The following is a 50,365-nucleotide window of genomic DNA, read 5'->3' as shown; positions in this document are numbered from 1 at the left end:
CCGACCACACCACGACTAAGGCGGCTGACAATTGCGCGCCCAACTTAAACGCGCCGGACAGGTTTCAACACACAGCCGCCCGAAGGCGGCTGAACGGTCGCGTTCAGACGGCCTGCTTGTTCGTTCGGTTTCAACACACAGCCGCCCGAAGGCGGCTGCAAACTCAACCGATTTATTCATTATTATCACGCCTGTTTCAACACACAGCCGCCCGAAGGCGGCTGACGGTGTAGTCTGCCTCGGTAATGACAAGGCGCTGTTTCAACACACAGCCGCCCGAAGGCGGCTGCCCCAAATCCTCTTTTTCCATACCGAAACAACAGGTTTCAACACACAGCCGCCCGAAGGCGGCTGACGACAGGCGAAACGGCAAGCGTAACCAATACCGGTTTCAACACACAGCCGCCCGAAGGCGGCTGGGGCATTAGCGGCTCATACGGCGCAACATTGCAAGTTTCAACACACAGCCGCCCGAAGGCGGCTGATAGCCCTGTCTTGCTAGGATTGATTGAACGGCTGTTTCAACACACAGCCGCCCGAAGGCGGCTGGTTGTTGGTCGCGGTAAGGCTGGTGGTAAGCGTGTGTTTCAACACACAGCCGCCCGAAGGCGGCTGGTAAAATATAAACCAAATGTTTCGTATTTACGAGAGTTTCAACACACAGCCGCCCGAAGGCGGCTGGACTAGATTCTCGATGACGTCGAGGTCGTCATCGCTGTTTCAACACACAGCCGCCCGAAGGCGGCTGCGAATGTGATGACCTTGTCAACCAAGTTAACAAAGTTTCAACACACAGCCGCCCGAAGGCGGCTGAACATTAGATTCTTGGTCAATAATGTCGTTATTCGTTTCAACACACAGCCGCCCGAAGGCGGCTGTATTAGTGCTATTTTCGCTATATGGAGCAACCATAGTTTCAACACACAGCCGCCCGAAGGCGGCTGCGCTACCCTACGCCGGCGATACGGCGTGACGGTCGTTTCAACACACAGCCGCCCGAAGGCGGCTGCACCAACAGTCAGATTGTCCCAATCAAATTTTCCGTTTCAACACACAGCCGCCCGAAGGCGGCTGAACTGAACTTCAACTGAATCTTCAGCCTGGTTCAGTTTCAACACACAGCCGCCCGAAGGCGGCTGGGATTTGTATTTGACCATTTGGTTTTAATTTAAGGTTTCAACACACAGCCGCCCGAAGGCGGCTGGAACGTCTTGCAGCATTGAGTTAAGGCCCGCGTCAGTTTCAACACACAGCCGCCCGAAGGCGGCTGCTGGACACAATGATTGAATCAAACGTTGATGGTCTGTTTCAACACACAGCCGCCCGAAGGCGGCTGAGATGTGGTTAAGATTATTTGTTTTAAATTGCTTGTTTCAACACACAGCCGCCCGAAGGCGGCTGAAATCCTGACGGCATTAAACTGATTCCGATTGCAGTTTCAACACACAGCCGCCCGAAGGCGGCTGTTTCAATCGGTTATTTCACTGGATTCATACAAGGGGTTTCAACACACAGCCGCCCGAAGGCGGCTGATTTTTCTTAAACGTGAAACTTAGCGTGTCGATGTTTCAACACACAGCCGCCCGAAGGCGGCTGTTGCTATGGCCTGTATCAACAGTGGCATGAGTTAAGTTTCAACACACAGCCGCCCGAAGGCGGCTGGAGAGCCTGCAATCCAAAAACATCGTACTTTATTGTGTTTCTAACACTACAGCCGCCCGAAGGCGGCTGCGCCATCGAATGCTCCCACAATTCCGCCAAGACGTTTCAACACACAGCCGCCCGAAGGCGGCTGAGGGCTTGATGATTCGCCGTCTTTGTGTTTGTGGTTTCAACACACAGCCGCCCGAAGGCGGCTGTAAATCATGGAGAGGTCAACGTCGCGGCCAAGCTTGTTTCAACACACAGCCGCCCGAAGGCGGCTGAGCCATGGTATGACAGTAAGGACAATCTGATTTGTTTCAACACACAGCCGCCCGAAGGCGGCTGTACACAGTTGACTCAAGATTGGGCACTGTTTATGATTTGTTTCAACACACAGCCGCCCGAAGGCGGCTGAGACGCGGTTCGAAAATTATTTGCCAACCTTGGTGTTTCAACACACAGCCGCCCGAAGGCGGCTGATTTGGACCTGGGAATATCTCGAAACCATTACCAGTTTCAACACACAGCCGCCCGAAGGCGGCTGTTTTTCGATAAATACGGTGTCCGTGTAAGTCTTTTGGTTTCAACACACAGCCGCCCGAAGGCGGCTGTTTTTGTGTTTTGTAAACATAGTAAGCCACGACAAGTTTCAACACACAGCCGCCCGAAGGCGGCTGAACGCAGTAGACGAAATGATTGATGAGGCTGACGTGTTTCAACACACAGCCGCCCGAAGGCGGCTGGTTTTTAACGGAAGATATTCACGACAAAATAAACGTTTCAACACACAGCCGCCCGAAGGCGGCTGCGACGAGGCCGCCGATATACAGGAACGTTGTTTTGTTTCAACACACAGCCGCCCGAAGGCGGCTGGGCCTCTCTCAAAAGCCTTGCTCCATCAGGTTTCGCAGCCCCAATTTCGCTAAGCTCCCAAGAAAAGCAGAAATGCGAGTATAACACAGCCTTTTCCGTTACACCTGCATTCACAATATCCTGATTGTTAAAGAACAATCCAAGTTTGCCAACCCTGCCGCATTTTCATGAGAACCGCAGGTTGGCGATTCACACAATCAACGTATCCTTAAACACATCCACCGCCGGTTTCGCGCCATGGTGTTCCACTTTGCGCCGCCATTTGCTGCCCAGATGGTAAAAGCGCAAGCTGTCGGTTTCGGGGTTGTAGGTTTTCAAGAGTTTATCTTTTAAAACAACCCACTGATCGGGTGCGATGTCGCATTCGAATACCGAATATTGCACGCGCACGCCATAGTCCAAACACAATTTCGCCACGCGCCGTAGCCTTGCCTGTCCGTCCGCGTCTTCCAGCGAAATATCGTAAGTAATCAGCATTAGCATTTTGTATTCCCATATACAGGCTGCTTTAAAGGCCGTCTGAAAATATCCGGTCCGTTTTCAGACGGCCTGCAAACCTATCTCATCAAAAACGGCGGATATTCCGCCAAATCCCCACGCAAATGCCGCGCCAACAGCATGGCCTGAATATACGGCAGTAGCCCGATTTCCACTTCTTCGCCCAAAAACGGATGAACGATTTTCTCCTGCTTTTTCGCCTGCAAAGCTTGGAACAAGAGCTTACGCGCATCGGCTTTTAAGCTTACCGCGCCGCTTGCCTCAGTAACAAAATCCTGCGGTTTGATTTGCCCTCGGTTAATCAAGGAAAGCACCAGCCTGTCTGCCCACCACGCGCGGAATTCTTCCAAAATATCCTGCGCCAAACTGTCGCGTCCCGGTCGGTCGGCGTGCAGAAAACCCACCTGCGGATCCAGCCCCACGCCTTGCAGCGCGCCGCTGATGTCCTTGCCCAAGATGCTGTACACAAACGACAACAGCGCATTCACCCCGTCTCTGGGCGGACGGCGGTTGCGCCCGTCAAAAGAAAAGCCGCTTTTTTCGCTCAAAAGTTGCCCGAACACGCCGAAATAACGCGCCGCCGCATCGCCTTCAATGCCGCGCACCACGTCCAGCCCGTCCGCGCCCTTCAATTGCCGCAGCGAAATATTCAAAGAATCAACCGCACTTTGAATCGCCGCATTCTCGCCGTAATTGCGAATCTGCCGCTGAAGCACCCGCTTACTCGCCTGAATCTTCGCCGCAATGATATTGCGCGCAATCGGCACGGGATTTTGCTCCGACACCCGATACTGCACCCGACGCAGCAGCACATTGCCACTCTGCCGCCCCTGAAGCCGCCCCAAATAACGCCCGTTTTCGGTAAAAAACGCCAAATTCACATTATTTTCACCGCAAAACCCCAGCAGAAAAGGCGACACCAGCACATTCCCAAAACAGAAAATATGCCCGATGGAATGCACCGGCAGCTGCGCCACCTTCTTACGCTCCTGCTCCACCACCAGCGTCTCCCGCTCCTTATGCAGATAACTGCCTTGGGTGGTGATATAGAGCGTGTTTTGTAGTTTGCGCATGTGGAACTCCTTAAGGTTTGACTGCAGTTTTGTTTTGAACCGGCTTGTCAATTTAGGCTGTCTAAAAAATCAGACCTGTAGATAGCTTGAAATAAAAAGCAAATAATCCATCAATATACATGCCCAAATACACACTACGATTTTTAATCAATTTTTATATTGCAATTTTTCGCAATACATTTCCCAAATGGAGTTAATGGCTTAATTAACTCATCAAGTTCAGAAACATCTATTTTCATAAATTCAATAAACTTAATAAAATCTGGGAAGTCAGTTTTTATATTTTCGTTATTATAATCATTCACCCCCAAACTATTACCCAAAAGTTGTAAGGTGTTAATCGTATAAGATTTATCAGAAAAAACCATATTATTCAAAGTAAGTAAATCAATATTTACAGGAGAAGAAATATTTTCCATAAAGAATTTCGAAATATTATTTATATACCTTTTGTAAAAATCTTTTACCTTTTGTGTTAAATCAGCTTGAGACTCTAGCGAATCAACATTATCTCTAATTATTTGATAAACATCAAGAATATCACTATTGAATTGGTTGTCGCCATAGCGAACTGAAACATAAAGACCGTCTCTAAGATATTTGATGAAACACAAGAAAAACACCTGATCCTTGTTTAAGTATTTTAAATATGATATGGCTTGATTGATCAAATAGTCATCATTATTACTACTTAACTTATCCATTAACAAATTTGCTAATACCTCATTTAATGAAATATCATTTTTTGTCCCAACTTGGTTAACCATTTCACTAATTAAACTTTGTACTTCAGAAGAAGCAAATCTTTTCTCCATTTCTTCATCAATGCGACCACTTACAACCTCATCGACAGTTGAATTTAGCTTTTCATGAAATTTAAATGCAAAATCTGCAATGGCTCTATATGATTCAGATCTTGCATTTTCTATCAAGCTAGGTAACTTAGCAGAAAATAGTTTCTCAAATAGATCTTGAATTTCAAAAAATGAAAGCCCAATATTTATATTACCAGTGATGTCTCCTTGATTTTGTAAAGATACAGAATTTTCACCCTGAGATAATGTTAAATTTTTTCCCAAAACCATTTTTCAATCCTTTTTGTTTATTTGATTAATATTTATGTTGCCATTAATTTTTCCAGAATTTTGAATATTTTGTATATTATCTCCATTTAAATTAGCACTTATATTATTTTTAACAAATCTATCTCTCATGTAACTAGCTCCAAATAATAACGACAAAGCACCAAATATCATGGACCAGCTATTAGGATTCAATCCCAGAAAAGATTTATCAAAAATATTTGTAATAAAAGCCAAAAGCAACCAAACAATAACGAAAAATATTTTCATATATTCTCCTAAAAATACTAATAAATCAAAAGCATTTACCAAACAACTCCGCCACATACCCCACACTCCTATCCTGTTTCCCCAGCAACTCCGGCTGACAAATCTCCACCAGCGAGCAGGCTTTGCAGCGTTTGGCGTAGTTGGGCGGCGGGGTTTGTCCGCTGTTTAGAAGTTCGCGCACGGCGGCGATGGTGGCGAGTGTTTGGGCGCGCAGGTCGTCTGAAAACACGACGGGGACGCGATGGCGGGTTTGCATATACCACAGCGCGCCCTCAGAAACGGTTTGCCCTGTCATTTCTTCCAAGCACAAACCTTGGGCGCAAAGCTGGATTTCGTCCATTGGGTCGGGTTTAGGCTTGCCGCGTTTGTATTCCACAGGTTTCAAACGGCCTGTTTTCGTGTCCACTTCCACCAAATCCAACACCCCGTTGATGCCCAATTTCTCCGCCGACACATGCACCGTCCGCTCGAAGCGCACGCCCTTGCGCGTTTCCGGCTCGCCCGAATCCACTCGCTCATGCAGCGCCTTGCCCTGTGCGGTCAAATAGTTCTCCATCCACGCCTGCTCGTTGTGAATCAGTGCGCATTGGCGCGGGCAGAAAGCGTAGTGTTGCAGGGCAGAAAGAGAAATCAGGCGTGTGTCCTGATTTTCCCTTTGGGTTTCGGTTAAAAGTGCGGTCATTTTTAGCCTAATTTACGCAGCAGCTTGGTTTCGCCAAGATTTTGATCGTCCACGCTGACAAGGTAATCGTCAAAATTCCTTGCCACTTCCACTCCGTCTTTTTTAGCAACCTGAATGCGTTTGAAGAGGCTATCAGCAGGTGCGTCACCCAGACTACTGCTGTGTTCAAACACATAGAGCCCGCGAGCATTCATTTGCCCGCGTGCGGCGGAATGGTCGTGGTCGAACATATTGACGAGTGCCTGCCAAAACAGTTCTAAATCACTTTCGGAAAAACCGGTTTGCTTGGCGAAGTGGGCGGAAATAAAGCCATGGCAGCGGTATAGGCCGTAAGGGACTGTAAATTTGCGCCCCATTCTTCCACGTTCTTTCTTTGCTTTTTCTTCTTCACTATCCTCAGGTTTCGGATTTTCAACCTCTTTAGCCGGCGCACAACGAGTAATCGTATGTTCAAGTGTTACTATCGGATCAATAGAGCGGGAAAAAGTCAATTGCACAGGACCTCTAACTTGTCCCGCATTCTCACCTGTCGTTAAAACCGCACCAAAAGTACGAATATCGTAATAGCGTTTGCACATATATTGACGCGCACTTTCGGTTTTTTCTCTCCCATTTGGTTTGTCTTTTACTTCATCTTGCTGATGGGCTTCAGCAATTAAATCATTAAGAATGATTTTTTCACGAATAAAGATATCGTGATGTTCACCATTTTGGGTCATTTGGATAAAATTGCGGACTTTGCGTTTCAGGCAAACATCGGTTACCAAACCTTCACCGGTTTGCGGGTCGATACGCGGCAGGTTGCCTGCGTCGGGATCGCCGTTGGGGTTGCCGTCTTGCACGTCAAATAAAAAGACAAAGTCGTAGCGTTTTTCAATAGTCATAGCATTTGCTCCTTATGCGGTTTTCGCTTCGTTGAACAGGTTTTTCAATGCGTCTTTGGTAAACAGAAATTGGGTTTCGTGGTAATAACCGATGGCGAATAGGCCTTGCTGTTCCAAATTCAAATGGTTGGGAAATCTCTTACAATGTTCCAAAATCTGGCGGATTTCCCATTGCAGTTGTACGGCACGTCCTTCAAATTCCAGCTTATTCAAATGGTGCGGCAGCAGGCGCATCAGTGTGCCGAATACGGCAATCGGCGTACTGCTTGCCGAACCGAAATAGCGGTCGGCAATGGTGGCGTTCAAGCCGGGATTGGCTTCGGCCTGTGTTTTTTCCAGCACGGCAAACAGCCGCCCCAACACATAGCCAATGTCTTGACGGTTTCTATCCAAACTCATAGTTAACTCCTTCATGTTTTTCAGACGACCTGCGCGAATTGCGCGATTGATATAGGCTTTAAGCAGACTTGCCCTGCCATAGGTAATTTTCTGTTCCGCCTTGTTGCGCCGCAAAGCAGCCTGCAACAGGCTGACGGGTAAAACGCGGTTGTTGAGTGCGGCATCGGTTATTTGGGCAATCAGGTCAGATGGCAGGTTTTCCATTTTGCCGTCCAACACTAAATTACCCAGCAGGCGCGGCAACGGCATATATTCGGGGTATGGCGAGTTTTCGCCACGCACCATCTGCAAATCGTCATACCACGCCGCAATGCTTTCGGATAAGGCGGCAACAGTGGTTTCATGCCAAAAGCGGACGACAATGCGCGCAGAATTGGGTGATAGACCTAAAAGGTAGAATTTTTCTTTACCGTCGGGTTCTGTGTATTTGCCGTTGTACAAGCTTTTATAAAGCGATTTGACCGCATCAATATGGGCATCGGGATTGTCCTTGCCGCCGCCGTTAATCAAAGAAGCAAGACTCTCTTCCAACGGAGTTGGTTTCGCACTCCAACAGATGGCTGTTACATCGCCGATACGGAAGCGGTTTTCGCTAGCAAGCAGGGTATTTAAGGCAGTGGTGTACTCGAACATGGCTTGTTCGCCCACAGGAAAGATAAAGCCCTGCTCTTTGCCGTATGATTCAAAAGCTGACAGATTTACCGATGTAAACGGGGCGGGCTTGGCGTTCACACCTTTCACGGCGTTATGCAGCCGCGCAATCGGCGCAGGTTTGCCAGTTACTAGGCAAATGCCTTTGGGGATGTTATCGGATTGTGCCTGATTAGCTTGACTCACATATGCCTGAACCGCCTTTGATTGACAAACCAAATCTACTGCCTCGTCCACCAAGCGGAAGCTGAGATTACAGCCTTTGACTTTGGCACATTCCGCCCAATTTTCGGCCTGCATGACTTTGCTTTTTCTTCCGCAGAAGCTAGAAAGGCGGCAATGGCGGCAACACCTGCATTATCGGGCAACGCCTGTTTCAATTCGTTTACATTGGCGGTAAAGCTAGCATGCTGTTTATCCGCCTGCTCCTGCCCTTTTTCTCCGGCATAGGCAAGCACATAACCGTAGTGATCCCACAATAAATTGCTTACTTCGTAGGATTTTGAACCGCTCCTGCCCAAGCCTTTCGGCACTAAAAAAATGCGGCCAACTTTCTTCTTGCCTTTCAGCTCACGGGTATCTTCCAGCTGAATAAATTTGCCCTGTTTGTCTATAACAATAATGAACGGGATTTCTTTGTTTTCAAACCCTTCCGGGGCAACACCGCCATCGCTTTCGGCTTTGCGTTGGTAGTATTGGGTGAGCGCGTGCAGAATCATCGTTTCACCTCCTCGCTATTGGCTGGGGGCACGGTAATTACGCCGTTTATCGCTTTGCATTGGTAAAACATAGGTTCGGCGTTATTGGAATCGCGCGGATCGGATTTGCTGAAATCCATGTCGTACAACATAAAACCGAAATCTTGGGTAATATCTTCGCGTGGCAAACCGTCTTCAGCCTTTTCAAGTAGCCTGAAATGGCAGGGAAACTCACGGCAACCCAAATAAGGCTGGTGGAAATACTGCCCTTTTTTCGCGCGCCGTTTGAACATTTCGGCAAATTTGACGTAGTTGTCGCCCTCGCCTGCTTCGCTTGTCATGTCAAAATTGGCGTGAATGCGGTAGGCAACGTCTTTCAGTAGCATGGATGCGCGCTGCTGGCGGTTGTCTTCAATATAGAGCGAGCCGCTACGTTCACTCATTTTGGTTCCCACTTCGTTACGGCGGATATTCGTCCACTGAATCGGTTTTAGGATTTCTATCTTCAAGACTCGCCAGCGGATTGCCGGCTTCCACAATATCGCCATTAAAATGTTTCTGGCGGCAGACGGCGTGATAACGGAGTAACTTACCCTTTCTACTTTTAGCTCAGGCCTAGTGAAGCAAGCCAAATCACCGCTGATTTCTAAGATAAAACTCATATCATCTCCTTATTGCTTTCATTTCATAAAACCGAATTTTCAGGTAGCCAAGCTGCATCGTCAAAATCCGCGCCAAGCACGGCTTTGTAATAGCCCTTATCCAACACCAGCAATCCCGCCCTAGAAAAAACCGCATGTGCAGGCAGCTTTTTCAGTTCGTGTTCGTACACCGTTATCGTGTAGCGTTGCAGCTTGCGGTAAACCCATTTGTGTTTGAGTGGATCGCTTTCTAAAAATTTGAACCAACTTTCAAACGGCTCGGGCAGCGGTGGACTGTCAGTTTGCCCGAAGGAGTTGTCGGTTGGCTGAGGAAAGCGTTGTTTGTCCAAAACATCCTGCCATTCTGAAACTTCCACGCCGTCCAAGTGTCGTCTGAAAAAATCGTCCAACTCGTTTGCTTTGATAATTTGCGGACTGCCGTCTTTTTCCCAATGAGCCAACGGGATAAACGGCACAATGAGTGCCACGCCTTGGTTATCAATCAGGCGGAAGCGTTCGGCAGCAGTGCGGAATTTGATTGCCAGCGGATTTTCATTTGATGATTCTGCCGTCAAGAGTCTTGTAATGTCGTGTTTATCCACATCGCCTTTACCGTTGAACCGGCGGAAATATTCGGCAAATGCCGACGGGGAAAGCGGGTCGCCGAGCAGCCCTGCTTTCAGCATTTCTTCGGTAATGTCCTGCCCCTGTTTCAGGCTGCCGCTAGGCGCGCCTTCCTCGGCACGGAACACGACCACTTCACCCAACTGTGGCAGTTTGCCTTCACGGTTGCACCGCCCCGCCGCTTGGGCAATGCTGTCCAGTCCTGCCATCGCCCGATAAACGCAAGGGAAATCCAAATCCACGCCGGCTTCAATCAACTGCGTGCTGACCAGCCATAAAGGCTTGTGCAGGCTGCCTGCGCTATACAGTGCCAAATATCGGCGAACCAACGCAATGACTTCGCTGCGGTGTGTGGCGCACATATTGGCAGACAAATGTAGCTTGATTCCGTTAGAAGGCAGGGCGGCAAAGAGTTTTTGGGCGTGTTTTCGCGTATTGACTACCACCAAAACACACGGACGCGCGGCGATTTCATCGGCAATTTCCTGCCAGCTTTGCGCTTCGTCGTTTGGCAGCGGCATTTTGATGCAGACGCGGCGCAGTTTTTCCGATAAGGCAATTTTGTCTGCCACAATCTCGCGCACGTCCGGCAGGCCTTCCAAAATGGTGCGGCCGAATGCGTCGATATTTTTGCCAAGTTCAGGCTGAGTTGCCGTGCACAGCACAAAGGTAACGCCGTAATCGCGAGCCAACACCCGCATCATGTCAGTAATCGGCTTTTGGAAATCGCGCGGAAGCTGCTGGGCTTCATCCAAAATCACCACGCTATCGGCAATATTGTGAATCTTGCGGCAACGGCTGGTTTTCGCCGCAAACAGGCTTTCAAACAGTTGCACGTTAGTGGTAACAATCAGCGGCGCGTCCCAATTTTCCGTAGCAAGACGAGTTTTCGCTGTTTCCTTATCTTCTTTCACTTCTAAATTGCTGTGGTGTTCTAAAACCACATCATCGCCTAATGCTTTGCGGAAAACATTGGCGTTCTGCTCGATAATACTGGTGAAAGGAATAGCATAGATAATACGTTTTTTGCCAAATTTCAGTGCGTGTTTCAAAGCGAACCCCAAGCTCGCTAAAGTTTTACCGCCACCGGTCGGCACGGTTAAAGAAAACAAAGTGCGGTCGGTTTCTGCGGCAGAAAAACATTGCTGCAAAATGGCATGGCGTTCTTGGTTTAAAGATGAGTTTTTGTCCGATTTTTCATAAAGCTGCGCCATATACTGCTCATATCGCCGGTGCAACTCATCCAAACCGGAAAATTTCGGGCGCAATTCGGCAGCCTGCGCGGCATCTGCATCGGCGTAGCCGTTCATAAAGGCTTCGGTATCCAAAAAATCGGCATCCACCAAGCAGGAAAGAAAAAACGTATCCAAATATGTAGTTCCTTGAACAGTTTTGCCTGTTCTGGTTTTTCCCAAAAAGCAAGAAAATTTTGTGTTAAATCATTATTGGATTAAAGAAAAGAGTCTTCAGACAAACCACTTTCCACCAAGCCCGACAAAGACGCCGCCAACTCGTCATCCGCCTGCTGCAGACGGCTTTTCAGACTGCCTTTGTCATACCAATCTGCCAGCCCAGCATGATGCCCGGCAATCAAATACGCCAACAAATGCCCAAAAAACGAATTAAGGTGCTCTACTGCATATTTGGCACCGGCAGTGGAATGCTGAATTTTGCGCAACTTGGTAGATTCGACATCTTCCAAATGGGCATTTTCTTTTTCAAATCCGGATGCATTACGGATATATTTCTGAAAAGCTTCCTGAAATTTCCCCAAATCGTGCAAAAGCCCCGCATATTCGGCAAACAACGACCCATAACGCCCTGCAAAACGCTTAGCAAGTTGTGCGACTTTTTGCAGGTGGTCTTGCAGAGGGTGGGAATGCCAATTTCCTAATGCGTCTTGGCGGGCGTGGGCAATTTTGTCAGTCATCCAACTTCCTAAAATGAAATTAATTATAGATTTTTAAGAAACACATGTACCCAAACAATTTTTCTATATGTTTCAACAGCAACTTGGTTACCCATGATTTCGCAATCATGCAAGTTTCCATTAGATGGGATTGTGAAAACTAATATTGTCCATCTACCTTACAGATGCAAGTAATAGTAAAACTTACCATCATTAATTAGTTAATTTATAAATCATATCCCAGATAGTATTTACACTCAATAATATTACATATAAACATTTATCGCTTAATATCTAGCAAGCTTTGATTAAAAAATGCCGTCTGAAACTTTTTCAGACGGCATTGTCATTTATTAACCTTTATAACTTGCTTCTAATATCCTCCACTGCTTTCACTAAAGCCTCGGAAAGCGAAGGATCAAAAGAAGAGTGGCCTGCTTGGACGATTCTCAATTCTGCTTCAGGAAAGGCTTGCGAGAGTTCCCACGCGCTTTGCATCGGGGTGCATAGATCGTAGCGGCCTTGGACGATAATGGTTGGGATATGGCGGATTTTGTCGATGTTTGCCAAAATAGCCTTATCGCCCTGCAGCCAGCCTTCGTTCACGAAGTAATGGTTTTCCATTCTTGCGATGGCAAGGGAGGCTTGCGGGTCTTCATCTACATCTTTGGGTTCAAACTGAATAAGGTAGCTTTCCCAGTCTGCCCATGATTTAGCCGCTTTGAGGCGTGTGGCTTCATCTTCGCTGAACAGCATTTCATGGTAGGCTTTAATTAGGGCTTGGCGTTTGTTTTCGGCTACGGGGGCAATGAATTTTTGCCATTGAGCCGGATAAATTTGGCTGACGCCGCCTGCTTCATTCAGCCATGCCATTTCAGACGGCCTACACAGGAAAATACCGCGCAAAACTAATCCGCTGACGCGATCGGGGTGGGTTTCGGCATAAGTCAGCGACAAGGTGCTGCCCCATGAGCCGCCGAAAACCAGCCATTTTTGGATACCGAGCATTTCGCGCACTTTTTCAATATCGGCAACCAAATCCCATGTGGTGTTGTCTTCGATACAGGCATAGGGTTTGGAGCGTCCGCAACCGCGTTGGTCGATAATAACGATGCGGAAATGCTCTGGATTGAAAAAGCCGCGACAGGCAGGTGATGCCCCTGCTCCGGGGCCGCCATGCAGGAAAATCACGGGGTGGCCATCAGGATTGCCTGATTCTTCCCAGTAGATTTCGTGAATGTCGGATACGCGCAAAAGGCCGCTATTTCGTGGTTCTTGAATCGGATGCATGAGCTTTCTCCTTTGTCTGATGAATATGTTGATTGTAACACTTTGCTTTCTGATTTTTCAGACGGCCTACATAGGTTTATCGCCGCAAATGGCGTAAAATAGCACTTTTTTGACAGGATTATTTATGTCTGACAACAAACAAACCCATGCTGCACCCGAAGGCCAACTTTTATTGCGTACGGTAGCCATGCCGCGCGATACCAATCCTAATCAGGATATCTTCGGCGGCTGGATTATGTCGCAAATGGATCTGGGCGGCGGTATTTTGGCGGCAGAAATCGCACAGGGACGCATTGTAACCGTGGCCGTTCAAGAAATGAATTTCATCAGACCGGTAAAAGTCGGTAACGTCGTGTGCTGCTACGGTCATTGCGTCCGCGTAGGCAATACTTCTTTGCAACTGAAAATCGAAGTGTGGGTGAAGACTTTGATGAACGATATGGTAACGGAAGACCGCCAACTGGTCACCGAAGCCGTGTTCACTTACGTCGCCATCGATTCACAAGGCAATCCGCGCCCTATTCCTCGCGAAGGCAATGCAAAGCTGGCTCATTTGTAAGTTTAAAAATTCAAAACAAGGCCGTCTGAAACCTCAACGTTCAGACGGCCTTTTTTAATACAGAAGCAAAATGTAATAATATTTCTTTTGAGCTAAAGCAAGGCGAAGTATCTGTTTTTTAGGTTTAATTCAGGCTGATTGATAAAACAAAGACCGTACACCGGCTCCCTATAACACTGCCCTACCGCGACAGTTTGCGCCACTTTTAAAACGGCGTTTCCTCCTCAACCCACTTTAAGGAACATCATGGCTTCGCGCGATTTATACCCACAGGAAATTTTACAGGTTGTTCTCGACAAAAGCTGCGCCAAAGCACAATCCAGCATCCCTACACTGGTAATCTTGAGCGTTTTGGCCGGCGGATACATCGGCTTCGGATATCTTGCCTATTTAAAAGTAGTCAGCGGCATTCCGCACGAATGGGGTGGCGTTGCGACTTTACTCGGCGCCGCAGTGTTCCCAATCGCCTTGATTTGCATCTTGCTTGGCGGCGGCGAGCTGGTAACCAGCAACATGATGATCATGTCTTTAGGCAGATTGGCCGGACGGATTTCCTCCAAAATGCTGCTGCGCAACTGGGTTATCGTCTGCATGGGCAATTTGGTGGGCACGCTGGCAATGGCTTTTTTCCTCGGATACTATGTCGGCATGATTGAAGGCAGTGTGGCAGAAAAAACCATTGCCGTGGCGGAAGCAAAAGTCCATATGGATTTCGGCCGCGCTTTTGTATCGGCAGTAGCATGTAACTGGATGGTCTGTATGGGTGCGTGGCTGCACTTTGCCGCTAAAAACACAACCGGACGAATGCTGGCCATTTGGTTCCCCGTCATGATTTTCGTATTAAATGGCTTCCAACACCTTGTCGCCAATATGTTCGTTATCCCAGCGGGTATTTTGGCAGGCGCAAACATCACATGGGGACAGTTTTTCTTCAACATGATTCCCGTATTCCTGGGCAATGTCGTCGGTGGCGCATCCTTTGTCGGCGCATCTTATCTTTATACTTATAGAGACACGCTGAAAGATAGTACCGAATAGCCTGCTTTATAAACAACAAAACCTGCTTTGAGAAAGCAGGTTTTGTTTCAGACGGCATTGGTATTAAGTTTTAAAATCTATTTGGACACATTATTCAGATAAATCATCCAAACGAAAAAAGAGCCGTTTTTAAAACGACTCTTTCCAATTTTTTGGTCGGAGTGAAAGGATTCGAACCTTCGACCCCTTGCACCCCATGCAAGTGCGCTACCAGACTGCGCCACACTCCGACTCGATAAGCTGTAAATTCTAGTTTCAAACGCTGATTTTGACAAGTGCTTTTTAGAAGTGGAAATTTACTCGTTTGAAAACATTTGAATTATTTGTAAGCAAAAAAGGCCGTCTGAAATCGTTCAGACGGCCTCTGATTATTCAGTCAAATATCAAGCTTCAACCGGAATAATACCGATTTTGGCCTGCCATTGTTTTGGCGCAATGGCGTGAACCGATTCACCGTTGCTATCCACCGCAACAGTCACAGGCATGTCTTTGACTTCAAACTCGTAAATCGCTTCCATACCCAACTCTGGGAACGCCAATACTTTAGATGCTTTAATGGCTTTGGCAACCAGATATGCCGCGCCGCCAACAGCCATTAGGTAAACGGCTTTGTTATCGGCAATGGCTTGGCAAGTTGCTGCGCCGCGTTCGGATTTACCGATCATACCCAAAAGGCCGGTTTGTTCCAGCATTTGGCGGGTAAATTTATCCATACGGGTGGAAGTCGTCGGACCGGCCGGGCCAACAACTTCGTCACGGACTGGATCAACCGGGCCGACGTAGTAAATCAGTTTGTTGGTGAAATCTACCGGCAATTCTTCACCTTTGTTGAGCATATCAACCAAACGTTTGTGCGCGGCATCGCGGCCGGTCAGGATTTTACCGTTCAGCAACAATACGTCGCCGGTTTTCCATGTGGCCACTTCTTCTTTGGTCAGATTGTTGACATCGACACGTTTGCCGTTGTCCGGGCTGTAAGTCAGATCCGGCCAGTCTTCCAAAGATGGGGCTTCCAGTTTGGCCGGGCCTGAGCCGTCCAATTCAAATTCGATGTGACGGGTAGCTGCGCAGTTTGGAATCATGGCAATCGGTTTGGAAGCCGCGTGGGTTGGGTAATCAAGGATCTTGACATCCAGCACGGTACTCAAACCGCCCAAACCTTGTGCGCCGATGCCCAAGGCATTTACTTTTTGTAGAGTTCCAAGCGCAGGGCTTCGGTTGTAGACAATTCTGCACCTGAATCGGCTTTTTCTTTGAGTTCCTGAATATCGATATGGCTCATCAGGCTTTCTTTGGCCATCAACACTGCTTTTTCAGGCGTACCGCCGATACCGATACCCAAGATGCCCGGAGGACACCAGCCTGCACCCATTTGAGGAACGGTTTTCAATACCCAATCAACGATATTGTCTGAAGGGTTGAGCATGGCCACTTTGGTTTTGTTTTCAGAACCGCCGCCTTTGGCTGCGCAAGTGACTTCGACTTTGTCGCCTTTCATGATTTCCATATGTACAACGGCAGGCGTGTTGTCTTTGGTATTTTGACGTTTGCCAGCCGGGTCGGCCAATACAGAGGCGCGCAGTTTGTTGTCAGGATAGGTGTATGCACGGCGTACGCCTTCGTTAACCATTTCCTGTACGCTCATCTCGGCGTCCCACTGTACATCCATGCCCACTTTCAAGAATACGGTCGCAATACCGGTATCCTGACAAATCGGACGATGGCCTTCGGCACACATACGGCTATTGACCAAAATCTGCGCCATCGCATCTTTGGCCGCAGGGTTTTCTTCTTTTTGATAAGCCTTATACAAAGCCTGAATGTAGTCTTTAGGATGGTAGTAGCTGATGAATTGGAAAGCATCGAAAATACTTTGGATAAAGTCTTCTTGCTTGATGACGGTCATGATTGTGTTCCTTTTCGGAGTCATGGTAGGGAGGATTTGTTTATTTCTTAAGAGACCGATTTTTTCAGACGGCCTTCAATAGTGTAATAGTGCTTTCAAATGAATGACCCAGACAATATCATTTTCATACCCTATTGATTTAAATGAAATTTAATATCGCATTAAATTACTTGGTTATTGATAATCTATATCCACTAACCATTCACTCACATAGAAATAAAATTACATTGTTTTTAAATGATAATCTTATTTCAAGGCCGTCTGAAAATATTTACCTTAAGCATCTGAGAAAGAAATTTAGTAGCTTGTATTTAAAAGGAAACTACCTAAATTTCAGACGGCCTTTCTTATCTTCCAATACAATACACAATTGTAAAACCTGTGTCATTTTCTCCCTCAACCTTCTTGACTGATATCAAACTTGTTTGATTTTCTGAAATTTTATAACAGTCTTTTCACTCGCCCACATACCTAAATATTATTCAATATATACAACAAGCTATGTAAAATTACCTAATATACAATAATGATTTTTACTAGCAAATAGACAAATATTTTAAAATTTATACTAAAAAAGTAATTTTATTTTACTTTTTAAATCAAATAATTATGATTAATTTGTCTAAATAATAGGCATATTTTGTTTGTAATCCCTCCTCTATAAAACCTTAGATTACCCCTATCATCAAAACCTCTAAATTCTGATACACTTCTATCCATACAGGTAGATATTGATTTTAAAAGAATTTCTGAGTAAATGACTTGGATATTTCCTCACGTACAATATATGTAATAAAAATACAATTAATCAAATACCCACTATCCCAACTTCCAATTTCACAGGAACAAACCATGAGTGAAAATTTGTTAACCCTGACCATAGACGGCCATGAAGTCAAAGCTTCCGCCGACTCGTCAATCATCCAAGCCTATGCCCGTTCAGGCAATGCGATTACTGCCAATGTCGGCTGTATGGGTCAAGGCGTATGCGGTTCCTGCCGCTGTATGATTCGTAAAGAAGGCGAGCGCGAAGTCACCACTGCACTGGCATGCGAAACCAAAGTTGAAGAAGGCATGCAGGTCAGCTTCTTGGATTACTTTATTCCCGAGCATATCCAATATTACGACGTCGGCGAGATTGGTGATGGCTGGAACTGGTTGGACGATACCGCCAAAGCCTTTCCTGAAGCGCAAAACTGCCGTCATTGCGGCGGCTGTAATCGTGCCTGTCCTAAAGGTTTGCAAGTGGAAAACGGCGTGGCGCAGGTAGTTTCCGGCGATTTCGGCGCGGCTGCGCTGACCTTTGACCAATGTGTGATGTGCAACCTCTGCACCCTCTCCTGCCCCGAACACATCCGTCCAAACCACTTGGGCCTGTTCGCCCGCCGTATGAAAGCGGCGCGTACGTTGCGCCCTGTGGATTTGATGCGCCGCCTGCGCGAAATCGACAGCGGCAAAATGAAAGTCGAATTTGAAGAGGAGTCAGTGTAATGGTTAACAAAATCCAAGGTATAGACTACGAAACTGCCCTTGCCAACCTGCGTGCGTCCTCATTGGAGCTTCGTGGTGATTTACCTGAAAAGAACGAATTACTGAGCCAATTTCACCCTGACTATCAGGCAAATGCCCGTGTGAAACTGCCTATCGGCCCAAACCAAGGCGATTACTGCCATCCTGATTTGGCCAAACTCTTAATCAGTCAGCCTCTGATTGACGACTATAATTTATCAGGCGCAGAACACTTGAACACTGACGTATTGGTCATTGGTGGAGGTGGTGCAGGCGCGGCTGCGGCATTGTCTGCGACTGAAGCAGGCGCACGCGTCATTATGGCGAACAAGCTGCGTATCGGCGACAGCAATACCGTGATGGCCGAAGGCGGCATTCAGGCAGCGGTCGGCGCGGAAGACAGCCTGCAACAACACTTTGACGACACCATCAAAGGCGGCCACAACGCAGGCAAAAAAGAATTGGTGGCGCAAATGGTTACCGACGCGCCGTCCGCCATCCGCTGGCTGATCGGTTTGGGCATGACTTTCGACCTTGCCAAAGGCGCGGACAGCAACGGCATGTTGAGCCGCAAACGCGCAGGCGGTACGACCGTACCGCGTATTTTGAGCTACCGCGACTTTACCGGCCTCGAAATGATGCGCGTACTGCGCGAGGCAGTCGAGCTCGACGAAAACATTACCCAGCTCAACCGCCACCCAGCCATCGAATTATTATCAGACGAACACGGCCGCTGCGTCGGCGCGATTTTGTACGATTTGGAAAAACGCTCTTTGGTATTGGTTCACGCCAAAGCCGTGATCTTGGCAACCGGCGGCAGCGGACGTTTGCACTTGCAAGGTTTCGCTACTTCTAACCACTATGGCGCGACTGCAGACGGCCTGGTAATGGCTTACCGTATCGGCGCCAAACTGCGTGATGTCGATTCTTTCCAATACCACCCAACCGGCGTTGCCCACCCTCCACACTTGGCAGGCGCGCTGATTTCCGAAGCCGTGCGCTCCGCAGGCACCAAACTGGTCAACGGTTTGGGCGAACGTTTCGTTGACGAATTGCAACCGCGCGACGTTGTTGCCGCTGCGATTCTGCGCGAATGCCGCGAAGGCCGCGGCGTGGTACGCGACGGACAAGTCGGCGTATTCCTCGACACACCGCGCCTGATTGCTAACGACCCTGACGTATTGAACCGTTTGGTAACACTCGGCCACGTTGCCCACAAATGCGGCATTGACCCTGCTGTTGAACCGGTCATGATTCATCCGACACTGCACTATCAGAACGGCGGTATCGAAATCAACGGCGACGGCGCAACCTGCGTCGAAGGCCTCTATTGCGCCGGAGAAGTAACCGGCGGCATTCACGGCCGCAACCGCCTGATGGGCAACGCGCTTTTGGACATCATCAGCTTCGGCCGCCGTGCCGGTAAAGCCGCGGCAAATTGCGGCCTGCCGCTGAAAAAAGTACGCGGCGGTGTCGGACACGTCCACGACCTGCAACGCGAAATGACCCGCGCCGGTCTGACCAGCGACATCAAAGCCCCCGTTTTATATCCCGACTACGGCAAATTCGATTTGCGCGAACACGCCGGTTTGCAGGAGCAACAATCATGAATCAAGCTAATCAAAACTTACTGCATCCTTCCCGCCAAGTCGGCGCAGATTTAGCCGCTTGGCGCAAAGTCGGCGGCGGCGAAGGCCTGCTGGCCGCGCTTGCCGATCCTCAAAGCATTGTTTCCAAACTGCAAGATGCCAATCTTTGCGGTATGGGCGGTGCAGGTTTCCCGACTTGGCGCAAATGGGAGGCCGCCGTTGCCGCCCAAAGCAAAAATGGCGACAAATACGTTGTCTGCAATGCCAACGAAGACGAACCGGGTACATTTAAAGACCGTGTACTATTGGCAAATACGCCGCACCAAGTCATCGAAGGCGTCCTGATTGCCGCCGTTGCCTGCCGCGCCAACAAAGCGATTTTGTACATCAACCCGCATCAAACCGAATCCATCGCTTCCATCACACCGGCCATCGAGCAATGGAAAAACAGCGATTTGTTTATCCGCATTGAAAACTACTTGGGTAAATCTTTGGATTTGCAGCTGGTTGAAACTTCAGGCCGCTACATCGGCGGCGAAGAAACTGCCGTGATTTCATGGCTGGAAGGCGGTTTCCCCTTCCCTCGCCGCAAGCCGCCTTTCCCTGCCGAAAGCGGTGTCAACGGTGAGCCGACCCTTATCAACAATACCGAAACCTTCGCCAATATTCCGCAAATCCTTGCCAAAGGCGCGGAATGGTACAAATCTTTGGGTTTGGGCGATGCCGCAGGCACAAAACTCTACTCACTCTCCGGCGACGTATTGAATCCGGGGCTGTACGAACTGCCAATGGGCACGACCCTGCAATCACTGATTTACGATCACGGCGGCGGTATGCTTGAAGGCCGTACGTTTAAAGCCGTATTTACCGGCGGCCCGTCAAATACGCTTTTGACCGTCAAAGATTTGGATGTGCCTTTGGACTTCGTTTCCGTACGCGAACGCAAATCCAGCCTCGGTACCGGCGCGATGATTGTGATTTCCGAAGGCACCAGCGTGGTGCGTAAAGTGGCCGAATATGTGGAATTTTTCGCTTCCAACTCATGCGGTCAATGCCCACCTTGCAAAGGCGGCACATTCCAGCTTTCCCGCCTGCTCAACCGCGTGGACACCGGCATCGGCACTCCCGACGACCTGCGCGCCTTACAAAGCCTGTGCCAACTGCTGCCACGAAGCGGCCGTTGCGGTTTGATTGACGGCGCGGTTACCGTGTTGCAAAGCTCGCTGCGTACCTTCCCCGAAGAATACGGCCTGTCGGCGGAGCAGGATTAATCCGATACAGGGTTTCAGACGGCCTGTTCTGTAAAGGCCGTCTGAAAAACGATACCCGACTCCCTTTCTCTTCTTCCCAAAATTGAAGAGAAACCTAATAAGAAAAATACCTTCCGAACCTACCAAAATACGTTCAGACAGGCTTCAGCAACACTCAGGCCGTCTGAAAACCGATTTCCCAATACTTCAATCCTCAAATTAGGAGATTCAACATGGGCTTCAAGCCAATTCCTGCTGCGATCGCACTTGTGCTGACGCTGCTTATCTGGTTCGTTATCCCCGTTCCTCAAGGCGTATCACCTGACGCATGGCATCTTTTGGCATTGTTTGTCGGCATCATCGCCGGCATCATCGGCAAAGCCATGCCTATCGGCGCAATGGCGATTTTGGGCATTACCTTGGTTGCACTGACCGGTGTGACCAACGAAAAAGCCGCCGACGCAACCAAAGACGCTCTGAGCAGCCTCAACAACTCGCTCATCTGGATGATCGGTATCGCCATCATCATCTCGCGCGGTTTGTTGAAAACCGGCTTAGGGATGCGTATCGGCTACCTGCTGATCTCCCTTTTCGGCAAACGCACGCTGGGCGTAGGTTACAGCTTGGCTTTGGCGGACTTGGTCATCGGTCCGGTAACGCCGAGCAACACCGCGCGCGGCGGTGCCATCGTACATCCGATTATGAAATCCATTGCCCTGAGCTTCGACTCTGACCCTGAAAAAGGTACGGAAGGTAAAATCGGTAAATACCTTTCACTGGTCAACTTCCACTCCAACGTAATTACCTGTCTGATTTTTATCACTGCCACCGCACCCAATCCGCTGGTAGTCGAATTGGTTGCCAAAGCCACCAATTCGCAAATCCAACTCTCTTGGGGTACTTGGTTCTTGGCAATGATCGTACCCGGCCTGCTTGCTATGCTACTGATGCCGCTGGTGCTGTACTTCCTGTATCCGCCTGAAATCAAACAAACCCCTAACGCCACTGCATTGGCAAAAGAGCATTTGGCTGCCATGGGGCCGATGAAGCGTGAAGAAAAAATCATGCTGGGTATTTTCTTGGTTCTGCTGCTGTTGTGGGCTGGTATTCCCGAGATGCTGTTCGGTGTGAAAGTTGATGCTACCGCCACCACCTTCCTCGGCTTGAGCCTGTGTCTTTTAACCGGCGTACTGACTTGGGAAGATGCGCTGAAAGAAAAAAGCGCGTGGGATACCATCGTTTGGTTTGCGGCCTTGGTTATGATGGCAAACTTCCTCAACAAACTGGGCCTCATCAGTTGGTTGTCCGACTCCATGCAAAGCGGTATCGCCCACATGGGTTTGGGTTGGGAAGCCGGTTGTGCCATGTTGATGCTGGCCTACCTCTACGCCCACTACGTTTTCGCCAGCGGTACGGCACACGTTACCGCCATGTTCGGCGCATTCTACGGCGCAGGCTTGGCCTTGGGCGCACCACCGATGCTGTTTGCCCTGATTATGGCAGCCGCTACCGGCATCATGATGTCGCTGACCCACTACGCCACCGGTTCTGCACCTGTCATTTACGGCTCCAACTATGTAACCATGACCGAATGGTGGAAAGCCGGCTTCATCATGAGCGTGGTCGAAATCCTGATTTTCAGCACTGTCGGCATCTTATGGTGGAAAGCCTTGGGCTACTGGTAACTCTTTAGCTGATTAAGAAAGAAAATTCAGGCCGTCTGAAACTCCAATTTCAGACGGCCTTTTGTTACAATTTCATTTTTACCGAACACACTCAATTACCGTGAAAATACTCATCCTCGGCAGCGGCCAAGTCGGCTCGACCGTCGCCCAAAACCTTGCCTCCGTTCCCAGCAACGACGTTACCATCATCGACATCGACGAAAAAGCGCTCAACCGTATTAGCAGCCGCCTTGATGTCCAAACCATCGTCGGCAACGGCGCATCGCCCTTTACCCTCGAACAGGCAGGCGCGGCGGACTCCGACCTCCTGCTTGCCCTGACCCGCAGCGACGAAACCAATATTGTCGCCTCCAAAATCGCCGCCGACCTATTCAACATCCCCAGCCGCATCGCACGCGTGCGCTCAAGCGAATACCTCGAATATCCGGTTGACGGCAGCGATAAACCCGAAGAAGGCAGCCTCAACATTTTCGGCATTACCGAAACCATCAGCCCCGAACAACTGGTTACCGAACAACTTGTCGGCCTGCTCAACTACACCAGCTCATTGCAGGTACTCAGTTTCGCCAACGATAAAGTCCGCATGGTAATTGTTCAGGCACGCAAAGGCGGTTTGCTGATCGGCCGTGAAATTGCCGACATCAACCAGCATCTGCTCGAAGGCGCGGACTGCCAAATCTGCGCCATCTACCGCAACAACCGCCTGATCGTCCCTACGCCGCAAACCGTCATCATCGAAGGCGATGAAGTCCTGTTTGCCGCCGACATCAACAGCGTTGAAGCCATCATGCGCGAATTGCGTCCGAAAGAAGCGCGTACCCGCCGCATCATGATTGCCGGCGGCGGTAACATCGGCTACCGCCTCGCCAAGCAGCTCGAGTCCAAATACGACATCAAAATCATCGAATACAAACCCCAGCGCGCTGAATGGCTAGCCGAGAATCTGGACAACACCCTCGTCCTGCAAGGTTCTGCCACCGACGAAACTCTGCTGGACGAAGAATACATCGACGAAATCGACGTCTTCTGCGCGTTGACCAACGACGACGAAAACAACATCATGTCCAGCCTGTTGGCGAAAAATCTTGGTGCCAAACGCGTAATCACCATCGTCAACCGCTCAAGCTACGTCGATTTGCTCGAAGGCAACAAAATTGATATCGTTGTTTCCCCTCATCTGATCACCATCGGCTCCATCCTCGCCCATATCCGCCGCGGCGACGTCGTTGCCGTCCATCCTTTGCGCCGCGGTACGGCCGAAGCCATTGAAGTGGTGGTACACGGCGATAAAAACACTTCCGCCATCGTCGGCCGCCGCATCAGCGGCATCAAATGGCCAAGCGACTGCTACATCGCCGCCATCGTCCGCGGCGCAACCGGCGAAGTCATCATGGGACACCACACCGAAACCATCTTGCAAGACGGCGACCACATTATCTTCTTCGTCTCACGCCGCCGCGTCCTGCCGGAGCTGGAAAAACTCATTCAAGTCAAAATGGGCTTTTTCGGTTAAACCCAAAATCCGTTTGCTTGAAGTCATAAAAAGGCCGTCTGAAAACCTTTTCAGACGGCCTTTATTTATTGTTTTATTTATGCTTTAGCAACGCTGTTTTTACGACCAAACCAAACAAAACCAATCGCACCCAATACAATCATCGGTACGCTCAACCATTGACCCATGGACAAACCCAAGGTCAACAGTCCGAGATAGTCGTCAGGCTGGCGGGCAAATTCGGCAATAAAGCGGAACAAACCGTAACCGCCCAAGAACAATGCCGCTGTTTGACCGGCCGGACGCGTTTTTTTCGAGAAAATCCAAACAATGATAAACAGGCAAATGCCTTCAAGGGCAAACTGGTAAAGCTGAGACGGATGGCGCGGCAGCATGCCGTATTGTTGCAGCCATTCGGCCCACAAAGGATTGTGCGCCGCAGCTTCCGCATCTTCGTAACGCGCTTGCGGGAAACCCATCGCCCAGAAAGCATTGAGTTCGGTCACGCGTCCCCAAAGTTCGCCGTTGATAAAGTTGCCGATACGGCCGGAAGCCAAGCCCAGCGGTACGAGCGGCGCAACGGTATCCATCAATTTTAAAATGCTGATGTTGTGCTTGCGGCCAAACAGCCACATGGCAACGACCACACCCAAGAAGCCGCCGTGAAACGACATGCCGCCTTCCCAAACTTTGAAAATATCCAACGGGTTGGCAAGATAATCGGAAAATTTATAAAACAAAACGTAGCCGATACGGCCACCCAAGATGACGCCCAAGATACCCCAAGTCAGGAAATCGTCGAGTGTTTCTTTGGTAAACACAGAATTGCCCTGCGCGATACGGCGACGGCCCAAAATCGTAAACAGGATAAAGCCGACGATATAGCTCAAGGCATACCAGCGGATGGCAAGCGGGCCGATGCTGATCAGCACCGGATCAAACTGGGGATGTATTATCATGATGTGTGTTCCTTATCTCAAAGGCCGTCTGAAAGCCTGAACTTTCAGACGGCCTGTATGCGGTGTCGGATGGTTTAGCGCAAATCGCCAACCACATTCAAAATCGCAGACAACATTGCCTCGCCCAAGCGCAGCGAGCGTTGGCCGTTCCAGCCAAAATCGTCGTCCGGCAGATTGGCATTGTCTTTAAACGGCATTTCCAAAGTATAGGCAAGGCAGTTGAAATGATTGCCGACCCAGTTGGTCGCCAAAGTCATGTTTGCCTGACCCGGCGCATCTTTGTCATAGCCGTAATCGTCTTGGAAATCAGGGCTGGCATTGAGCAGCGCGAGTTTAAATTGGTCTTCCAAGGTTTCGATACGCTCGTTGTAGTTCGGCACGCCTTCAGTACCGGCCACAAAGACAAACGGCAAACCTTCATCGCCGTGAATATCCAAGAACAAATCCACACCGGTTTCCATCATTTTTTCACGGACGGTAAAGACTTCAGGGCTTCGCTCCAAAGTCGGATTTTCCCATTCGCGGTTGAGATTGGCACCGGCGGCATTGGTACGCAAATTGCCCAAAACCGAACCGTCCGGATTCATATTCGGCACAATGTAGAAAGTCGCACGGTCAAGCAGCATGCGCGCGGTCGGATCTTGCGGATCAAGCAGGCGGCCCAGCAAACCTTCGACAAACCATTCCGCCATGGTTTCGCCCGGATGTTGACGGGCGATAATCCAAACTTTCATGTCGCTTTCGACTTGGTTGCCGATGGTCAAAAGATTGATGTCGCGGCCTTGAACAGTGCTGCCCAAATCGTCGATACGGCACAAACCGCTTCCCTGCGCATCGCCCAAAAGGTTCAAATGCTGCTCGTTGGAATAAGGCTCGAAATAAGCGTAGTAAACGCTGTTGGACAAAGGCGTATGGTTGATGGTCAACACGCCGTTTTCGTAGCTGGTCGGCACGCGGAACCAATTTTGGCGGTCGTAAGAGGCGCAAGCCTGATAGTCCTCCCAGCCCAAAGGATACGCAGCGTCCGCCGCATTTTCAAAATGCATCACGCAGTTTTGATAGGCCGCACCCTGCAAACGGAAGTAAAACCATTGGGCAAACTCCGAAGCATTGTCGGGACGCAGGGCGAGGCGGATATCGGCAGGGTTGCTCAAGTCTTTGACAACGACCGAACCGGCATCGAATTGGGTGCTGATTTTCATCATGGGTATCCTTAGTAATCGGCAAAGAGGCCGAAGCAAACCGTCATTTTACCGTTTGCATGAGGCTGGTTTCAACCATTTAACTGATTTAACAGGATTTCAAGCGTCTGGAAATATTGTTTCAGACGGCCTTTGGGATTAAGATAAAGGCCGAAATCATGAAACAAGGTTGAAACCATGACTCAGCAACAATCTGTCTCCCCTGCCATCAAAGCGCGCGTCCTTGCCGAATCTTTACCTTATATCCGCCGTTTTTCCGGCTCCATCATCGTCATCAAATACGGCGGCAACGCCATGACCGAACCTGCCTTAAAAGAGGGTTTCGCACGCGATGTCGTCCTGCTCAAACTAATCGGCCTGCATCCCGTCATCGTTCACGGCGGCGGTCCGCAAATCAATGAAATGTTGGAAAAAGTCGGCAAAAAAGGAGAGTTTGTTCAAGGCATGCGCGTGACCGACAGCGAAACCATGGACATCGTAGAAATGGTTTTGGGCGGACACGTCAATAAAGAAATCGTTTCCATGATTACCACCTTCGGCGGTCGCGCCGTCGGCATTACCGGCCGCGACAACCACTTCATCAAAGCGGAAAAACTCCTGATCGACACGCCCGAACAAAAAGGCGTGGACATCGGCCAAGTCGGCACAGTGGCCGACATCGATACCCGTTTGGTGGAAGGCTTGGTCGAGCGCGGCTGTATTCCGGTCATCGCACCCATCGGCGTAGGCCAAGACGGCGAAGCGTTCAACATCAATGCCGACTTGGTTGCCGGCAAACTGGCGGAAAAACTTCAGGCCGAAAAACTGCTGATGATGACCAATATCCCCGGCGTACTGGATAAAGAAGGCAAATTATTGACCACCCTGACGCCAAGCCGCATTGACAAACTAATTGAAGACGGTACGCTGTACGGCGGTATGCTGCCTAAAATTGCCTCCGCCGTCGAGGCCGCCAAAAGTGGTGTCAAAGCTACGCATATCATAGACGGCCGCGTTCCCAACGCCCTGCTCTTGGAAGTGCTGACCGATGACGGCGTAGGCTCGATGATTTTAGGCGCAGGCTAATCTGGTTTTCAGACGGCCTTATGCCTTATTTAATCAGCTTTTCACCCTAAAAAGGGTAAAAAATGTTACACTATACGGCTTATGTTTGTTTGAGCGATATTGACGTGAAACAAACTTACAGTCGGTTTTATGCCGACTCCGATGCCATACTTGGCAAAGACGGTATAATGTCTGCATTCATCAGACTTTGGCAATCATCCTTAAGGCCGTCTAAAACGTAACAAAGCTACTTTTCTTTTACCATCCTATTTGGAGATATTCATGAGCGCAATCGTTGATATTTTTGCACGCGAAATCTTAGACTCTCGCGGCAACCCTACTGTAGAGTGTGACGTATTGTTGGAATCTGGCGTCATGGGACGCGCAGCCGTACCAAGCGGCGCATCAACCGGCCAAAAAGAAGCTTTGGAACTGCGTGACGGCGACAAATCCCGTTACTTGGGCAAAGGCGTATTGAAAGCCGTTGACCACGTCAACAACCAAATCGCGCAAGCCCTCATCGGTATCGATGCCAACGAACAATCTTATATCGACCAAATCATGATCGAATTGGACGGTACTGAAAACAAAGGCAACTTGGGTGCCAACGCTACTTTGGCTGTTTCTATGGCCGTAGCACGCGCAGCCGCTGAAGATGCAGGCCTGCCTCTGTACCGTTACTTGGGCGGCGCAGGCCCAATGGCTCTGCCGGTTCCGATGATGAACGTTATCAACGGCGGCGAACACGCCAACAACAGCCTGAACATCCAAGAATTCATGATCATGCCTGTCGGCGCAAAATCTTTCCGCGAAGCCCTGCGTTGCGGTGCAGAAATTTTCCACGCGCTGAAAAAACTGTGCGATAGCAAAGGCTTCCCAACTACCGTTGGCGACGAAGGCGGTTTCGCACCTAACCTGAACAGCCACAAAGAAGCCCTGCAGCTGATCGTTGAAGCAACCGAAGCCGCAGGCTACAAAGCTGGCGAAGACGTATTGTTCGCCCTGGACTGCGCATCCAGCGAGTTCTACAAAGACGGTCAATACCACCTAGAAGCAGAAGGCCGCTCCTACACCAGCGCAGAATTTGCCGAATACTTGGAGGGCCTGGTTAACGAATTCCCAATCATTTCCATCGAAGACGGCATGGACGAAAACGACTGGGAAGGCTGGAAACTGCTGACCGAAAAATTGGGCAAAAAAGTTCAATTGGTCGGCGACGACTTGTTCGTAACCAATCCAAAAATCTTGGCTGAAGGCATCGAAAAAGGCGTGGCAAACGCATTGCTGGTTAAAGTCAACCAAATCGGTACATTGAGCGAAACCCTGCAAGCCGTCGACTTAGCCAAACGCAACCGCTACGCCAGCGTAATGAGCCACCGTTCCGGTGAAACCGAAGACAGCACCATTGCCGACTTGGCCGTTGCCACCAACTGCATGCAAATCAAAACCGGCTCCCTGTCCCGCTCCGACCGCATGGCAAAATACAACCAATTGTTGCGCATTGAAGAAGAATTGGCCGAAGCCGCTTACTACCCTGGCAAAGCCGCATTCTACCAACTGGGCAAATAAGCAGAATATAGGATAGGATATTGATTGTATGAAGTGGGTAACTTTTGTTTTAACCTTCGCACTTTTGTGCTGTCAGTACAGCCTTTGGTTCGGTAAAGGCAGCGTCGGGCATACGGAAGAATTGCAGGAGCAGCTCGTCCGTCAGGAGGAAAAAACCAAACGCTCACTTTGCGCAACAATTTCCTCAATGCGGAAGTTGAAGACTTAGCACACGGACAAGAGGCCATTGCCGAAATTGCCCGCGTCGAATTGGGCTATGTCCAAGACGGCGAAGTGTATTACCGAATCATCGACCGCCGCTAAACCCTGCAAAACAAAGGCCGTCTGAAAACATATTTTTCAGACGGCCTTTTTTATCGCAATCGCTATATAATCACATATCCCAAAATCAAATCACACCCATCATGTATGACGTAAACACCCACGATGTCCGCCAATTCTTTGCCCACGTCTGGCAACACAGGCTCGCGCCGCTCCAATTAGACGGCCTGCAACAAAAAGCTTTGCGCATTATCGAAGCCCATCCCGAATACGGACACTATCTCGAAGACATCGAACAATATTTAAATAAAGAATGGTTGCCCGAAGACGGCGAAAGCAACCCATTCCTGCACATGTCGCTACACCTTTCCCTACAAGAGCAAAGCGCCATCGACCAGCCCCCGGGCATCCGTACCATCCACCAACAACTTTGCGCCCGTTACAACGGCGACTGGGTCAAAGCCGAACACGATATGATGGAAGCCTTGGCAGAAACCATCTGGGAAGCGCAACGCTACGGACGGGGCCTTGACGTCAACGCCTACATGACCCGTTTGCGGAAATTGGTCGGCTTAGGCCAAGAAGAAAAAGCCCGCCTCAATCCCCATGAAGTCGGCTTGATGGATACAAAGTAACTTCTTTTCAGACGGCCTCAACCCATACAAATCCTTACGCTTGCCAAAGCCAACATTTCCACATTTCATGCTAAATTACTTTTTTAAAATCCGCATTACAAGGAAAACCAAAATGCTCCGCCCAGCCCTTACCGCCCTACTGCTAGCTGCCTCCCTGCCCGTAGCAGCAGAAAGCCTCAACTACAACATCGTTGAATTTTCCGAATCCGCCAACATGGAAGTGCCGCGGGATACCATGACCGCGCATTTCAGTATCAACGCAGAAGGCAAAGACCGTCAAGCCGTCAACCAAGCCTTCATGAAGAAATTCAACCAGTTCAACAAAATCTCCCAAAACAGCAAATTTAAAACCGAGCTGATGGAGCGCAACGCTTCCCCGCGCTATCAATACACCAACGGCAAACGCACCCAAACCAGCTGGGAAGAACACGCCTACTTCAAAGTAGAAAGCAAAGACTTTGAAGCACTCAACCGCCTGATTGCCGACAGTATCAATATCGCCGTTTTGGAAAGCTCCTCATTTTCCGTATCCAAAGAAAAACGCGAAGAAACCGTCGATCAACTGAGCAAAGCCGTCATCTTGCGCTTCAAAGACCGCGCCCAAAACCTCGCCCAAACGCTTGGCTTCTCCAGCTACAAAATCGTCAAACTCAACCTGGGCCACATCGGCAACCGCCAAGTCAGCGGCGATTTCGCACACGCCAAAATGCTGCGTGCAATCCCTGCTGCAGAAGTGGCTGCAGGAATAGAAGATGGCGTACCAGCCTCTCCAGGTTCGGAAGAAATCAGCCTGACCGTCAGCGGCTCGGTGCAAATGTAGGATTTTCTTTTGAATCATTTTAAAGGCCGTCTGAAAGTATATTTCTCAGACGGCCTTTTGTAGTTTCATTCGCATTATTCACGCGTAATCAGTCAATCTTAATATATTCTACCGACAGAATCTCTATAATCTCGCGTCCTTCCGGTGTATCCAAGACAACTTCATCCCCTTCGCGTGCTTTAATCAGGCTGCGCGCCAAAGGAGAAATCCATGAGATTTTGTTTTTAACGGTATCGATTTCATCTACGCCGACGATTTTGACGGTTTGTTCACGACCGTCTCCGCGCAATAAACCAACGGTGGCGCTGAAAAAAATCTGGTCCGTGGCTTCGCGCGCTTCAGGGTCGACGACGACGGCTGCTTCCAAGCGTTTGGTTAGGAAGCGGATACGGCGGTCGATTTCGCGCATACGGCGTTTGCCGTAAAGATAGTCGCCATTTTCGCTGCGGTCTCCATTGCTTGCCGCCCAGTTAACGATTTGGACGATTTCCGGGCGTTCTTTGTTGACCAGGTGATAAAGTTCGTCTTTCAATGCCTGCCAGCCGGTAGGCGTGATGTAATTTTTAGTTTCGGTACTCATGATGTGTCTAAAACATAATTAAAGGCCGTCTGAACGTTAATTTTCAGACGGCCTTTATTGTAAGTCAATTTACTTTATTCTTCATCATCACTATCGCTGATACTGATGCTGTGTTCCATTTTGCTTGGATGTACTTTCAAGCCGCCACAACCTGATTTTTCGGTAGAGAGACGGTTTAGATACGCCTCGTCGATATCGCCGGTTTGATAAATACCATTAAAGCATGAAGAATCAAAGGATTCAATTTTTGGATTGAGTGCTTTGACTACTGCTTCCAAGTCTTCTAAGTTTTGGAAGACGATGCCGTCTGCGCCAATCTCGGTTGCGATTTCTGCTGCGCTGCGGCCATTTGCAATCAGTTCTTCACGGGTCGGCATATCGATACCGTACACATTTGGATAGCGCACTTCGGGAGCTGCAGAAGCAATGTAGACTTTGCGTGCACCTGCCGCGCGTACCATTTCAACGATTTCACGGCTGGTCGTACCGCGCACGATGGAATCATCCACCAACAAAACGCTTTTGCCGTTAAACTCGGTTTCCATTGGGCTGAGTTTTTGGCGTACTGATTTTTTGCGTGTTGCTTGGCCGGGCATAATAAAGGTGCGGCCGATGTAGCGGTTTTTAATCAGACCTTCGCGGTAAGGTTTTTCGAGATGAACGGCAAGCTCCATAGCGCTGGGTCGGCTGGTATCGGGAATCGGCATCACGACATCGATATCATCGACAGGCAGCTCGCGTTTGATTTTTTCTGCCAAAGATACGCCCATATCCATACGGGACTGATAAACGGAAACGCCATCGATGACGGAGTCCGGGCGGGCAAAATAAACATATTCAAAAAGACAAGGGCTTAATTTGGCTTTATCGCTGCATTGACGGGAAATAATCGTGCCGTCAAAACCAATAAATACGGCTTCGCCCGGCTGGATATCGCGTTCCAAATCATAGGCAAGTGCATTAAAGGCAACGGATTCGGAGGCAACGGCATAAGATTTTTTGCCGGATTCGTCAATTTGCGAACCCAAAACCAACGGACGGATACCGAAAGGATCCCGGAAAGCCAGCATGCCGTATCCGGCAATCATGGCTACGACACCGTATGCGCCACGCACCAAGCGGTGTACTTCGGAAACGGCGTTGAAAATATTGTCGATGGTAAGTTGATAAGGGGCTGTATTTTTAGAGACTTCGCGGCGTAATTCGTGCGCGAATACATTGAGTAATACTTCGGAATCGGAGCTGGTATTAACGTGACGCAGGTGTTTGTTGCATACGTTTTCATAGAGCTCTTCGGTATTGGTCAGATTACCATTGTGTGCCAAAACAATGCCGAATGGGGAGCTGACATAAAACGGCTGTGCTTCTGCGCTGCTGCCCGCATTGCCTGCAGTCGGATAGCGGACATGTGCAATGCCTGCATTACCGACCAAGTCGCGCATATTACGGGTACGGAACACTTCGCGCACCATGCCTTTGCCCTTGTGCATATGAAATATATTGCCTTCGGCAGTAACAATACCTGCTGCGTCCTGACCACGGTGTTGCAACATCTGCAAACCATCATACAACATCTGATTGACCGGCTCATGACTAACCAAACCTAATACACCACACATATCGTGCTTCTCCGAGTTTGAAGATTAAATGGGTAAGCTGTCATTATAAAATAATTTAGATGAGTTTGCTCAAATTGTTGACAATATGATGCTAAATTTACGCAAATAAAAACGGATTCAGACGACCCATAGGCCGTCTAAATCCGTCAAACTCAATCATCCAATTCTTCAACTTCAGCTGCTTTACCAGAAAGATGGGGCATTGCGGTATCTTTTCCAGGCAGATAAGGCATCGCAGCATCGGCCAGTGATTCAAAATATGGAATTGTGTGTGAACTTTGCCACTCTTCCGTTTTCGGCAAATCAGTGTGTGAAAAAACCATCACTGCCAGTGTCACCAAAATCACACCTTTCACTGCACCGAATACGCCGCCAAGCAAACGGTTGATGCTTCCTAAACCAACAGCAGACATCAAACTGCTCAACAGAGATCGTGCCAGTTTCTGCAACAGCCATGCCAGAAAAAACACAGCGGCAAAACCCATGGCAACCGCCAAGGAATGCGGTTCAACCGATTTAAAGACCACATCGGCAAACGGCACGGCGAGCGTTCTGGCTGCAATAAACGATACCACCCACGCCACCATCGCCCCTGCTTCCGCAATAATACCCCGTGTCAATGAGATAATGATGCAGATGACGATGACGGCGGCAGCCAACAAATCGGCAACAGGCAAATTACTCACTGGTCACCTGACCGGCAATGCCATGTACACGCAATTTGTTCAAATCGCGCTCTGCATCGCGTGCATTTTTATAACTGGCTGATTTCACGCGATACACCTTACCTTTATCGGTCATAACCTCAGTAATGGTCGAATCGATACCTGCGGCTTTCATTTTACGTTGCAGACTTTGTGCGCGTTCTTTTTCAGCATAACCAGCCTGAATAGCGGCTTTTTTAGCAGGCTTGGCTTCTGCTGTTTCTTTTTCAGCTTTAGGTTTGGCTTTTTCAGACGGCTTCTCGGCAGTTTTTACCTTATCGGCTTTTTCTGCTTTGGCCGTTTCCGGTTTAGCCTTTTCATTTTTTGGTTTTTCAACTTTGGCTTCTGCTTTCTTGGCAGGTTCGGCCTTGTCTTTTACGCTGTCTTTGCTGTTTTTGGCAGATTTACGCTCGGCAATGGCTTTCTCTGCTTTTTCCAATTGTGCCAATTTATTGCGTTCGGCAGCGGCTTCACGCTCTGCTTTTTCAGCACGCGCTTGAAGTGCGCGTTTTTTAGCTGCCAATGCGCTTTCTTTCTCAGCAGCTTCCTGTTGGGCTTGTGTTTTACGGGCCGCAGCAGCACGTTGTTCAGCCTGACGTTGGCGGCGTTCTTCGGCTCGGCGCTCCGCGGCTTCACGTTTAGCAGCCTCGACACGTTGAATACGTTCGGACTCTTCCAAACCTTTAATATTGCCGTCATCCAAAGTATCATTGATCAAAACCAACGGCTCGCCGACATCTTCGGGAGCAGATTCACGGTTTGGCTTCAATACTTCAACCGGCGCATTATCTTCTTCCTCGCCTGCATTTTGCGGTTTATTTGGCGCTTCGGCATCCGCATGACGGGCTGCCTCTTCAGCCATCGCAACATCCTCTTTATTCGGCTCTAGGACAACAGCCTTGCTGGGCTCATCCGCCGTTTTGACTTGGCTCTGACCGACAGGCGCTTCTTTAAACGGTGAATTTTTATCGTCGCCCGATGTCAGCGCTAGACCGAACAGCATACCTGAAGCCACCACCAAGCCGGAGGCCAAAACCAAGCGGCGGCGGTTGCGGCGTCTGAGTTGTTCGTAACCGTCTAAATCGTATCCGTTTGGAGTTTCTTTTTGTTTATTGTCGGACATGATAATTTCCTCGTTAGTGTTCTTTCAAAACAGCCATTACATCGGCAACAGTATGGAATGAGCCGAAAACAACGATTCTATCATTTTCGGTTGCTTTAGCCAAAGCAGCACGATAGGCAGCAGCGACAGTTTCAAAAACATTTACATTGTCGATGCCGTGTTCAGCCAGTTTGGCCTGCAAAGCCTCTATCGTCATGCCGCGCGGTACATCTAAAGGCGCGATGTTCCACTCGTCAAACTGATCTTTAACGATTTCCAGCACGCCATCAATATCTTTGTCGGACAACATACTGAATACAGCAGTACGTTTTTGGGCAAAGGCAAGGTTAATCAGACTGCGGCGCAAAGCACGGGCTGCGTGCGGATTGTGGCCGACATCCAAGACCACCAGCGGACGGCCTGGCAAAACTTGGAAACGTCCAGGGTTCTCAACCAACAGCAAACCGCGTTTAATCGCGCCGATGTCAACGGGCAGCTGATTGTTCAGACACTCTAAAACAGTTAGTGCGCACGCGGCATTGGACAACTGATAGGCACCGCGCAAAGCAGGAAATGGCAAGGAATTGCGGTTACGGCTTTGGCCGTCTGAAGATTGCGGATGGAAGCGGTAGTTCCACTGTACGCTTTCCATTGACGCAAAATCAAAATCTCGCTGAACCATCAACAGTTTTGCACCAATTTCTTCTGCGTGTTTGACCAATGATTCAGGCGCAGGATTCTGACCGCATACAGCAGGCTTGCCGCTACGGAACACTCCGGCTTTTTCAAAACCGACCTGCTCGACAGTATCGCCCAAAAATGCCTGATGGTCCAAATCCACGCTGGTAACGACCGAGCAGTCGCCATCGAATACATTCACAGCATCCAACCGTCCGCCCAAACCGACTTCCAAAATCATTACGTCCACATTTTCATGCATGAAAATATCGACGGCCGCCAAAGCATTAAACTCAAAATACGTCAGAGAAATTTCGCCGCGCGCCGCTTCGATACGCTCAAATGAGGAAACAATCAATTCATCTGAAACCGGCTGAGTGTTGATGGCGATTCGTTCGTTGTAACGCAGAAGGTGTGGACTGGTCAGCGTACCGACTTTAAAACCGGCTTCTTTATAAATATACGACAAATAGGCGCATACGGAACCCTTGCCATTTGTACCCGCCACCACGACGACAGGACATTGCGGCACCAAATTCATGCGTTTTTTCACTTCTCCCACGCGTTCCAAGCCCATATCGATAAGGCCGGAACTATGGGCAGTCTCCAAATGAGAAAGCCAGTCTTGTAATGTTTTCATTGTATTTATCGCTTCAAAAGGCCGTCTGAAACAGCCGTTTAATCCATATCTGCCGCAAGTTCTGCTTTGTCTTCTTTTTCACGACACCAGCGCGCCCATACTTTCAGACGGCGGTATGCATCACGGTCGGCCATATCGGGCAAGATGCAGTGTTTGACTATTTTTCCGTCAACATTCCATTGTAAAAACAAAGCATAAACCGTCAACATACTGCTGTCTTGCAAAACCGCGCTTCTTCCCTCTTCCTCGCTATTCAAGTAAACCGTCGCACGGTATTGGCGGTCGATGATAATTTTTCTGACCGCATTTTTAGCGTTAAAATTAACGCTGCGCCAAGCATAGGCAAAACTGCCGGCCAACGCCGCCAAACCCAGCCACATCATCCAGCCGTAAAACTCGGCAAGGCATAAGGACAACGCCGAAAGGTGTAAGAAGACAATCAGAATTTTCAAAGAACGCGAGGGCTTTAAGGCCGTCTGAAAACTTCGCACGGCTTTACATCATATTGTCGAAAACAGGCGTAATGTTTAATTCCGCCTCTTCCATATCCAAAACCATATCGTGGATTTCGGTATCGAAAAATTCCCAAAAAGCCTTCAAACTCATGTCTTGCGGCCATTTGCTTTTATCGATGTCCCAGCCAGCCAATTCAGCTTCAAAAATCTGCTGGTAGCGTTCGTCAAAATAAGAAATGACGGATTCGGGTTCGTCAAATTGCGGCACAAGGAATACGGAGCAGTTGGTGCGCAGTTGCTCGACGGTCAAATCGGGTATATTTTCATCGGCGGATTTCAGCCATTCCAAAAAACGGGCGGTCGGCTTCAGCACAACAGCAGTACGGTCAACAAAATACATTATTTTCAACTTTCAAAATCATTCAAACCGATCATGCCGTCTAAAATTTCAGACGGCCCGAGTTTAATGTGTCATTACCTGTTGCAGGAATTGTTTGGCACGCTCGTGTTTCGGATTGGTAAAAAATTCTTCCGGCGTTTCGTCTTCCAGAATCTGGCCTTTATCGACAAAAATCACACGGTCGGCAACTTCGCGCGCAAAACCCATTTCATGGGTCACACACATCATGGTCATGCCGCTTTCCGCCAAGTCTTTCATCACTTTCAATACTTCACCGACCATTTCAGGGTCAAGCGCGGAAGTCGGCTCGTCAAACAACATCACGCGCGGCTCCATCGCCAAACCGCGTGCAATCGCCACACGCTGTTGCTGACCGCCGGAAAGCTGGCCGGGCAGCGCGTCTTTTTTATGCGCCAAGCCGACACGTTCCAAAAGCTCCATCGCTTTCTTTTCTGCCTCTTCACGGCTTTGGTTTTTCACTTTCATCGGAGAAAGAATAATATTTTCCAAAACGCTCAAATGCGGATACAGATTGAACCCTTGGAACACAAAGCCCACTTCTTCGCGCACTTTGTTCAAATCGGTTTTCGGATCGGCAACATTGATGCCATCCACCCAAATTTCGCCGCTTTCAATGCGCTCAAGTTGGTTTACCGTACGAATTAACGTCGATTTGCCACTGCCTGAAGGACCGCATACAACGACCACCTCGCCTTGCTTGACTTCCAGATTCACGCCGTTGATAACGTGTAAATCTTTAAAATGTTTGTGTACATTTTTGAATTTAATCATTATTTCTTTCCAAACTGCCAAAATTTTCGGGGCTTGAATTGCGATTGCCGCTGCCAAAGCAAAGGAATAGCCGTTTCCAGCCAAAAGCGGCAACTGACTATGCCGCCGGAGATTCCGCCTTGATTGTACCGATTGACTTTAAATTGCTCTTCCCTATCGAGACGATGCCCGGTCAATACCCAAACTGCGCCGATAATTGCTGCTTCAAAACGGTGCCGTTCCGGCGGCATGTCCTTACCGGAAAAATACTGCGCCAACTCGCGCCACAAATATGAATCACCTAGCCCCCCCTTTGAATAGGAGGTTGCTTAAAAATTGCCATCACTGTTTCAGACGGCCTTTTTAACCAAATAATTGCTCAATTCCACATATTTCTCTGCGGCAATGTGTTCTGCCCTGTCCTGCGGATTGATACCGACTGCCTGCAAGTCATCATCGCCGGCAAGTTCCTTCAAATTATTGCGTATGGTTTTGCGGCGTTGATGGAAAGCCAGTTTCACCAGTTTGGCAAAATGTTCAAAATCTTCCGCTTTACCGATTCGGTGTTTCACCGGAATCATGCGCACAACGGCCGAATCCACTTTCGGCGCAGGATCAAAGGACTCGGGCGGTACTTCAATCAACATTTCCATATCGAAGAAATATTGCAGCATCACGCCCAGACGGCCATAGTCGTTGGTTTTCGGCTGCGCCACCATGCGTTCGACCACTTCTTTTTGCAGCATAAAGTGCATATCGATCACATCGTCTGCCACTTCGCTCAATCGGAACAAAAGCGGCGTGGAAATATTGTACGGCAGGTTGCCGACAATTTTTTTCTTGCCTTCAATGCTGTTGAAATCAAACTGCAATACATCGCCTTCGTGTATCACCAATTTATCTGCAAACGGCAGAGTTTTCAGACGGCGTACGATGTCGCGGTCGATTTCGCAGACATGCAGGCAGTTGAGTTTCTTCGCCAAAGGCTCGGTAATGGCTGCCAAGCCCGGGCCAATTTCAATCACGATATCATCGGGCTGCGGTCTTACCGCGTTGACAATATCGCTAATAATCCGCGTATCCTGCAAAAAATTCTGCCCGAAGCGTTTCCGGGCCTTATGTTCTTTCATATCTTTCTTCAAGCAAGCTGTTTAAGGCAGTATTGTAACTGAAACAGGCGTTTTTGTCGGCACGCTTTCAGACGGCATTTGCCTAATTTTAAGCAAACGGCGGCGCTTCCAAACCCAAAGATTTCAGTAGTTGCGCGGTCTCATAAACCGGCAAACCCATCACGCCCGTAAAGCTACCCTGCAAATGCTCGACAAATACGCCGCCCAAGCCCTGAATCCCATACGCACCAGCTTTGTCCATCGGTTCGCCGCTGGCAACATAGGCTGCAATCTCCTCAGCCGTCAACGTTTTAAAGCGCACTTCGCTCGTCTGCACGACATCATGGCGCACGCCTTGCCAGTAAACGCATACAGCCGTCAGCACTTGATGCGTCCGTCCGGACAAGCGTTCCAGCATATCGACCGCATCCGCCTCGGATTCCGGTTTACCCAAAATAGCCTCACCATCCGCCACCGTCGTATCCGCTGTCAATACAGCAAACTCAGGCTCTTGATCATGAGCAGCAAACCATTGCGCCACCGCCGCCTGATTTTTTTCGCAGGCCATTCGGCGCACATACTCTACTGCGGCTTCGCCTTCTTTGGGGGTTTCATCAATATCTGCAGGAAGGCGGCGTACCGTGAAACCCAAATTCTCCAAAATCTCACCACGGCGCGGACTGCCCGAAGCTAGATAAATTGCGTTCATTGTATTGTTTTTCCTTATTTTGAAATTTTATGCTGGCCGGACAGGCGGACATAATGCGCAGAGGAATACGTCAAAAATTCCTTTTCCTCATCAGTCAGCGGACGCACTTGTTTCACAGGCGAGCCGACGTATAAAAAACCACTTTCCAAACGCTTGCGCGGAGGCACCAAACTGCCCGCGCCTATCATCACATCATCTTCGACAACCGTATCATCCAAAATAATCGAGCCCATACCTACCAACACACGATTCCCAATTCGGCAGCCATGCAGCATGACCTTATGCCCAATCGTCACATCATCGCCGATAATCAGAGGCGAACCGTCAGGCTTCGCCGCATTCTTATGCGACACATGCAAAACGCTGCCATCCTGCACATTGCTGCGCTTGCCGATAGAAATACTGTTCACATCGCCGCGCAATACGGCATAAGGCCAAACGGATACATCTTCCGCCAGCGACACTTCGCCAATCACTACCGAAGTCTCATCTACAAAACAAGACTCATCAACCGACGGCACATAATCCAAAAACGCACGAATAGGGTTTGCCATTTCCAATAATCCTTTTCTCAAACCAAAACTGATCAGGCCGTCTGAAAACACGGCGTAAAACGATTTTATACTACAACAATACGAAATCAAGCCAAAAAATCATCAAAAGGCCGTCTGAAACAGTTTTCAGACGGCCTTTCATCATAAACCCTTTATCTTGGCTTACGACTATTTATCATTAGCGCCCCAACTATATTTTATGGAATAATCGTCTTCATTTGATTGATGGAGAAGCCGATGGAGACAGGTTCGGGAAATTATGCAGCGCCCCTATTGGTCGTCGGCTGCGTCGTCTTCGGCTTGGGCAGTTTGATCGTCAAATTTGTCGATGTCGGCTCTTACACCATCGCATTCTGGCGCTTGCTGATTGCCGCCCCTATATTCTTCCTGCTAGGGCGTTTTTTCAGACAAAAAATGCCCACAAAAAGAAAAACGGTCGGCTACGCAATCTTATCCGGCGTTTTCCTCGCATTCGACCTCGCTCTGTGGCACGAAAGCATTCACGCCGTAGGCCCCGGCATTTCCACCTTGCTCAACAGCCTGCAGATTTTCTTTTTAGCCGCCATCGGCTTCTTCTTTTATTCGGAACGTCTAAGCACCCTGCAAATTTTAAGTTTGATATTGGCCACCATAGGCGTAGCCTTAATCGGCAGTCCAGAGTTCGGTCATAACGACAATGCCGCATGGGGATTTATCAGCGGCGTAGTGTCCGGTGCCATGCTGGCCCTGTCTATGGTTTTCGTACGTAAAACCCATGAACAGGAAAAAGTCGGTTTGTTTCCGCTGATGATGATTTTAAGCTTCGGAGGCGCAATAGCGCTGATCATCCCATCGCTGCTATTCGATGCTGCACATCTCTATCCCAAAACTTTAAACGATGTGATTCTAGTCTCCATCTACGGCATCATCATGCAATGCTTCGCTTGGGCATTGATTGCTTACGCCATCCCGCTTTTATCCTTGTCACTAACCGGCCTACTACTGCTCTCCGAACCAGTTGCCGCCATGTTGATCGATTATTTCTGGCTGGATAAACCGATTAATACCGTCCAATGGAGCGGCGCCACTTTAACTTTATTGGCGATTTATTTAGGTTCGTTAAAAGGCAAAAAATAGAGATAAAAAAGTCCGTCTGAAAATTTCAGACGGCCTTTTTGGTATAATGAAATACTTAGACTCAAACCAAATTTAACCGAATTAGTTTAAGTTATATGAATTCATTAAATGATTTTTTAAAATGTTTTCTCAAAATCTATGAACACACGATTTTTAGAATAACTATTAAGCTCTCCAATATTACTGTTATTTTTTGTATATCGCCAATTCAACCTTGGAGTAATACCCAACACGCTTAATTTATTGTGCCAAATACTTAAATTAGTAATAGTTACATTATCTTTGCGATGACGATCAGTAAAAATATAATGCTTTCCATCAAAACGTTCGTGATAGTGATTGATTATAAGTATGCTATTCAAGTCTTTACCCCAAGTCTGCCCCCAACCAACATATCCCCCTATACGTTTAGAGCTACTGCCAGCATAATGTTTTACTTTATCACGAGCATAGTTTAAACCACCTAAAAAATAAGTATCATTGTTTAAAAGGTAAGTAGCGCCTACTCCGATTTGATAATCTTTCCCTCGTCGTTCAGTATATGCATAATCTTTTTTTGCTATTGTACTGTTAGCAGACAAACGTAAATTTGGCGTTATCCAATTTGAAATGCCTAAATCTACACCTGCACGTGTGTAATAAGGATGATTTCCATAACGACGTTTTTCTAAAAATGGCATAACATAGCCATCTGTTTTAAAACTTTTATTTTTATAACCCAGGCTTATTCTTGCTACTTGATCATCATAAGCATGGTTATCCCAATAAGTCACACCATCTATATCACCCGCTATAGCTAAGTAGTGGTTATCTTTAATATTATCATCACGATTGATAGATAACGAATAATTAAATCCATGTCCTTTTTGCGGCAAATAGTCAGGATTCTTTTCAAATGCTAAATTACCAAATTGAGGAAGATGAATTTCGCGTTCCGTTGAAACATTATTGATATTGCCGTCTTGGATATAACTTAGACCACCTGAAATTTGCCATTTCTTTTTCTTCATAGCATCTTCATAAAGTGCGATAGTCGGAAGTACATCTTCAGGAAGCCCCTGCTCCTTAGCTGTATTAAATTCATGTTTCGCATTACGAGTCTGTCTATCCTCATAAAGCATAGCAGCTAAATCTAGACGGACAGTAACAAGATTAGAATTCTGAGCGAGAATAGAACGATAAAGTTTAATAGCTTTTTTATATTTCCCTTCAGAGCGCCAAATTGCACCTTGCGCATAGGCCAATAAAACAGGATCGTGTCCGCTCCATTTTCGATATATCGGCAAGAGCTGCGTTGCTGAGATATAATTTCGCATTTGTAAAGCCTGATTTAACAATGGCTCTGTCAACTCTGGTTGCTTGGCTAAATCATCTAATGTCAACGTTTGGCTAGACTCTTCTAGAGAAGTACCGTCATTGTCTGAAAATAATTTATCTTGCTCTGATACTTTAGGAATAGCCATCTCCTGAATTTTTTCTACCTGTCGATCAGCTACAGTTTCAGGATTCGTCATAATTTCAGCAGAAGCCATCGAAGGAACTAGCGTTCCCAGTATAAAAATGAATGAATAAGACTTCATAAATCTATTTCTTAAAATTAAAAATTTAAGTAACAATAGTTGAATTAAAATTTTATCTATTGGTATTTTTCATCTTAAAAACAATAAGCAGCAGATGCTAAGCTCCTGCTGCTTATTGTTTAATCAGCGTTTTAACGCTTGCCAATAAAACCAATATTATTTTCACCATGGCTGGTCGTAATTTTTAACACACCACCCACTTCTTCAGCATTTGTGCCAGCAAAACGTATGTCACCTTTGCCATAAATCACTTTATTTTCACCTGGATTTTTTCCTTTCATCCAAACAGTGATGTCTTTAGCAAGTTGTTGGCTTCCCACCAGAGAGACTTTTTGACCTGCGTTTGCAGAAGGCATTCCACTATCTGTTTTTACATAACCACTAGCGAAATATACATTACGTTTGTCATCTAAGCGACGATTGGTAATCTCACCATTAAAGGTAACAGTATTGTAACCCATATATGGTTCATGGAACTGCGCAGTCATATTCATCACGCCGTCTTGTTTACCATCTCGGCTAGAATAGGCAACACCTGTATATTTAGCAGATAATCCTTTTTTAGTCTTCATATTATAGACATTGGCGAGGATACCATTATCAGTAATAACTCGGTCAAAAATGCCGATATTATACGGGGTATTGACCCCATAAGTGCCATCGCCATTTTTATAGCGCCATGCAGTTAATGAGAGATATTGTTGATTAAAACCATTGGCTTGTCCAACATCATAAGTATAAATCGCACGAACTTCATTTACCTTTCCATAGTGCAATGCACTAAACATTTCAGCAATTACACGTTTGTTTTGAAATGCGCCTAATGCCTTATTATCATCAATACCGGTATGAATTGAATTTAATGACACTTCGGTCATTTGCCCTTTATCAGCGACAATTTTCAACCTACCATCTTTTTGTGTTACAAGAAAATAGCTACCAGCAGGGTAAGTATATTGTTTATCCGCAACCCAACCCAATGCTTTAAGCGCATCTGCCCGCTCTGGATTTACTTTTACTGCCTCTGAACTAACTTTAAATGTAGTAGCTTTATTCAAAGTAAAGCGATATGCATACTCACCATTTTGATTAACATACAATTCATCATCCGGATTATTATTAAAATAATCATTCAAAGAATGTGCATATCGAAACCCCCTACTAGGTTTAGTAGATATCTTCCATATCGGATTACCCTCATCATCTAACTTATATTTTACATTAGCTAATACGCGACGCCCTTTATCTAAAGCAGTTTTATTATCTGCATTAGTTTCAAAATTATTAAACCATTGTGTATAACGGCTTCCCCCTACGCTATCCAACTCGAATTTGCTAGCTGTTTGGTCTAATATATTAACGCTACTACCTTGTTTAATTAAAATACCATTTGCATTACGCTTATCTACACCAATCAAATTTATTGAATTTAATGGAGTATCAATTTCATCATAACCATACTCTCTCTTAATATATCCATCGATTTTATTTACTGTATAGCGTGTTGCCACACCACCCAATATAACCGTTTGGGGACGCAAAATTTTATATTTTCCACGGCCTCCAGAAGTTGCAACAATATGTGAACTATCATAAATAGAAGTAGGAGGATTAGCCTCCTCTAACAATGGGTTTGCAGCAAAGTTATTTGCAATAAAACCTGTATCTACTTCAGCTTGGCTAAATTCAGCAAATTTATATTCTTCTTTTTCTAATGTATCATTTAATCTCAGAGTTACTAATTTATTCTGAATATTTTTAGAAATTTGCTCATTAACTTGAGCTAAATTATCTTTGCCAGTATTAGGTTTGGTTGCATTGTCCTGACCGGCATTATCCTTACCGGTAGTGGGTTTGGTTGCATTATCCTTACCGGTGTTATCCTTACCGGTAGTGGGCTTGTTTACATTATCCTTGCCGGTGTTATCTTTACCGGTATTGGGCTTGGTTGCATTGTCCTTGCCCGCGTTATCTTTACCGGTAGTAGGCTTGGTTGCATTGTCTTTACCGGAGTTATCTTTACCGATAGTGGGTTTGGTTGCGTTGTCCTTACCGGTATTGGGTTTATTTGTATTTTCCTTATTGGAATTACCTTTGTTGGTATTATTACTAATATCATTAGGTGCCACAGATGGACTTGTCGGTGAACCAGGTTCTCCATTCGAGCTAGCACATGCAGCTAAAACTGCCGCACATATGCCTGTTAATACAAAATGAGTAATAGGTGATTTCTTCTGAGTAAACATAAATATAATCCTCATTAACTGAAAGTAACTTTACTTAAAACAACTAGATTATTTGCTAATTGAAAAACCGAATATAAACAACACTTATACTATTGTAATAGTATAAACGAATACAAACAGCTTTACTTAATTAATATTTGTTAATTTTTGAAAATTTACTCTTTATGGCTAATTTATGATTATCATATTCCTAACCATCTCTTGAGTTAATAATATTTCAAGCCTTTTTTAATATTAAATTTAATATTCATCTAAGCACAAATTTTAAATTGCCATAAAAAAGGCCGTCTGAAAAATTTCAGACGACCTTTTCATCTGTTATTGCTTATTTGATACTGGTACCGATACGGCTGAGTTCGCCAAAGTTCATCCAAACGAAGAAGGCCTTCCCGACAATCAGTTTATCATCGACAAATCCCCAATAACGGGAATCGGCGCTGTTGTCACGGTTATCGCCCATTGCGAAATAACGACCTTCAGGAACTTTACAGATAAAGCCATTGCCGTCTTCTGCGTATTCGCAATTTTCCAAACCGCTTGTTTCAAGCGAGTAATTGCTTTCAGGCATTACTTCTGAAGTGTATTTGTTCAATACGGCAATGGATACGGAAGGTTGACCGGCTTCTTTGACCACATCAAAGTTTTTGCCGTTCAAGGCGGTCTGAAAACGCTCAAGCGTATGAATCATAGACGGATCGGTATCATCTGCGTATTGATAATTGCCGTTTGGTTTTTCAGAAATAATTTCACCGTTAACAGTCAAAACCTTATCACGGTATTCCACAACGTCGCCCGGAATACCGACGATACGTTTGATGTAATTCATCTCCGGCTGAAGCGGATAATTGAACACCACGACATCGCCTCGTGCAATATTGCCAACAGGGATAATGACCTTATTCAAAATCGGCAGGCGGATACCGTAAGAGAATTTGTTCACCAAGATAAAATCGCCTTTGACCAAGCCCGGACGCATGGAACTGGACGGAATTTGGAACGGCTCGGCAATAAAGCTGCGCAACACAAAGATAACCAAGATAATGGGAAAAAAGCCGCCCATATAGTCGGTAAAATGTGCATTGTCTTCGCCGGTCTCGCTTTTTTTCAGACGGCCTTTATGAATTGCCCAAACAATACCGGTAAACACGACAAACACCAGTAATACGGCGGTAAAGCTCATAAATTCGGACAAAATGCCAAATACGCCGACCATGCACAGGAGATAACTCCATTGCAGGCCGGAGCTCCATTCGCCGTTTCCCTGACGCTCTTTGCTGCTTTTGAAGTTGAGAACCAAGCCGGCCAGCAATACAACGACTGCGCCTAAAGTCAGATTTATACTCATTATTTATCACTCACTTGCAGAATCGCCAAGAATGCGCTTTGCGGGATTTCCACATTGCCCACTTGTTTCATGCGGCGCTTACCTGCTTTTTGTTTTTCGAGAAGTTTTTTCTTACGCGTAATATCGCCGCCGTAACATTTCGCCAAAACGTTTTTACGCAGGGCTTTGACGTTTTCGCGGGCGATAATCTGGCTGCCGATGGCGGCTTGGACGGCAATGTCGAACATTTGGCGCGGAATCAGTTCGCGCATTTTCGCTGCCAGCTCGCGGCCTCGGTGAACCGCGCTTTGACGGTGCACAATCAGGCTCAAGGCATCAACTTTTTCGCCGTTGACCATAATGTCGAGCTTAATCAAATCAGACGGTTGGAACTCTTTGAAATGGTAGTCCAACGAGGCATAGCCGCGCGAAGTGGATTTGAGTTTATCGAAAAAGTCCATCACGACTTCGTTCATGGGCAAATCGTAAGTCAGCATGACTTGACGGCCCATATACTGCATATTGACCTGCACGCCGCGCTTTTGGTTACACAAGGTCATGACGTTGCCAACGTATTCCTGCGGCACAAGAATGGTCGCAGTGATAATCGGCTCAAGAATGGTTTCGATAGTGCTGATTTCAGGCAGTTTGGACGGGTTTTCAACTTCGATTTTCTCGCCGTTCTTCAACACGACTTCGTAAACCACCGTTGGCGCAGTGGTAATCAAGTCCATGTCGAACTCGCGCTCCAAACGTTCCTGCACGATTTCCAAGTGCAACAGACCCAAGAAGCCACAACGGAAGCCGAAGCCCAACGCTTGGGAAACTTCAGGCTCAAATTTCAACGAAGCATCGTTCAGCTGCAATTTTTCCAAAGCATCGCGCAAGGCTTCGTAGTCGTGGCTTTCCACCGGATAAAGGCCTGCAAATACTTGGCTTTGTACTTCTTGGAAGCCGGGCAGCGGTTCAGAGGCAGGATTGGCAACCAAAGTAACCGTATCGCCGACTTTCGCCTGTCCCAATTCTTTTACGCCGGTAATCAGAAAGCCCACTTCGCCGGCTTTGAGTTCTTGTTTTTGAACTGATTTTGGTGTGAATACTCCCAGCTGCTCGACCTGCGTTTCCGCCTTGGTACTCATAAAGCGCACTTTGTCTTTCAGCTTGATGGTGCCGTTTTTCACACGAATCAACATAACCACGCCGACATAGTTGTCAAACCATGAATCGACAATAACCGCTTGCAACGGCGCATTTTCATCACCGGTTGGCGCAGGGATTTTGGCAACGATTTCTTCCAAAACATCTTCCACACCAATGCCGCTTTTAGCGGAACACTGTACCGCACCAACGGCATCAATACCGATGATATCTTCAATTTCCTGCTCCACGCGCTCGGGTTCTGCGGCAGGCAAGTCAATTTTGTTCAAAACAGGCACGACTTCCACGCCCAAATCAATCGCGGTATAGCAGTTCGCCACGGTTTGCGCTTCCACGCCTTGCGATGCATCAACGACCAAAAGCGCACCTTCGCAAGCTGACAGTGAACGGGATACTTCGTAAGAGAAGTCGACGTGTCCCGGAGTATCAATCAGGTTGAGCTGATACACCTGCCCGTCACGTGCTTTATAGTTGAGTGCGGCGGTTTGCGCTTTAATGGTAATGCCGCGCTCTTTTTCGATGTCCATGGAATCGAGCACCTGCGTACTCATTTCGCGCAAATCCAAACCGCCGCAATATTGGATAAAACGGTCGGCAAGCGTCGATTTACCGTGGTCGATGTGGGCAATAATGGAGAAATTCCGTATGTTTTTCATATTGTTATTAAGATAAATGCAATTAAAGGCTGAAAGGCCGTCTGAAAAAACAGGGATTCGGTTTTCAGACGGCCTTAGAATAAGGTTGAATCGTTCCGTATTCTAACGGAAATTCAACGCTTTTGCATGATTTTATAGCGATTTGACAATCTCGGTAACCATCTTCGCCGAACTGACGGCCGCCGTTTTCAAAAATTCTTCAAAGCTGATGTCCGCTTTCTCATCCGCCGAATCGGATACGGCGCGAATAATCACAAACGGCACTTCCAACTGATGACAAGTCTGCGCAATCGCCGCAGCTTCCATTTCCACTGCTTTTACGTCAGGAAAATGGCTGCGGATTTCCGCGACACCTTCGCTGCTGTGCACAAAACGGTCGCCACTGACAATCAGACCTTGCGTAACAGCCGCACCTTCAAACACTTGCGCCGCCTTTTCTGCTTGGCGAATCAAGTTTGAATCCGATGCAAACACGGCAGGAAGTTGCGGCACTTGTCCCCAAACATAACCAAAAGCCGTTACGTCAACATCGTGATGCGCCACAGTTTCGCCGATAACCACATCGCCGATCTTCAATCCTTTGCCCAAACCGCCTGCACTGCCGGTATTGATGACACAATCCGGTGCGAACTGATGAATGACCCAAGAAGTAGAAACCGCTGCATTGACCTTACCGATACCGCTCAAAACCAATACCATGCGTTTTCCAGCCAATTCGCCTTCATATGCCGAGAATTTACCGAAGGACACATGCTTGACATTGGCCATGCTTTCACGCAAAAGCTCGATTTCCTGTTCCATTGCGCCGACCACGGCAATTGTTTGTACTGACATCTCGTTACCACCTTTCCATTCACTAATCGGGCAACATTATAACAGCAGAATTTAAAATCACAGGGATACTGAAAAATCTGCTATATTCCCAGCACGACACTCAATTTAAAACAGATAGCCACTCTAGTGGGCAAAACAGCAAATAATGATTGCTTCTGTTATAATTATTCTCAATAAAATAACTTAATATTAACTATCTGAATTCTTATGTTTGACGAAAATACTCCGGGCGCAAAAGAAGAATTGTTCACTTGGCTACGCCACATGAACAAATACAAAGGCTCCGACCTTTTCATTACCACTAATTTCCCGCCGGCCATGAAAGTGGACGGCAAAATCATGCGGCTGACCGATGAGCCGTTAAGCGCTGAAAAATGTATGGAAATCGCTTTTTCGATTATGTCTTCCAAACAAATCGAAGAATTTTCTACCACCAACGAATGCAATTTCGCCATCAGCCTGCCCGATACCAGCCGCTTCCGTGTCAATGCAATGGTTCAACGCGGCGCAACTGCATTAGTGTTCCGCTCCATTACCAGCAATATCCCTAAATTTGAAACTCTTAATCTGCCACCGATTCTAAAAGACATCGCCCTCAGAAAACGCGGTTTGGTTATTTTTGTCGGCGGTACAGGTTCGGGCAAGTCCACTTCCCTCGCCTCCCTTATCGACTATCGAAACGAAAACAGCTTCGACCACATTATTACCATCGAAGACCCGATTGAGTTTATCCACCAACACAAAAACTGCATCATCACCCAACGTGAAATCGGTGTAGATACAGAAAATTGGCCGATTGCATTGAAAAATACCCTGCGCCAAGCGCCGGATGTTATCCTGATTGGTGAAATCCGAGACCGCGAGACCATGGACTACGCCATTTCCTTCGCGGAAACCGGCCATTTGTGTATGGCGACACTGCACGCCAACAGTACCAACCAAGCGCTGGACCGCATCATCAACTTCTTCCCCGAAGAGCGCCGTAACCAGTTGCTAACCGATTTATCGCTCAACCTGCAAGCCTTTATTTCGCAACGCCTGATTCCCCGTGAAGGCGGACGGGGACGCGTAGCGGCTGTCGAGGTTTTGCTCAATTCTCCCATTATTGCCGACTTGATTCGAAAAGGCGAAGTCCACAACATCAAAGAAATGATGAAAAAAATCAACCGGCATGGGCATGATTACTTTTGACCAAGCCTTGTATGATTTGTATGAAAACGGCGATATCCATCATTTTTTCACGACGGTAAAGACTTCAGGCTTCGCTCCAAAGTCGGATTTCCCATTCGCGGTTGAGAGTTGGCACCGGCGCGTATTGGTACGCAAATTGCCCAAAAACGACCCGTACGGATTCATATTCGGACACAATGTAAGAAGTCGCACGGTCAAGCACG

The 50,365-nt window shown here is 47.7% G+C and carries 43 protein-coding genes, 1 tRNA gene, 3 pseudogenes and 2 CRISPR repeat arrays; of the genes and pseudogenes, 14 read left to right on the top strand and 33 right to left on the bottom strand.

All coding sequences use genetic code 11. From position 1 onward, the window contains the following. Nucleotides 1-61 precede the first annotated feature (61 nt). Nucleotides 62-1,662: a CRISPR direct-repeat array (repeat unit 31 nt; unit sequence GTTTCAACACACAGCCGCCCGAAGGCGGCTG). A 101-nt stretch (nt 1,663-1,763) separates the two neighbouring features. Then, nucleotides 1,764-2,517: direct repeats of the CRISPR family, unit length 31 nt; unit sequence GTTTCAACACACAGCCGCCCGAAGGCGGCTG. Between the two features lie 189 nt (nt 2,518-2,706). The 12 genes from cas2 to pip form a co-directional block, all read right to left on the bottom strand. Further along, the gene (cas2, locus tag TW89_RS06775; RefSeq protein WP_049349119.1) at nt 2,707-3,000 is read right to left on the bottom strand and encodes a CRISPR-associated endonuclease Cas2; all 294 of its coding nucleotides are present in this window, start codon (nt 2,998-3,000) and stop codon (nt 2,707-2,709) included. Nucleotides 3,001-3,074: 74 nt separating this feature from the next. After that, entirely contained in the window at nt 3,075-4,088 is a 1,014-nt protein-coding gene (gene cas1c / locus TW89_RS06770) for a type I-C CRISPR-associated endonuclease Cas1c (protein ID WP_101755126.1), read from the bottom strand. Nucleotides 4,089-4,231: 143 nt separating this feature from the next. After that, nucleotides 4,232-5,173 (bottom strand): LPO_1073/Vpar_1526 family protein, encoded by a 942-nt coding sequence (locus TW89_RS06765; RefSeq protein ID WP_101755125.1) that lies wholly within the window; start codon nt 5,171-5,173, stop codon nt 4,232-4,234. Between the two features lie 3 nt (nt 5,174-5,176). Beyond that, nucleotides 5,177-5,440, bottom strand: a complete 264-nt coding sequence (locus tag TW89_RS06760; protein WP_010129881.1) for a hypothetical protein — start codon at nt 5,438-5,440, stop codon at nt 5,177-5,179. A 25-nt stretch (nt 5,441-5,465) separates the two neighbouring features. Further along, nucleotides 5,466-6,122, bottom strand: coding sequence for a CRISPR-associated protein Cas4 (gene cas4, locus TW89_RS06755; RefSeq protein WP_101755124.1), 657 nt, complete (start codon nt 6,120-6,122; stop codon nt 5,466-5,468). A 2-nt stretch (nt 6,123-6,124) separates the two neighbouring features. After that, a complete protein-coding gene (gene cas7c / locus TW89_RS06750; protein ID WP_070608690.1) occupies nt 6,125-7,006 on the bottom strand; it encodes a type I-C CRISPR-associated protein Cas7/Csd2 in 882 nt (293 codons plus the stop codon). A 12-nt stretch (nt 7,007-7,018) separates the two neighbouring features. After that, the gene (cas8c, locus tag TW89_RS06745; protein ID WP_283114687.1) at nt 7,019-8,356 is read right to left on the bottom strand and encodes a type I-C CRISPR-associated protein Cas8c/Csd1; all 1,338 of its coding nucleotides are present in this window, start codon (nt 8,354-8,356) and stop codon (nt 7,019-7,021) included. Beyond that, nucleotides 8,278-8,775 carry a type I-C CRISPR-associated protein Cas8c/Csd1 gene (locus tag TW89_RS12045; RefSeq protein ID WP_283114686.1) on the bottom strand — a complete coding sequence of 166 codons (498 nt, stop codon included), beginning with the start codon at nt 8,773-8,775 and terminating at the stop codon, nt 8,278-8,280. Before TW89_RS12045 ends, cas8c begins: the two co-directional genes overlap by 79 nt. Beyond that, nucleotides 8,772-9,416 (bottom strand): type I-C CRISPR-associated protein Cas5c, encoded by a 645-nt coding sequence (cas5c, locus tag TW89_RS06740; protein ID WP_070608686.1) that lies wholly within the window; start codon nt 9,414-9,416, stop codon nt 8,772-8,774. The genes TW89_RS12045 and cas5c overlap by 4 nt, the downstream gene beginning before the upstream one ends. A gap of 23 nt (nt 9,417-9,439) precedes the next feature. Then, complete coding sequence (gene cas3 / locus TW89_RS06735) at nt 9,440-11,389, bottom strand: CRISPR-associated helicase Cas3' (RefSeq protein ID WP_283114685.1); 1,950 nt, start codon at nt 11,387-11,389, stop codon at nt 9,440-9,442. Between the two features lie 80 nt (nt 11,390-11,469). Beyond that, nucleotides 11,470-11,949 carry a CRISPR-associated endonuclease Cas3'' gene (locus tag TW89_RS12040; protein ID WP_283114684.1) on the bottom strand — a complete coding sequence of 160 codons (480 nt, stop codon included), beginning with the start codon at nt 11,947-11,949 and terminating at the stop codon, nt 11,470-11,472. A gap of 339 nt (nt 11,950-12,288) precedes the next feature. Continuing rightward, complete coding sequence (gene pip / locus TW89_RS06730; RefSeq protein WP_036491443.1) at nt 12,289-13,218, bottom strand: prolyl aminopeptidase; 930 nt, start codon at nt 13,216-13,218, stop codon at nt 12,289-12,291. A 124-nt stretch (nt 13,219-13,342) separates the two neighbouring features. Here pip and yciA point away from each other — a divergent pair, with 124 nt between their 5' ends. After that, complete coding sequence (gene yciA, locus TW89_RS06725) at nt 13,343-13,777, top strand: acyl-CoA thioester hydrolase YciA (protein WP_003680677.1); 435 nt, start codon at nt 13,343-13,345, stop codon at nt 13,775-13,777. A gap of 246 nt (nt 13,778-14,023) precedes the next feature. After that, nucleotides 14,024-14,815 (top strand): formate/nitrite transporter family protein, encoded by a 792-nt coding sequence (locus TW89_RS06720; protein WP_128580941.1) that lies wholly within the window; start codon nt 14,024-14,026, stop codon nt 14,813-14,815. A gap of 153 nt (nt 14,816-14,968) precedes the next feature. Here TW89_RS06720 and TW89_RS06715 read toward each other — a convergent pair. Beyond that, nucleotides 14,969-15,045, bottom strand: a tRNA-Pro gene (locus tag TW89_RS06715). Nucleotides 15,046-15,198: 153 nt separating this feature from the next. Continuing rightward, a pseudogene (locus tag TW89_RS06710) lies at nt 15,199-16,721 on the bottom strand (fumarate hydratase). A gap of 852 nt (nt 16,722-17,573) precedes the next feature. On the opposite strand from TW89_RS06710, the gene TW89_RS06705 reads away from it, so the two are divergent. From TW89_RS06705 to trkA, 5 genes are all read left to right on the top strand, one after another. Next, nucleotides 17,574-18,212 carry a 2Fe-2S iron-sulfur cluster-binding protein gene (locus TW89_RS06705; RefSeq protein ID WP_070608671.1) on the top strand — a complete coding sequence of 213 codons (639 nt, stop codon included), beginning with the start codon at nt 17,574-17,576 and terminating at the stop codon, nt 18,210-18,212. Continuing rightward, nucleotides 18,212-19,840: an FAD-binding protein gene (locus TW89_RS06700; protein WP_128580940.1), complete on the top strand. Its 1,629-nt coding sequence runs from the start codon at nt 18,212-18,214 to the stop codon at nt 19,838-19,840. The genes TW89_RS06705 and TW89_RS06700 overlap by 1 nt, the downstream gene beginning before the upstream one ends. After that, a complete protein-coding gene (locus tag TW89_RS06695; protein ID WP_128580939.1) occupies nt 19,837-21,090 on the top strand; it encodes a complex I 51 kDa subunit family protein in 1,254 nt (417 codons plus the stop codon). Before TW89_RS06700 ends, TW89_RS06695 begins: the two co-directional genes overlap by 4 nt. Before the next feature lie 212 nt (nt 21,091-21,302). Beyond that, on the top strand, nt 21,303-22,754 hold the full coding sequence (locus TW89_RS06690) for a DASS family sodium-coupled anion symporter (protein WP_128580938.1): 1,452 nt from the start codon (nt 21,303-21,305) through the stop codon (nt 22,752-22,754). Between the two features lie 100 nt (nt 22,755-22,854). Next, nucleotides 22,855-24,267, top strand: coding sequence for a Trk system potassium transporter TrkA (gene trkA, locus TW89_RS06685; protein ID WP_128580937.1), 1,413 nt, complete (start codon nt 22,855-22,857; stop codon nt 24,265-24,267). A gap of 77 nt (nt 24,268-24,344) precedes the next feature. Here the strand turns inward: trkA and lgt are convergent, their stop codons facing one another. Both lgt and TW89_RS06675 read right to left on the bottom strand, forming a co-directional pair. Then, nucleotides 24,345-25,205 carry a prolipoprotein diacylglyceryl transferase gene (gene lgt, locus TW89_RS06680; RefSeq protein ID WP_128580936.1) on the bottom strand — a complete coding sequence of 287 codons (861 nt, stop codon included), beginning with the start codon at nt 25,203-25,205 and terminating at the stop codon, nt 24,345-24,347. Between the two features lie 74 nt (nt 25,206-25,279). Then, nucleotides 25,280-26,410 (bottom strand): M14 family metallopeptidase, encoded by a 1,131-nt coding sequence (locus TW89_RS06675; RefSeq protein WP_128580935.1) that lies wholly within the window; start codon nt 26,408-26,410, stop codon nt 25,280-25,282. A 174-nt stretch (nt 26,411-26,584) separates the two neighbouring features. Here TW89_RS06675 and argB point away from each other — a divergent pair, with 174 nt between their 5' ends. The 5 genes and pseudogenes from argB (at nt 26,585) to TW89_RS06650 (ending at nt 30,736) form a co-directional block, all read left to right on the top strand. Next, nucleotides 26,585-27,472, top strand: coding sequence for an acetylglutamate kinase (gene argB / locus TW89_RS06670; RefSeq protein ID WP_128580934.1), 888 nt, complete (start codon nt 26,585-26,587; stop codon nt 27,470-27,472). Between the two features lie 261 nt (nt 27,473-27,733). Next, nucleotides 27,734-29,020, top strand: coding sequence for a phosphopyruvate hydratase (gene eno / locus TW89_RS06665; protein ID WP_063068728.1), 1,287 nt, complete (start codon nt 27,734-27,736; stop codon nt 29,018-29,020). A 28-nt stretch (nt 29,021-29,048) separates the two neighbouring features. Next, nucleotides 29,049-29,323: pseudogene (gene ftsB / locus TW89_RS06660) on the top strand (cell division protein FtsB). Nucleotides 29,324-29,424: 101 nt separating this feature from the next. Next, nucleotides 29,425-29,916: a DUF1841 family protein gene (locus tag TW89_RS06655; RefSeq protein WP_128580933.1), complete on the top strand. Its 492-nt coding sequence runs from the start codon at nt 29,425-29,427 to the stop codon at nt 29,914-29,916. A gap of 112 nt (nt 29,917-30,028) precedes the next feature. Next, nucleotides 30,029-30,736: an SIMPL domain-containing protein gene (locus TW89_RS06650; protein WP_128580932.1), complete on the top strand. Its 708-nt coding sequence runs from the start codon at nt 30,029-30,031 to the stop codon at nt 30,734-30,736. An 88-nt stretch (nt 30,737-30,824) separates the two neighbouring features. Here the strand turns inward: TW89_RS06650 and greB are convergent, their stop codons facing one another. From greB to TW89_RS06590, 12 genes are all read right to left on the bottom strand, one after another. After that, entirely contained in the window at nt 30,825-31,316 is a 492-nt protein-coding gene (gene greB / locus TW89_RS06645) for a transcription elongation factor GreB (protein WP_128580931.1), read from the bottom strand. Between the two features lie 74 nt (nt 31,317-31,390). Further along, entirely contained in the window at nt 31,391-32,935 is a 1,545-nt protein-coding gene (purF, locus tag TW89_RS06640; protein ID WP_128580930.1) for an amidophosphoribosyltransferase, read from the bottom strand. Between the two features lie 152 nt (nt 32,936-33,087). After that, the gene (locus TW89_RS06635) at nt 33,088-33,621 is read right to left on the bottom strand and encodes a CvpA family protein (protein ID WP_063068803.1); all 534 of its coding nucleotides are present in this window, start codon (nt 33,619-33,621) and stop codon (nt 33,088-33,090) included. Beyond that, entirely contained in the window at nt 33,614-34,762 is a 1,149-nt protein-coding gene (gene ftsN, locus TW89_RS06630) for a cell division protein FtsN (RefSeq protein ID WP_128580929.1), read from the bottom strand. Before ftsN ends, TW89_RS06635 begins: the two co-directional genes overlap by 8 nt. A 13-nt stretch (nt 34,763-34,775) precedes the next feature. Next, complete coding sequence (gene folC / locus TW89_RS06625; RefSeq protein ID WP_128580928.1) at nt 34,776-36,059, bottom strand: bifunctional tetrahydrofolate synthase/dihydrofolate synthase; 1,284 nt, start codon at nt 36,057-36,059, stop codon at nt 34,776-34,778. A gap of 38 nt (nt 36,060-36,097) precedes the next feature. Further along, entirely contained in the window at nt 36,098-36,550 is a 453-nt protein-coding gene (locus TW89_RS06620) for a protein YgfX (protein WP_107723065.1), read from the bottom strand. 4 nt (nt 36,551-36,554) lie between these two features. Further along, a complete protein-coding gene (locus tag TW89_RS06615) occupies nt 36,555-36,914 on the bottom strand; it encodes a hypothetical protein (RefSeq protein WP_128580927.1) in 360 nt (119 codons plus the stop codon). 63 nt (nt 36,915-36,977) lie between these two features. Next, nucleotides 36,978-37,706, bottom strand: a complete 729-nt coding sequence (locus tag TW89_RS06610) for an amino acid ABC transporter ATP-binding protein (protein WP_063068808.1) — start codon at nt 37,704-37,706, stop codon at nt 36,978-36,980. Beyond that, complete coding sequence (locus TW89_RS06605; protein WP_128580926.1) at nt 37,706-37,975, bottom strand: hypothetical protein; 270 nt, start codon at nt 37,973-37,975, stop codon at nt 37,706-37,708. Before TW89_RS06605 ends, TW89_RS06610 begins: the two co-directional genes overlap by 1 nt. Before the next feature lie 60 nt (nt 37,976-38,035). Further along, nucleotides 38,036-38,815, bottom strand: coding sequence for a 16S rRNA (adenine(1518)-N(6)/adenine(1519)-N(6))-dimethyltransferase RsmA (gene rsmA, locus TW89_RS06600; RefSeq protein WP_128580925.1), 780 nt, complete (start codon nt 38,813-38,815; stop codon nt 38,036-38,038). A gap of 88 nt (nt 38,816-38,903) precedes the next feature. Next, nucleotides 38,904-39,503, bottom strand: a complete 600-nt coding sequence (locus TW89_RS06595; protein ID WP_128580924.1) for a Maf family protein — start codon at nt 39,501-39,503, stop codon at nt 38,904-38,906. A gap of 14 nt (nt 39,504-39,517) precedes the next feature. Beyond that, complete coding sequence (locus tag TW89_RS06590) at nt 39,518-40,057, bottom strand: gamma carbonic anhydrase family protein (protein WP_070625440.1); 540 nt, start codon at nt 40,055-40,057, stop codon at nt 39,518-39,520. A gap of 237 nt (nt 40,058-40,294) precedes the next feature. On the opposite strand from TW89_RS06590, the gene TW89_RS06585 reads away from it, so the two are divergent. Beyond that, nucleotides 40,295-41,173: a DMT family transporter gene (locus tag TW89_RS06585; RefSeq protein WP_128580923.1), complete on the top strand. Its 879-nt coding sequence runs from the start codon at nt 40,295-40,297 to the stop codon at nt 41,171-41,173. Between the two features lie 116 nt (nt 41,174-41,289). Here TW89_RS06585 and TW89_RS06580 read toward each other — a convergent pair whose 3' ends face one another. The 5 genes from TW89_RS06580 to TW89_RS06560 all read right to left on the bottom strand — a co-directional run bounded on the left by TW89_RS06580 (nt 41,290) and on the right by TW89_RS06560 (nt 48,971). Further along, nucleotides 41,290-42,753 carry a surface lipoprotein assembly modifier gene (locus TW89_RS06580; RefSeq protein ID WP_128580922.1) on the bottom strand — a complete coding sequence of 488 codons (1,464 nt, stop codon included), beginning with the start codon at nt 42,751-42,753 and terminating at the stop codon, nt 41,290-41,292. Between the two features lie 131 nt (nt 42,754-42,884). Further along, complete coding sequence (locus TW89_RS06575) at nt 42,885-44,999, bottom strand: hypothetical protein (RefSeq protein WP_283114683.1); 2,115 nt, start codon at nt 44,997-44,999, stop codon at nt 42,885-42,887. A gap of 325 nt (nt 45,000-45,324) precedes the next feature. Beyond that, nucleotides 45,325-46,344 (bottom strand): signal peptidase I, encoded by a 1,020-nt coding sequence (gene lepB / locus TW89_RS06570; RefSeq protein WP_128580921.1) that lies wholly within the window; start codon nt 46,342-46,344, stop codon nt 45,325-45,327. Beyond that, entirely contained in the window at nt 46,344-48,137 is a 1,794-nt protein-coding gene (gene lepA, locus TW89_RS06565) for a translation elongation factor 4 (protein ID WP_049351467.1), read from the bottom strand. The genes lepB and lepA overlap by 1 nt, the downstream gene beginning before the upstream one ends. Before the next feature lie 132 nt (nt 48,138-48,269). Beyond that, nucleotides 48,270-48,971 (bottom strand): 5'-methylthioadenosine/adenosylhomocysteine nucleosidase, encoded by a 702-nt coding sequence (locus TW89_RS06560; protein WP_128580920.1) that lies wholly within the window; start codon nt 48,969-48,971, stop codon nt 48,270-48,272. Between the two features lie 207 nt (nt 48,972-49,178). Here TW89_RS06560 and TW89_RS06555 point away from each other — a divergent pair. After that, nucleotides 49,179-50,199, top strand: a pseudogene (locus TW89_RS06555) (PilT/PilU family type 4a pilus ATPase); the annotation flags it as partial. Nucleotides 50,200-50,365 lie beyond the last annotated feature (166 nt).

The organism is Neisseria flavescens, from assembly GCF_001618065.1.
GTDB classification, from domain to species: Bacteria; Pseudomonadota; Gammaproteobacteria; order Burkholderiales; family Neisseriaceae; genus Neisseria; species Neisseria flavescens_A.
This window is presented reverse-complemented; position numbering and strand designations above follow the sequence as displayed.

Excerpts from the sequence above, each read along its gene's own strand:
- cas2 (WP_049349119.1), bottom strand. The coding sequence starts at position 3,000 with ATGCTAATGCTGATTACTTACGATATTTCGCTGGAAGACGCGGACGGA.
- cas1c (WP_101755126.1), bottom strand. The coding sequence starts at position 4,088 with ATGCGCAAACTACAAAACACGCTCTATATCACCACCCAAGGCAGTTAT.
- TW89_RS06765 (WP_101755125.1), bottom strand. The coding sequence starts at position 5,173 with ATGGTTTTGGGAAAAAATTTAACATTATCTCAGGGTGAAAATTCTGTA.
- TW89_RS06760 (WP_010129881.1), bottom strand. The coding sequence starts at position 5,440 with ATGAAAATATTTTTCGTTATTGTTTGGTTGCTTTTGGCTTTTATTACA.
- cas4 (WP_101755124.1), bottom strand. The coding sequence starts at position 6,122 with ATGACCGCACTTTTAACCGAAACCCAAAGGGAAAATCAGGACACACGC.
- cas7c (WP_070608690.1), bottom strand. The coding sequence starts at position 7,006 with ATGACTATTGAAAAACGCTACGACTTTGTCTTTTTATTTGACGTGCAA.
- cas8c (WP_283114687.1), bottom strand. The coding sequence starts at position 8,356 with ATGCAGGCCGAAAATTGGGCGGAATGTGCCAAAGTCAAAGGCTGTAAT.
- TW89_RS12045 (WP_283114686.1), bottom strand. The coding sequence starts at position 8,775 with ATGATTCTGCACGCGCTCACCCAATACTACCAACGCAAAGCCGAAAGC.
- cas5c (WP_070608686.1), bottom strand. The coding sequence starts at position 9,416 with ATGAGTTTTATCTTAGAAATCAGCGGTGATTTGGCTTGCTTCACTAGG.
- TW89_RS12040 (WP_283114684.1), bottom strand. The coding sequence starts at position 11,949 with ATGACTGACAAAATTGCCCACGCCCGCCAAGACGCATTAGGAAATTGG.
- pip (WP_036491443.1), bottom strand. The coding sequence starts at position 13,218 with ATGCATCCGATTCAAGAACCACGAAATAGCGGCCTTTTGCGCGTATCC.
- yciA (WP_003680677.1), top strand. The coding sequence starts at position 13,343 with ATGTCTGACAACAAACAAACCCATGCTGCACCCGAAGGCCAACTTTTA.
- TW89_RS06720 (WP_128580941.1), top strand. The coding sequence starts at position 14,024 with ATGGCTTCGCGCGATTTATACCCACAGGAAATTTTACAGGTTGTTCTC.
- TW89_RS06705 (WP_070608671.1), top strand. The coding sequence starts at position 17,574 with ATGAGTGAAAATTTGTTAACCCTGACCATAGACGGCCATGAAGTCAAA.
- TW89_RS06700 (WP_128580940.1), top strand. The coding sequence starts at position 18,212 with ATGGTTAACAAAATCCAAGGTATAGACTACGAAACTGCCCTTGCCAAC.
- TW89_RS06695 (WP_128580939.1), top strand. The coding sequence starts at position 19,837 with ATGAATCAAGCTAATCAAAACTTACTGCATCCTTCCCGCCAAGTCGGC.
- TW89_RS06690 (WP_128580938.1), top strand. The coding sequence starts at position 21,303 with ATGGGCTTCAAGCCAATTCCTGCTGCGATCGCACTTGTGCTGACGCTG.
- lgt (WP_128580936.1), bottom strand. The coding sequence starts at position 25,205 with ATGATAATACATCCCCAGTTTGATCCGGTGCTGATCAGCATCGGCCCG.
- TW89_RS06675 (WP_128580935.1), bottom strand. The coding sequence starts at position 26,410 with ATGATGAAAATCAGCACCCAATTCGATGCCGGTTCGGTCGTTGTCAAA.
- argB (WP_128580934.1), top strand. The coding sequence starts at position 26,585 with ATGACTCAGCAACAATCTGTCTCCCCTGCCATCAAAGCGCGCGTCCTT.
- eno (WP_063068728.1), top strand. The coding sequence starts at position 27,734 with ATGAGCGCAATCGTTGATATTTTTGCACGCGAAATCTTAGACTCTCGC.
- TW89_RS06655 (WP_128580933.1), top strand. The coding sequence starts at position 29,425 with ATGTATGACGTAAACACCCACGATGTCCGCCAATTCTTTGCCCACGTC.
- TW89_RS06650 (WP_128580932.1), top strand. The coding sequence starts at position 30,029 with ATGCTCCGCCCAGCCCTTACCGCCCTACTGCTAGCTGCCTCCCTGCCC.
- greB (WP_128580931.1), bottom strand. The coding sequence starts at position 31,316 with ATGAGTACCGAAACTAAAAATTACATCACGCCTACCGGCTGGCAGGCA.
- purF (WP_128580930.1), bottom strand. The coding sequence starts at position 32,935 with ATGTGTGGTGTATTAGGTTTGGTTAGTCATGAGCCGGTCAATCAGATG.
- ftsN (WP_128580929.1), bottom strand. The coding sequence starts at position 34,762 with ATGTCCGACAATAAACAAAAAGAAACTCCAAACGGATACGATTTAGAC.
- folC (WP_128580928.1), bottom strand. The coding sequence starts at position 36,059 with ATGAAAACATTACAAGACTGGCTTTCTCATTTGGAGACTGCCCATAGT.
- TW89_RS06615 (WP_128580927.1), bottom strand. The coding sequence starts at position 36,914 with ATGTATTTTGTTGACCGTACTGCTGTTGTGCTGAAGCCGACCGCCCGT.
- TW89_RS06610 (WP_063068808.1), bottom strand. The coding sequence starts at position 37,706 with ATGATTAAATTCAAAAATGTACACAAACATTTTAAAGATTTACACGTT.
- rsmA (WP_128580925.1), bottom strand. The coding sequence starts at position 38,815 with ATGAAAGAACATAAGGCCCGGAAACGCTTCGGGCAGAATTTTTTGCAG.
- TW89_RS06595 (WP_128580924.1), bottom strand. The coding sequence starts at position 39,503 with ATGAACGCAATTTATCTAGCTTCGGGCAGTCCGCGCCGTGGTGAGATT.
- TW89_RS06590 (WP_070625440.1), bottom strand. The coding sequence starts at position 40,057 with ATGGCAAACCCTATTCGTGCGTTTTTGGATTATGTGCCGTCGGTTGAT.
- TW89_RS06585 (WP_128580923.1), top strand. The coding sequence starts at position 40,295 with ATGGAGACAGGTTCGGGAAATTATGCAGCGCCCCTATTGGTCGTCGGC.
- TW89_RS06580 (WP_128580922.1), bottom strand. The coding sequence starts at position 42,753 with ATGAAGTCTTATTCATTCATTTTTATACTGGGAACGCTAGTTCCTTCG.
- TW89_RS06575 (WP_283114683.1), bottom strand. The coding sequence starts at position 44,999 with ATGTTTACTCAGAAGAAATCACCTATTACTCATTTTGTATTAACAGGC.
- lepB (WP_128580921.1), bottom strand. The coding sequence starts at position 46,344 with ATGAGTATAAATCTGACTTTAGGCGCAGTCGTTGTATTGCTGGCCGGC.
- lepA (WP_049351467.1), bottom strand. The coding sequence starts at position 48,137 with ATGAAAAACATACGGAATTTCTCCATTATTGCCCACATCGACCACGGT.
- TW89_RS06560 (WP_128580920.1), bottom strand. The coding sequence starts at position 48,971 with ATGTCAGTACAAACAATTGCCGTGGTCGGCGCAATGGAACAGGAAATC.